Annotated in this window: 51 protein-coding genes; 26 read left to right on the top strand and 25 right to left on the bottom strand. The window is 73.4% G+C overall.

Going from position 1 to position 52,519, the window contains the following annotated elements; genetic code table 11:
* Together manA and ETD96_RS03280 are read right to left on the bottom strand one after the other, a co-directional pair.
* Positions 1 to 1,021, bottom strand: a 1,021-nt coding sequence (manA, locus tag ETD96_RS03285; RefSeq protein ID WP_240807163.1) for a mannose-6-phosphate isomerase, class I, incomplete at its 3' end; no start/stop codon positions are given.
* A 314-nt stretch (positions 1,022 to 1,335) separates the two neighbouring features.
* On the bottom strand, positions 1,336 to 2,484 hold the full coding sequence (locus ETD96_RS03280; RefSeq protein WP_138633772.1) for an MFS transporter: 1,149 nt from the start codon (positions 2,482 to 2,484) through the stop codon (positions 1,336 to 1,338).
* 105 nt (positions 2,485 to 2,589) lie between these two features.
* Here ETD96_RS03280 and ETD96_RS03275 point away from each other — a divergent pair, with 105 nt between their 5' ends.
* From ETD96_RS03275 to ETD96_RS03260, 4 genes are all read left to right on the top strand, one after another.
* A complete protein-coding gene (locus ETD96_RS03275) occupies positions 2,590 to 3,081 on the top strand; it encodes an Lrp/AsnC family transcriptional regulator (protein ID WP_138633769.1) in 492 nt (163 codons plus the stop codon).
* A 67-nt stretch (positions 3,082 to 3,148) separates the two neighbouring features.
* Positions 3,149 to 4,858 (top strand): AMP-binding protein, encoded by a 1,710-nt coding sequence (locus ETD96_RS03270; protein ID WP_240807161.1) that lies wholly within the window; start codon positions 3,149 to 3,151, stop codon positions 4,856 to 4,858.
* Positions 4,859 to 4,866: 8 nt separating this feature from the next.
* Entirely contained in the window at positions 4,867 to 5,778 is a 912-nt protein-coding gene (locus ETD96_RS03265; RefSeq protein ID WP_171068831.1) for a phosphotransferase family protein, read from the top strand.
* A 67-nt stretch (positions 5,779 to 5,845) separates the two neighbouring features.
* Entirely contained in the window at positions 5,846 to 6,112 is a 267-nt protein-coding gene (locus ETD96_RS03260; protein ID WP_138633763.1) for a TFIIB-type zinc ribbon-containing protein, read from the top strand.
* A 79-nt stretch (positions 6,113 to 6,191) separates the two neighbouring features.
* Here the strand turns inward: ETD96_RS03260 and ETD96_RS03255 are convergent, their stop codons facing one another.
* Together ETD96_RS03255 and ETD96_RS03250 are read right to left on the bottom strand one after the other, a co-directional pair.
* Complete coding sequence (locus ETD96_RS03255; RefSeq protein WP_138633760.1) at positions 6,192 to 8,738, bottom strand: polynucleotide kinase-phosphatase; 2,547 nt, start codon at positions 8,736 to 8,738, stop codon at positions 6,192 to 6,194.
* A complete protein-coding gene (locus tag ETD96_RS03250; protein WP_138633757.1) occupies positions 8,735 to 10,195 on the bottom strand; it encodes a 3' terminal RNA ribose 2'-O-methyltransferase Hen1 in 1,461 nt (486 codons plus the stop codon). Before ETD96_RS03250 ends, ETD96_RS03255 begins: the two co-directional genes overlap by 4 nt.
* Positions 10,196 to 10,261: 66 nt before the next feature.
* Here ETD96_RS03250 and ETD96_RS03245 point away from each other — a divergent pair, with 66 nt between their 5' ends.
* Entirely contained in the window at positions 10,262 to 11,089 is an 828-nt protein-coding gene (locus tag ETD96_RS03245; protein ID WP_138633754.1) for a TIGR02452 family protein, read from the top strand.
* On the opposite strand, the gene ETD96_RS03240 is transcribed toward ETD96_RS03245, so the two are convergent.
* Entirely contained in the window at positions 11,086 to 11,820 is a 735-nt protein-coding gene (locus ETD96_RS03240; protein ID WP_138633751.1) for a TetR/AcrR family transcriptional regulator C-terminal domain-containing protein, read from the bottom strand. The two genes, ETD96_RS03245 and ETD96_RS03240, sit on opposite strands and share 4 nt — an antisense overlap.
* 170 nt (positions 11,821 to 11,990) lie before the next feature.
* On the opposite strand from ETD96_RS03240, the gene ETD96_RS03235 reads away from it, so the two are divergent.
* Positions 11,991 to 13,697 (top strand): MFS transporter, encoded by a 1,707-nt coding sequence (locus tag ETD96_RS03235; protein WP_138633748.1) that lies wholly within the window; start codon positions 11,991 to 11,993, stop codon positions 13,695 to 13,697.
* Between the two features lie 58 nt (positions 13,698 to 13,755).
* Here ETD96_RS03235 and ETD96_RS03230 read toward each other — a convergent pair whose 3' ends face one another.
* On the bottom strand, positions 13,756 to 14,682 hold the full coding sequence (locus ETD96_RS03230; RefSeq protein WP_138633746.1) for an LLM class F420-dependent oxidoreductase: 927 nt from the start codon (positions 14,680 to 14,682) through the stop codon (positions 13,756 to 13,758).
* Positions 14,683 to 14,742: 60 nt separating this feature from the next.
* Entirely contained in the window at positions 14,743 to 15,777 is a 1,035-nt protein-coding gene (locus ETD96_RS03225; protein ID WP_138633743.1) for a CARDB domain-containing protein, read from the bottom strand.
* 233 nt (positions 15,778 to 16,010) lie between these two features.
* Between ETD96_RS03225 and ETD96_RS03220 the strand changes: the two genes are divergently transcribed.
* Positions 16,011 to 17,036 (top strand): glycoside hydrolase domain-containing protein, encoded by a 1,026-nt coding sequence (locus ETD96_RS03220; protein WP_138633740.1) that lies wholly within the window; start codon positions 16,011 to 16,013, stop codon positions 17,034 to 17,036.
* A 25-nt stretch (positions 17,037 to 17,061) separates the two neighbouring features.
* Here ETD96_RS03220 and ETD96_RS03215 read toward each other — a convergent pair whose 3' ends face one another.
* The 3 genes from ETD96_RS03215 to ETD96_RS03205 are packed head-to-tail and all read right to left on the bottom strand — an operon-like array spanning position 17,062 to position 21,639.
* Positions 17,062 to 18,240 carry a GNAT family N-acetyltransferase gene (locus tag ETD96_RS03215; RefSeq protein ID WP_138633737.1) on the bottom strand — a complete coding sequence of 393 codons (1,179 nt, stop codon included), beginning with the start codon at positions 18,238 to 18,240 and terminating at the stop codon, positions 17,062 to 17,064.
* A gap of 35 nt (positions 18,241 to 18,275) precedes the next feature.
* The gene (locus ETD96_RS03210; protein ID WP_386871326.1) at positions 18,276 to 19,613 is read right to left on the bottom strand and encodes a class I SAM-dependent RNA methyltransferase; all 1,338 of its coding nucleotides are present in this window, start codon (positions 19,611 to 19,613) and stop codon (positions 18,276 to 18,278) included.
* The gene (locus tag ETD96_RS03205) at positions 19,606 to 21,639 is read right to left on the bottom strand and encodes an APC family permease (RefSeq protein WP_138633734.1); all 2,034 of its coding nucleotides are present in this window, start codon (positions 21,637 to 21,639) and stop codon (positions 19,606 to 19,608) included. The genes ETD96_RS03210 and ETD96_RS03205 overlap by 8 nt, the downstream gene beginning before the upstream one ends.
* Positions 21,640 to 21,866: 227 nt before the next feature.
* Here ETD96_RS03205 and ETD96_RS03200 point away from each other — a divergent pair, with 227 nt between their 5' ends.
* Entirely contained in the window at positions 21,867 to 22,532 is a 666-nt protein-coding gene (locus ETD96_RS03200) for a potassium channel family protein (protein WP_138633731.1), read from the top strand.
* On the top strand, positions 22,532 to 23,191 hold the full coding sequence (locus tag ETD96_RS03195) for a potassium channel family protein (RefSeq protein ID WP_138633728.1): 660 nt from the start codon (positions 22,532 to 22,534) through the stop codon (positions 23,189 to 23,191). Before ETD96_RS03200 ends, ETD96_RS03195 begins: the two co-directional genes overlap by 1 nt.
* A gap of 45 nt (positions 23,192 to 23,236) precedes the next feature.
* Here ETD96_RS03195 and ETD96_RS03190 read toward each other — a convergent pair whose 3' ends face one another.
* The 4 genes from ETD96_RS03190 to ETD96_RS03175 all read right to left on the bottom strand — a co-directional run bounded on the left by ETD96_RS03190 (position 23,237) and on the right by ETD96_RS03175 (position 26,638).
* Positions 23,237 to 23,908, bottom strand: a complete 672-nt coding sequence (locus ETD96_RS03190; RefSeq protein ID WP_240807157.1) for a DUF3159 domain-containing protein — start codon at positions 23,906 to 23,908, stop codon at positions 23,237 to 23,239.
* A gap of 46 nt (positions 23,909 to 23,954) precedes the next feature.
* Positions 23,955 to 24,377 carry an OB-fold nucleic acid binding domain-containing protein gene (locus ETD96_RS03185; protein WP_138633722.1) on the bottom strand — a complete coding sequence of 141 codons (423 nt, stop codon included), beginning with the start codon at positions 24,375 to 24,377 and terminating at the stop codon, positions 23,955 to 23,957.
* A gap of 103 nt (positions 24,378 to 24,480) precedes the next feature.
* Positions 24,481 to 25,839: an ABC transporter permease gene (locus ETD96_RS03180; protein WP_138633719.1), complete on the bottom strand. Its 1,359-nt coding sequence runs from the start codon at positions 25,837 to 25,839 to the stop codon at positions 24,481 to 24,483.
* A 1-nt stretch (position 25,840) separates the two neighbouring features.
* Entirely contained in the window at positions 25,841 to 26,638 is a 798-nt protein-coding gene (locus tag ETD96_RS03175; RefSeq protein WP_138633717.1) for an ABC transporter ATP-binding protein, read from the bottom strand.
* Between the two features lie 231 nt (positions 26,639 to 26,869).
* Between ETD96_RS03175 and ETD96_RS03170 the strand changes: the two genes are divergently transcribed.
* Together ETD96_RS03170 and ETD96_RS03165 are read left to right on the top strand one after the other, a co-directional pair.
* Positions 26,870 to 28,150 (top strand): ArsB/NhaD family transporter, encoded by a 1,281-nt coding sequence (locus ETD96_RS03170; protein WP_138633714.1) that lies wholly within the window; start codon positions 26,870 to 26,872, stop codon positions 28,148 to 28,150.
* 68 nt (positions 28,151 to 28,218) lie between these two features.
* Positions 28,219 to 28,914, top strand: a complete 696-nt coding sequence (locus ETD96_RS03165; protein WP_138633711.1) for a PIG-L deacetylase family protein — start codon at positions 28,219 to 28,221, stop codon at positions 28,912 to 28,914.
* A gap of 259 nt (positions 28,915 to 29,173) precedes the next feature.
* On the opposite strand, the gene ETD96_RS03160 is transcribed toward ETD96_RS03165, so the two are convergent.
* Both ETD96_RS03160 and dut read right to left on the bottom strand, forming a co-directional pair.
* Complete coding sequence (locus tag ETD96_RS03160; RefSeq protein WP_138633708.1) at positions 29,174 to 29,986, bottom strand: DUF3710 domain-containing protein; 813 nt, start codon at positions 29,984 to 29,986, stop codon at positions 29,174 to 29,176.
* Positions 29,987 to 29,989: 3 nt separating this feature from the next.
* A complete protein-coding gene (dut, locus tag ETD96_RS03155; RefSeq protein WP_138633705.1) occupies positions 29,990 to 30,481 on the bottom strand; it encodes a dUTP diphosphatase in 492 nt (163 codons plus the stop codon).
* 244 nt (positions 30,482 to 30,725) lie between these two features.
* On the opposite strand from dut, the gene ETD96_RS03150 reads away from it, so the two are divergent.
* The 9 genes from ETD96_RS03150 (at position 30,726) to ETD96_RS03115 (ending at position 36,170) form a co-directional block, all read left to right on the top strand.
* Positions 30,726 to 31,424, top strand: coding sequence for a hypothetical protein (locus ETD96_RS03150; protein ID WP_138633702.1), 699 nt, complete (start codon positions 30,726 to 30,728; stop codon positions 31,422 to 31,424).
* Positions 31,421 to 31,942 (top strand): MauE/DoxX family redox-associated membrane protein, encoded by a 522-nt coding sequence (locus ETD96_RS03145; protein WP_171068830.1) that lies wholly within the window; start codon positions 31,421 to 31,423, stop codon positions 31,940 to 31,942. The genes ETD96_RS03150 and ETD96_RS03145 overlap by 4 nt, the downstream gene beginning before the upstream one ends.
* Positions 31,939 to 32,400: a hypothetical protein gene (locus ETD96_RS03140; RefSeq protein ID WP_138633699.1), complete on the top strand. Its 462-nt coding sequence runs from the start codon at positions 31,939 to 31,941 to the stop codon at positions 32,398 to 32,400. The genes ETD96_RS03145 and ETD96_RS03140 overlap by 4 nt, the downstream gene beginning before the upstream one ends.
* Entirely contained in the window at positions 32,397 to 32,951 is a 555-nt protein-coding gene (locus ETD96_RS03135) for a hypothetical protein (RefSeq protein WP_138633696.1), read from the top strand. The genes ETD96_RS03140 and ETD96_RS03135 overlap by 4 nt, the downstream gene beginning before the upstream one ends.
* Positions 32,939 to 33,106, top strand: a complete 168-nt coding sequence (locus tag ETD96_RS44380; protein WP_171068829.1) for a hypothetical protein — start codon at positions 32,939 to 32,941, stop codon at positions 33,104 to 33,106. Before ETD96_RS03135 ends, ETD96_RS44380 begins: the two co-directional genes overlap by 13 nt.
* A gap of 18 nt (positions 33,107 to 33,124) precedes the next feature.
* Positions 33,125 to 33,679, top strand: coding sequence for a hypothetical protein (locus tag ETD96_RS03130; protein WP_205719084.1), 555 nt, complete (start codon positions 33,125 to 33,127; stop codon positions 33,677 to 33,679).
* Positions 33,680 to 33,766: 87 nt separating this feature from the next.
* The gene (locus tag ETD96_RS03125) at positions 33,767 to 34,066 is read left to right on the top strand and encodes a DUF6412 domain-containing protein (RefSeq protein WP_138633693.1); all 300 of its coding nucleotides are present in this window, start codon (positions 33,767 to 33,769) and stop codon (positions 34,064 to 34,066) included.
* Positions 34,067 to 34,114: 48 nt separating this feature from the next.
* The gene (locus tag ETD96_RS03120) at positions 34,115 to 34,804 is read left to right on the top strand and encodes a YidC/Oxa1 family membrane protein insertase (protein WP_138633690.1); all 690 of its coding nucleotides are present in this window, start codon (positions 34,115 to 34,117) and stop codon (positions 34,802 to 34,804) included.
* A 79-nt stretch (positions 34,805 to 34,883) separates the two neighbouring features.
* Complete coding sequence (locus ETD96_RS03115) at positions 34,884 to 36,170, top strand: cytochrome P450 (RefSeq protein ID WP_240807155.1); 1,287 nt, start codon at positions 34,884 to 34,886, stop codon at positions 36,168 to 36,170.
* A gap of 54 nt (positions 36,171 to 36,224) precedes the next feature.
* On the opposite strand, the gene valS is transcribed toward ETD96_RS03115, so the two are convergent.
* Positions 36,225 to 38,750: a valine--tRNA ligase gene (gene valS / locus ETD96_RS03110; RefSeq protein ID WP_138633686.1), complete on the bottom strand. Its 2,526-nt coding sequence runs from the start codon at positions 38,748 to 38,750 to the stop codon at positions 36,225 to 36,227.
* Positions 38,751 to 38,889: 139 nt separating this feature from the next.
* Here valS and ETD96_RS03105 point away from each other — a divergent pair, with 139 nt between their 5' ends.
* Entirely contained in the window at positions 38,890 to 39,177 is a 288-nt protein-coding gene (locus tag ETD96_RS03105; protein WP_138633683.1) for a DUF4235 domain-containing protein, read from the top strand.
* 72 nt (positions 39,178 to 39,249) lie between these two features.
* Here ETD96_RS03105 and ETD96_RS03100 read toward each other — a convergent pair whose 3' ends face one another.
* Positions 39,250 to 40,065, bottom strand: coding sequence for a hypothetical protein (locus tag ETD96_RS03100; protein WP_240807153.1), 816 nt, complete (start codon positions 40,063 to 40,065; stop codon positions 39,250 to 39,252).
* A gap of 17 nt (positions 40,066 to 40,082) precedes the next feature.
* A complete protein-coding gene (locus tag ETD96_RS03095; protein ID WP_067893074.1) occupies positions 40,083 to 40,379 on the bottom strand; it encodes a DUF4193 domain-containing protein in 297 nt (98 codons plus the stop codon).
* Between the two features lie 280 nt (positions 40,380 to 40,659).
* On the opposite strand from ETD96_RS03095, the gene ETD96_RS44375 reads away from it, so the two are divergent.
* Both ETD96_RS44375 and ETD96_RS03090 read left to right on the top strand, forming a co-directional pair.
* Positions 40,660 to 40,815: a hypothetical protein gene (locus ETD96_RS44375; RefSeq protein ID WP_171068828.1), complete on the top strand. Its 156-nt coding sequence runs from the start codon at positions 40,660 to 40,662 to the stop codon at positions 40,813 to 40,815.
* A 195-nt stretch (positions 40,816 to 41,010) separates the two neighbouring features.
* Positions 41,011 to 42,672 carry a serine/threonine-protein kinase gene (locus tag ETD96_RS03090; RefSeq protein WP_138633680.1) on the top strand — a complete coding sequence of 554 codons (1,662 nt, stop codon included), beginning with the start codon at positions 41,011 to 41,013 and terminating at the stop codon, positions 42,670 to 42,672.
* 75 nt (positions 42,673 to 42,747) lie between these two features.
* On the opposite strand, the gene ETD96_RS03085 is transcribed toward ETD96_RS03090, so the two are convergent.
* Both ETD96_RS03085 and ETD96_RS03080 read right to left on the bottom strand, forming a co-directional pair.
* A complete protein-coding gene (locus ETD96_RS03085) occupies positions 42,748 to 44,127 on the bottom strand; it encodes a sensor histidine kinase (RefSeq protein WP_240807151.1) in 1,380 nt (459 codons plus the stop codon).
* Complete coding sequence (locus tag ETD96_RS03080; protein ID WP_138633677.1) at positions 44,124 to 44,777, bottom strand: response regulator transcription factor; 654 nt, start codon at positions 44,775 to 44,777, stop codon at positions 44,124 to 44,126. The genes ETD96_RS03085 and ETD96_RS03080 overlap by 4 nt, the downstream gene beginning before the upstream one ends.
* Before the next feature lie 208 nt (positions 44,778 to 44,985).
* Here ETD96_RS03080 and ETD96_RS44370 point away from each other — a divergent pair, with 208 nt between their 5' ends.
* A complete protein-coding gene (locus tag ETD96_RS44370) occupies positions 44,986 to 45,162 on the top strand; it encodes a hypothetical protein (protein WP_171068827.1) in 177 nt (58 codons plus the stop codon).
* 124 nt (positions 45,163 to 45,286) lie between these two features.
* Here ETD96_RS44370 and ETD96_RS03075 read toward each other — a convergent pair whose 3' ends face one another.
* From ETD96_RS03075 to ETD96_RS47440, 3 genes are read right to left on the bottom strand one after another with little or no spacing between them, the layout of a single operon-like run.
* Positions 45,287 to 46,096 (bottom strand): inositol monophosphatase family protein, encoded by an 810-nt coding sequence (locus tag ETD96_RS03075; protein WP_138633674.1) that lies wholly within the window; start codon positions 46,094 to 46,096, stop codon positions 45,287 to 45,289.
* Positions 46,093 to 47,001 carry a ferrochelatase gene (locus ETD96_RS03070; RefSeq protein ID WP_138633671.1) on the bottom strand — a complete coding sequence of 303 codons (909 nt, stop codon included), beginning with the start codon at positions 46,999 to 47,001 and terminating at the stop codon, positions 46,093 to 46,095. The genes ETD96_RS03075 and ETD96_RS03070 overlap by 4 nt, the downstream gene beginning before the upstream one ends.
* A 42-nt stretch (positions 47,002 to 47,043) precedes the next feature.
* Complete coding sequence (locus ETD96_RS47440; RefSeq protein ID WP_138633668.1) at positions 47,044 to 48,348, bottom strand: lytic transglycosylase domain-containing protein; 1,305 nt, start codon at positions 48,346 to 48,348, stop codon at positions 47,044 to 47,046.
* A gap of 137 nt (positions 48,349 to 48,485) precedes the next feature.
* Between ETD96_RS47440 and ETD96_RS03060 the strand changes: the two genes are divergently transcribed.
* Complete coding sequence (locus tag ETD96_RS03060) at positions 48,486 to 49,796, top strand: D-arabinono-1,4-lactone oxidase (RefSeq protein ID WP_138633665.1); 1,311 nt, start codon at positions 48,486 to 48,488, stop codon at positions 49,794 to 49,796.
* A 19-nt stretch (positions 49,797 to 49,815) separates the two neighbouring features.
* On the opposite strand, the gene ETD96_RS03055 is transcribed toward ETD96_RS03060, so the two are convergent.
* Positions 49,816 to 50,772 (bottom strand): hypothetical protein, encoded by a 957-nt coding sequence (locus ETD96_RS03055; RefSeq protein ID WP_138633662.1) that lies wholly within the window; start codon positions 50,770 to 50,772, stop codon positions 49,816 to 49,818.
* 420 nt (positions 50,773 to 51,192) lie between these two features.
* On the opposite strand from ETD96_RS03055, the gene sepH reads away from it, so the two are divergent.
* On the top strand, positions 51,193 to 52,519 hold a 1,327-nt coding region (gene sepH, locus ETD96_RS03050), incomplete at its 3' end, for a septation protein SepH (protein WP_138633659.1).

Here is a 52,519-nt window from a genome sequence, read left to right as displayed (position 1 = left end):
GGGTCAGGGGCCGGGGGGTGGCGAGCGTCGCCTCGCCTTCGAGGCAGAGCAGCGTCTGGGGCAGACCGGTGGGCAGGTCGACCGCGTCGGCGAGGTCGTGGTGGACGAGGGTGAACTCGTCGACGCCGGGCCGGTAGAGGTCGCCGGCGGGTTCGACCCTGGCGGGGGCGGACGGGGCGAACTCGACGACGCGCATCAGTTCGGGGACGTCCACGTGCTTCGGGGTGAGGCCGCAGCGCAGGACGTTGTCGGAGTTCGCCATGACCTCGATCGCGAGGCCGCCGAGGTAGGAGTGCGGGACTCCGGCGTCGAGGAAGAGGGCCTCGCCGGGCTTCAGTTCGACGTGGTTGAGCAGGAGCGCGGCGAGGACGCCGGGGTCGCCGGGGTAGGCGCGGGCGATGTCGGCGTGGACGCCGGTGAGGGCCGGTTCGACCGCTTCGAGGATCGGCGCGGAGGCCGCGTCCAGCATCTCGGTGAGGACGGTGCGGAGGGCCTGCGCGGGCGGTGCGGTGCGGAGCGTCTCCGCCCAGGGGCGCAGCGCGGGGACGGCGAGGCCGTCGAGGAGGGCCGCCGTCGCGGTCGGCTCGCGGAAGCCGCAGAGGCCGTGGAAGTCGGTGAGGGCGCAGACCATCTCGGGCTTGTGGAAAGGGTCCTTGTAGGTGCGGGCGGGGTCGCCGATCGGGATGCCGCGTGCTTCTTCGGCGGCGAAGCCCGCCCGCGCCTGCGCCATGGTGGGGTGCACCTGGAGGGAGAGCGGTTTCTCGACCGCGAGCACTTTGAGCAGGTAGGGCAGCGTCGGGCCGAAGCGGGCCAGCGAGGGCGCGCCGAGCATCCCGGCCGGGTCGCGTTCGATGAGGACGTTGAGCGGCGTCCCGTCCACCGACGACGGGGCGGCCGGATGCGCGCCCGCCCACAGCTCGGCCTGCGGGCGCCCGGTCGGCGCGGTGCCGAGCAGCTCCGGCAACGCGGTGCGCGACCCCCAGTCGTAGGGCCGGATCACGGTGGACAGCGGCAGGGGCACCAACCCGCGCGTTCTCCTTACTCGGTGCGCCAAGTCGGGAGGTCGGCGCTCGTGGAGGACAGCGTACAAGCGCCGGGGGACGGCGGGCACTCGGCCGTCCGGGTGAACCGCCGGCGGGCCGCCCCCCGAACTGCCGGGCGGGGGACGGCGTCCGGCGGGCCCGAACCTCTAGGATGAGCGCCGGGGGAAGGTGGTGGACGTGGGCAAGCACAACAAGCCGGCGACGCGGTCGTGCCCCGGCTGCAACGGGACCGGGACCAGCACCGCCACCCATGAGCGCTGCAACGTGTGCCACGGCACAGGGCGCATCTGAGTCAGCGCCGTATCTGGACGAGCGTGATCAGCAGCGCGGCGGCGCAGGACGCCCAGGCCAGCGCCGCGTAGCCGCCGACCGACAGGACGGCGGTGGACGCCAGGCTCGCGGCGGCGGCGATCGTCCAGACGGCGGCGTCGACGGCGCCCTCGACGTGCGGGCGGTCCGCCTCGGGGAGGTCGCGGGCGAGCCGGCCGCTGCCGCCGACGAAGCACAGGTTCCAGCCGTAGCCGAGCAGGAACAGCGCCGCGGGACGTCCCACGGAGCCGGTCGCGACGGCGGCGAGCGCGGTGGACAGCGCCAGGGTGAGCAGCCCGCCGACGATCACGGGACGGGCGCCGAAGCGGTCGAACAGGCGGCCCGTCACGGGTGAGAGCGCGAACATGCCGAGCGTGTGCGCGGACAGGGTCATCCCGACGGCGTCGAGGCCGTCGCCGTGCAGGTGCATGTCGAGCGGGGCGGCGGTCATGACGGCGACCATCACGACCTGCGCCGTCACCATCACCGTCAGCGCGGACCGCGCGGCGGGGGTCCGGATCAGCCTGCGGACGGGCACCGGTGGGGTGAGGGCGTCCGGCCGTCCGCGCGGGGTGCCGGTCGCGGCGGCCGCGGCGACCGCGCAGGTGAGGACGGCGAGGAGGAACGGGCCGGTCAGGGAGGGAAACCCTGCGCCGCCGGCGAGGGCGCCGGACGGGTCGAGCAGCAGCGGGCCGCCGACGGCGCCGGCGGCGGCCGACCACACGACGAGCCCGATGGCGAAGCCGCGCCGCCCGGCCGGGTACTGGTCGGCGGCCGCGTAGCGGGACAGCTGGGCGCCCGCGTTGCCGAGGCCGAGCAGCAGCATGCCGGCGCACAGCCCGGCGATGTCGCCGCCCGCGACCGCGGCGGCTGCCAGGCAGGCGCCGGCGGCCGCGGCCGCGTAGCCGAGGACGAAGGCGGCGCGGCGGCCCAGCCGGCGGGTCAGCCGGGTCAGCAGCAGCGCGCCGATGCCCGTCCCGACGATGCCGGCGGTGCCGGGGACGCCGCCCCAGCCGGTGCCGAGCCGGTCGCCGGCGACGAGGGTGCCCGTCGCGCTCGCCACCGCCATGGACGCGTTCATCAGGGCGGTGCCCGAGCAGAGGGCCGCCATCGCTCCCGAGCGTTTCGCCATCCCTTAACGCTATGAAGGCCGATCTTCGGGGAGAATGGGCGATCACTGGTGATCTGCGCGTTTGACTTCTCGTTCGCGAGGAGTTTCGGCGGAAGGACTTTGCCCATGGACCGGGACCTGGACCAGACCGACTGGCGCATCCTCGCCGAGTTGCAGCGGGACGGGCGTCTGTCGTTCAACCGGCTGGCGGGGCTCGTCAACCTCTCCGCCCCGGCGGTCGCGGAGCGGGTGCGGCGGCTGGAGGAGGCGGGGGTGATCACCGGGTACGGGGCGCGGGTCGATCCGGCGCGGGTCGGGCAGCCGCTCACGGCGTTCGTGCAGATGCGCTGCGCCCTCGGCCGCTGCCTGCTGAAGACGACCGCCGCGGAGGACCTGCCGGAGGTCACCGAGGTGCACAAGCTGAGCGGCAGCTGGTGCTCGATGCTGAAGGTGCGGGTCGGGTCGATGGCGCATCTGGAGGGGCTGCTGGAGCGGCTCGGCGAGCACGGCGAGATGAACTCGCACATCGTGCTGTCGACCGCCTTCGAGGGGCGCGCCGTCGAGCCGCCGGTCCCGGGCGCCCGGACGGTCACCGCGTCCGAGGGCTGGACCCGGTAGCTCGTCCCGCGCGGACGCCGGAGAAATGGTTGAATCGTGCGCTATGTGGCACTCGTCACTGCGTTCCATGCCCTGGCGACGGAGGTATCCGGCCGGTGTCCCCGGTGATCTCGACATCCCGGACGTCCCCGTCACACGGCTCCTCGACGATGCCGCGGACCGGTACCCGCGCAAGCCCGCCCTGATCTTCTTCGGCCGGCGCCTCAGCTACCGCGAGCTGCGCGAGGCGGCGGACCGGTTCGCCGACGGCCTGCACCGGCTCGGCGTGCAGCCCGGCGACCGGGTCGCGCTGATCCTGCCGAACTGCCCGCAGATGGTCATCGCGTTCTACGGGGTGCTGCGGCGCGGCGCCATCGCCGTCCAGCACAACCCGCTCTACACCGAGGAGGAGATGCTCCGGCAGCTCGCCGACTGCGGCGCGCGGGTCGCCGTCGTGCTGGACCGGTCCTTCGCGACGGTGCGGGCCGTGCGGTCCCGGCTGCGGCTCGACCACATCGTCGTGACGTCGCTCGTCGACTACCTGCCCGCGTCCCGACGGCTCGCGCTGCGGCTGCCGCTGGTGCAGGCGCAGCGGCGGCGCGCGGCCATCACGGCGGACGTGCCGGACGATCCGGGCGTCGTCCCGTTCCGGGAGCTGCAGCGGCCGCCGCGGCGGCACGTGCGGCAGCTGCCGCTGGAGCCGGCGCGGCACCTGGCGGCGATCCAGTACACCGGCGGGACGGAGGGCCGGCCGAAGGGCGCGATGCTGACGCACCGCAACCTCGTCGCGAACGCCTGCCAGCAGCACGCCTGGGACCTCGACGGGCGCCCCGGCGCGGACGTGACGCTGGCGGTGCTGCCGCTGTTCCACTCGTTCGGGCTGATGAGCTGCCTGGTCGCGCCGGTGATGACGGCGGGCGCGGTGGTGCTGCTGCCGCGCTACGACGGCGACCGGGTCGTGAGGGCCATCCGCAAGTACCGGCCGACGATCTTCCCGGGCGTGCCGACGCTGTACGAGCAGGTGCTCGACAGCCCCCGGTTCCGGCCGTCGGACCTGCGGTCGCTGCGCATCTTCATCTCCGGCGCGATGGGGCTGGCGCAGAGCACGATCGACCGGCTGGAGCGGACCGGCGCGCGCGGCCTGATCAACTGCTACGGGCTCACGGAGGCGTCCCCGGCCGTCACCGGCAACCCCCTCGACGGCACCGCCCGCAACCTGACCGTCGGGCTTCCGCTGCCGATGACCGACGCCGTCGTGGTCGCCGAGGACGAGCCGACGCGGGTGCTGCCGCCCGGCGAGCCCGGCGAGCTGGTCGTGCGCGGCCCGCAGGTGTTCGCCGGCTACTGGAACGCCCCGCTCGCGACCGCGCAGACCCTGTCGAAGGGGTGGCTGCGCACCGGTGACATCGCCGTGATGGACGAGGACGGTTTCATCACCATCCTGGAGCGCATGCGGGACATGATGAAGGTGAGCGGCTTCACCGTGTTCCCGACCGAGGTGGAGAAGGTGCTGCGCCGCCATCCCGCCGTCTACGACTGCGCCGTGGTCGGCGTGCCGGACGCCCGGCGCGGGGAGCGCATCATCGCGCACGTGGTGGAGCACCCCGCCTACCCTTTCTCGGCCGACGAACTGCGGCGGCACTGCAAGCGCTATCTGTCGCACTACAAAGTGCCGTCGGAGTTCCTGCCGCGTACGGAACTGCCCAGGAATCTGCTGGGAAAGGTCGTCCGGCAGCGGCTGCGGGACGAGTTCGCCGCCTCCGCGCAAGGGCAGAGCGGTGAGGCGCAGAGTGGTTGACTGGGCGGGTGCAGACCGAGACCGTCCAGTCCGGGCTCTTCCCCCGGCTCGTTGAGATCGGGCGTGCTTCGGCCCCCGCCGCGCCATCGGACAGTGCTCCCCCGAAGACGTTGTACGACCGGCACGGCGTCCTCGTGGTGCGCGTCGGTGACATCGTGGTGAAGGCGCACCAGGCCGACCGCGAGCATGGCGCCCCCTTCTTGGAGCGGATCCGGCTGGCGGCCACGCTCCCTGGCCTTCTCCTAGGACCGATGGGCGCGCCCCTAACCGTGGACGGCCGGACCGTCACGATCGCCGCGTACGGCGACCCGGTCGACCCGAGCCGGGAACTCCCCTGGGCGGAAGGGGCCCGCCTTCTGGCGGCGCTCCACGCGGAGAGCGTCCCGGCAGAAGCACCGTCTTGGGGGCGTCCGACCCGTGTGGCCCGCCTCGTCTCGCGGTTGGGCGAAGGCTCCGCCGAGGACGCGGTGAGGCGCGCGTTCGCCACCCTCCCCGCATGGATACGCGGCGAGGAGGACGAGCCCCCGGCGCGGACGGAGCGCCTCATCCACGGGGACTGGCACCTGGGCCAGATGGTCCGCGCACGGGACGGCCACTGGCGGCTCATCGACATCGAGGACCTGGGCAGAGGCGACCCCGCATGGGACCTCGCCCGCCCTGCCGCGCTCTACGCCGCAGGCGTCCTTCACCCGGACGAATGGGAGCTGTTCCTAGGCGCGTATATGGCGGCCGGTGGCCCGGCAGTCCCTGCCCAGGACGACCCGTGGACGAGCCTGGACATACCCGCCCGAAGTCTTGCGATCCAGATTGCCGCCACGTGCGTCATATCGGCGGGGAGGGAAGACCGAGCCCTGGACGGGCCGGAGCAGGCGATGATCGACGCCTGCGTGAGAATGGCCGCGGCGGGGGACGCGGCATGACGTGGCGCGAAACCTGCCCTACATTTAGCCTCTACCTGGGGATCCAGACCGGAAGGACGACAAGGCGATGCACTGCCCTAAGTGTCGTGGCGTGATGCGGACCTACACCCGCAGCGGCGTCCACATCGAGCAATGTGACAGCTGCCGGGGCATCTTCCTCGACTACGGCGAGCTGGAGGCCCTGAGCCAGATGGAGTCGCAGTACCGGGCGGCCCCGCCGCCGCCCGCCGCCGCGGCACCGGGGTGGGGCGCGCCGGCGGTGCACCACCATCACCACGGCGGGCACCACCGCCCCCACCACGGCAGCGTCTTCCACATGCTGTTCTCGACCTGACGCGTCACGTACGGCCCGCCCCTTCACGGAGGCGGGCCGTACGCGCGTCCACGGCCGGAGCCGGTCTACAGGCACGGGTCTACAGGCGCGGGTCGACGGGCTCGGACTCCAGCGCCAGCACCGCGAAGACCGCCTGGTGGACGCGCCACAGCGGCTCCCCGGCGGCGAGCCGGGCGAGCGCCTCGGTGCCGAGCGCGTGCTCGCGCATCGCCAGCGACCGCTTCCGGCCGAGCGACCGGCGGCGCAGCCGGTCGAGGTTCGCCGGCTCGCGGTAGTCGGGCCCGTAGATGATCCGCAGGTACTCCGGCCCCCGGCACTTGACGCCGGGCTGGATCTTCGCGCCGTCCGGGACCGGGCCCAGCGGCTTGACGACCATGCCCTCGCCGCCGGAGGCGGTGAGCTTCTCCCACCATTCGGTGACGGCGGTCTCCGACTCCGGCGACTCCAGGTCCACGGTCACCGAGGCCGTCCGCTTGATGAGCCCGGTCGCGTCGCCTTCCGCGAGCCTTTCCGCCACGGCCATGTGCCATTCGTGGTCGCGCGCGTCCGCCCAGGAGCGGCCTTCTCCCGCGAGGATCTGGAACGGCGCGAACTGCAGCCCGTCCAGGCCGTCCACCGTCCAGCAGTACCGCGCGTAGGCGTCCCTGAAGCGGGACGCGTTGGCGGCGCGCCGGTCGATGTGCTCGCGGAGACCATCAAGGTCGAGCCCGCGTGCCTCCGCGCGCGCGAGAGCGTCGGCTGCCATCGGCAGGGCCGCGCGGGCCGCCGCACCGGTCGCCGCGTACTGCGTGCGGATGAGCTCCATGGCCTTCGCCGACCACGGCAGCAGCTCGCCGTCGATGACGAGCCATCCGGTGTCCAGCTCGTCCCAGAGCCCGGCGGCGCCGATCGCGGCGCGCAGCCGGTCCAGGACCTCGGACGTGCGGGACGGGTCGCGGAAGAACGAGCGCCCGGTACGGGTGTAGACGGCGCCGGTCGTCCCGTCCGCCACGCCGAAGCGCTCGGCGGCCACGGCGGCGTCGCGGCAGACGACGGCCACGGCGCGCGAGCCCATGTGCTTCTCCTCGCACACGACCCGGGCGACGCCCTTGTCCCGGTAGGCGGCGAGGGCCTCGGCCGGGTGCTCCAGGTGTCCGGGCAGCGCCGAGGTCTCGGCGGGCGCCATGGTGGGCGGCAGGTAGACGAGCCAGCGCGGGTCCACCGCGAACCGGCTCATCACCTCCAGCGCGGCCATCGCGTTCTCCTCTCGGACCGCGACGCGGCCCATGAGGCGGGTCTCCACCCCGCCGTTGCCGAGGACGTCGCCGATGTTCAGGACGTCGTTCTCCCGCGAACCGCCCGCGGCCGGGGCCTCCAGCGGACGCGTCGGCTCGTACCAGACCTGCCGGGCCGGAACCGACGCCAGCTCACGCTCCGGATAGCGCAGCGCGGTCAGCTTCCCGCCGAACACGGCACCGGTGTCCAGGCAGATGGTGTTGTTGACCCACTCCGCCTCGGGGACGGGCGTGTGCCCGTACACGACCATGGCCTTGCCCCGGTAGTCGCGCGCCCACGGGTACCGGACGGGCAGCCCGTACTCGTCGGTCTCCCCCGTGGTGTCGCCGTAGAGCGCGAACGAGCGGACCCTTCCGGACGCCCGTCCGTGGTAAGCCTCCTTGAGCCCGGCGTGGGCCACGACCAGGCGGCCGCCGTCCAGCATGTAATGGCTGATGAGTCCGTCCATGAACTCCAGCGCGCCGTCGCGGAAGTCGTCGTCCTCGGCGGCGAACTGCTCCAGGGAGTTCTCCAGGCCGTGCGCCACCCGCACCTTGCGTCCGCGCAGCGCACGGACGAGCTTCGCCTCGTGGTTGCCCGAGACGCACAGCGCGTCGCCGGCGGCGACCATGCCCATGACCAGGCGCAGCACGCCCGGCGAGTCGGGCCCGCGGTCGACGAGGTCGCCGACGAACACGGCGGTGCGCCCGCCGGGGTGGTTCGCGCCGACGGCCCGCCCCCGCGCGTCCCGCTCGATCTCGTAGCCGAGGCCGGTGAGGAGGTCCTCCAGCTCCGCGCGGCAGCCGTGCACGTCGCCGACGATGTCGAACGGGCCGGTCAGCTCCCGCCTGTCGTTCCACGCCTTCTCGCGGACGATCGTCGCGGCGTCGATCTCCTCCGCGCCCGTCAGCACGTAGTACCGGCGGAACGCGCGGGCCAGGTCACGCATGCCGCGCCGCAGCTCACGGCGCTGGCGCGGGATCACGTGCGGCGGCAGGTCCCGGTCGGGCCGCGTCGCGTTCCGCTCCGCGGCGAGGCTCTCCGGCACGTCCAGCACGATCGCGACGGACAGGACGTCGTGGTCCTTGGCGATCCGCAGCAGCGCCTCGCGGGCCCTGGTCTGCACATTCGTCGCGTCCACAACGGTCAGCAGCCCGCGCCGCAGCCGCTTGGCCACGATGTAGTGGAGCAGGTCGAACGCGTCGCCGCTCGCGGACTGGTCGTTCTCGTCGTCCGACACGACGCCGCGGCAGAAGTCGGACGACACCACCTGCGTCGGGGCGAAGTGCTTGCGCGCGAAGTGGGACTTGCCGGACCCGGTCACGCCGACCAGCACGACGAGCCCCGCCTCCGGGACCTTGATCTCGGTCATCGGGTGAAGACCCCCATCTGGGTGGGCGCGCCGACCTCGGGGTCGTCGTCGCCGACGGGCACGTGGCGGACGCGGTAGCCGTGCGCGGCGGCGACCCGGTCCGCCCAGGCGCGGAACTCGGCCCGCGTCCATTCGAAGCGGTGGTCGGAGTGGCGCATCGCGCCCGGCGCGAGCCCCTCGTAGCGGACGTTGTACTCGGCGTTCGGGGTCGTGACGACGACCACGCGGGGCGCGGCGTGCCCGAACACCACCCGCTCGACGGCGCCGAGCCGCGGCGGGTCGACGTGCTCGATGACCTCCATCAGCACCGCCGCCTCGTAGCCGGCGAACCGCTCGTCGGCGTAGGTGAGCGCGCCCTGGAAGACGTCCCGGACGCGGCCGGCCCGGTCGCCGTGGTGCGGGCGCGACCGGTCGTCCCAGCGCAGCCGCCGCCAGGCGTGGCTCAGCGCGCGGTGCGAGACGTCGGCGCCGGCGATCTCGCCGAAGAAGTCGTCCCTGGCGAGCAGCGCCAGCAGCTTCCCCGAGCCGCAGCCGAGGTCGATGACGCGCCGGGCGTTCTCGTCGCGCAGCGCCTTCACGACCGCCTGGAGGCGCCGCTCCGCGAGCGGGACGGTCTTCTCCTCCTCCGCCCCGGACGCCTGCTCCGCCTCGGACCCCTGCTCCGCATCGGGTGCCTGCTCCTCCTCGACGTGCACGGGGTCGAGCTCCTCGTCGGCGGCGTCCTCGGCGTCGGCGAGGCGGCCCAGCGCGGTGCGGACGAGCGCGCGCCGGTTCGCCAGGTAGCGCCGGGTGATGGCGCCGCGGTCGGGGTGCGCGGCGAGCCAGCCCTCCCCCGCCCGGATGAGCTTGTCGACCTCGTCGGGCGCGAGCCAGTAGTGCTTGGCGTCGTCCAGGACGGGCAGCAGCACGTACAGCTGGTTGAGCGCGTCCGCGAGCCGCAGCGTCCCGGTCAGCGTGAGCGTCACGTACCGGGAGTCACCCCACTCGGCGAACTCCGGGTCGAGCGGGACGGGCACCGCCGACACGTCCCAGCCCAGCGGCGCGAAGAACCGCTCGGCCTGCTCCGGCCCGCCCCGGCACGGCAGGGCCGGCAGGACGACCTCCAGCGGGATCGGCGACCCCGCCAGGTCGGGACGGGCGTCGCACCGGCCGCGCATCGCGGTGCGGAAGACGCCGGCCATGGCGGACGCGAGCAGCGACGACGCCGCGTAGGGGCGGTCGTTCACGTACTGGCCGAGGGAGAAGTCCGGCGTGCCTCTGCCGCGCGTCCGCACGAGCTTGACCGGGTCGACGTCCAGCAGTAGCGCCGCCGTGCAGCGCCGTTCGCCGGCGTCGGGGTAGAAGACGTGCGCCGTGCCGAAGGACTGCTCGAAGCGCTGCACGCGCTCGGGATGCTTGTGCAGCAGGAATCCCAGGTCGGTCGCCTGGTCCATGGTCGTGGTGATCGTCAGAAGCACGCGCCCCAGTGTGGCGGACATAACCTGATGATTCGCATTCCTTTTTCCGGAAGAATGCGGCGCGATATGAGCAGACATCCCCGCCGGATGACCGCGCAGGAGACCGTGGCCATCCTCGAACGCGGCGACTACACGGCACCCTCCGGCCGCACGATCTCGATCGCGGACGGCCTCTCCCGCGCCGTCGAGGGCACCGTCCTCTACCGCCCCGACGAACTGGACGCGCTCCTCGGGCGCCCGCCCGGCGCCGGGTTCGCGGAAACGCGGATCGAGGTGACCGGCGAGACGACGCTCGCCGCCGCCCGCCGGCTGTGCGGCGGGGACACGGACCCGCTCGCGCTCAACTTCGCGTCCGCGAAGAACCCGGGCGGCGGCTTCCTCAACGGGGCGCACGCCCAGGAGGAGGGGCTGGCGCGCTCGTCCGGCCTCTACAGGTCGCTGCTGTCGGCCAGGGAGTTCTACGACTTCCACCGCGAGCAGCGCGACCTCCTCTACAGCGACCACATGATCTACTCGCCCGGCGTGCCGGTGTTCCGGGACGACGCCGGGCGGCTGCTCGACGAGCCGTACGGCATCGCGTTCGTGACGTCCCCGGCGCCGAACCGCGGCGCGATCCGGGACGGCGCCGCGGCCGCGCGGATCCCGGCCGTCCTCCGGCTGCGGGCCCGCAAGGTGCTCGCCCTGGCGCTCGCGCGCGGGCACGCGCGGCTGGTCCTCGGCGCGTGGGGCTGCGGCGTGTTCCGCAACGACCCGGCCGAGGTCGCCGAGGCGTTCGCCGGGCCGCTGCGCCCCGGCGGCGAGTTCGCTGGGCGGTTCGAGCACGTCGTCTTCGCGGTGTGGGACACCGCCGCGGGCTCCCCGCGGCAGGTCGCGTTCGAGCGGGTCTTCGCCTAGCCGGGGCGCTCCTCCCCCTCGGCGTAGGACGCGATGCCCCGGACGAGGAGGTCCAGCCCGAACTCGAACCGCCCGTCGCCGCTCTCCCCGGTGAGCTCGTCCACCATGCCGACGAGGTTGGGGTAGCGCTCGGGCGGCAGGGCCGCGAAGTACTCCTGGACCTGCTTGAGGTACGCCTGCAGGTGCTCCCAGGGGTTCTGGCCCTCCGGCGTCCGCGCCACGTAGACCGTGTCCTCGATGGCGTCGGCGTCGAGGAACATGCCGAGGGTGTCGACGGCGATCCCCGCGATCTCCCGCGGGACCCCGCCGGCCAGCATGAGGGCGATCTGCGCCTCGGCGACGTCCAGCAGGTGGGGGCCGGTGGGGATGAGCCCCATCGAGACCATCGCGATGTCGCGGTGCGAGGTGTAGACGCGGCGGATCTCGCGCGCCAGCTCCTTGAGCTGCTCCTGCCAGCGCGCCGGGTCGGGGACGGGCAGCCGGATCTCGGCGGCGACCCGGTCGAGCATCAGCTCGCGCAGCTCCTCCTTGCCGGTGACGTGGGCGTAGAGGGACGCGGGCCCGGTGCCCAGCTCCTGCGCGACGCGGCGCATGGTGACCGCCTCCAGCCCCTCCGCGTCCAGCACGCGGATCGCCGTCTCGACGACGGCCTCCTGGGTGAGCGGCCGGCGCGGCGGCCCGGTCTTGCGGGGCCTGCGGCCGGGCGGCGTCGGCAGCGCTGCGGTGGGCACGTCGCGACCTCCCAATCTCGCGATACATCTTGACAATCGCGATACGCGATATATCTTCTCTCTTGGCGAGAGAAAATCGACTACCCGAACATCGTACTTGACACGAACGCCGTTCCTTCCATAGAACAATGTTCGCGCCACGAACGCTGTTCCCTCCCCTGGAGACGACCATGACGCAGACACTGACGCCCACCGCCAAGGGCACCGCGGAGGCCGGCTACCGCTGGCGCTGGGTCGCCCTGTTCGTGATCCTCGCCGGCGAGGTCATGGACATGCTGGACGCGCTGATCACCAACATCGCGGCGCCCACGATCCGCGCCGAGCTGGGCGGATCCGCCGCCACCATCCAGTGGCTCGCCGCCGGCTACACCCTGGCCATGGCGGTCGGCCTCATCACCGGCGGCCGCCTCGGCGACCTCTACGGCCGCAAGCGGATGTTCCTCCTCGGCGCCGCCGGCTTCACGGTCGGCTCGCTGCTGTGCGGCGTGGCCGTCTCCCCCGGGATGCTGGTCGGCGCCCGCGTCGTGCAGGGCCTGTTCGGCGCGATGATGCTGCCGCAGGGCATCGGAATGATCAAGCAGATGTTCTCCGCCAAGGAGATGGGCGCCGCGTTCGGGCTGTTCGGCCCGGTGATGGGGCTGTCCTCGGTCGGCGGCCCGGTGCTGGCCGGCTGGCTGATCGACGCCGACTTCTTCGGCACCGGCTGGCGCATGATCTTCCTGATCAACCTGCCGCTCGGCATCGCCGCCGTGCTGGCCGGGCTGAAGTTCCTGCCCGAGGGGCGCGCCGAGCACGCGTCCCGGCTCGACCTCCCCGGCGCCCTCCTGGCCTCCGTCGCCGCCGGCCTGCTCGTCTACCCGATCGTCCAGGGCCGCGAGCACGACTGGCCGCTCTGGACGTTCCTGATGATGGGCGCCTCCCTGCTCGTCTGGGGCCTGTTCGCCTGGTACGAGTCCCGCAAGCAGCGCGGCGGCGGCGACCCGCTGATCGTGCCGAGCCTGTTCCGCAAGCGCGGCTTCACCGGCGGCCTGGTCGTCGGCCTGGTGTTCTTCTCCGGAATGGCGGGCCTCGGCCTGGTGCTCGCGCTGTTCTTCCAGATGGGCCTCGGGTACTCCCCCCTCAAGGCCGGCCTCGCCCAGATCCCCTGGTCGGCCGGCATCATCATCGGGTTCGGCGTCGCGCAGGCCGTGCAGCGCTTCGGCCGGACGGTCATCCACGCGGGCACCGTCATCATGGCCGGCGGCATCGCCGCGACCTACGCCACGCTCCAGGTCGCGGGGATCGGCGTCACGCCCTGGCAGCTCGTCCCCGCCCTGACCGTGACCGGCCTCGGCATGGGCATGCTGATGGCGCCGTTCTTCGACACCGTCCTCGCCGGCGTCGAGCCCGAGGAGACCGGGTCGGCGGGCGGCACGCTCACCGCCGTCCAGCAGCTCGGCAGCGCGCTCGGCGCCGCCGTCCTCGGCACGGTCTTCTTCGGCCTGCTCGGCGGGCACGTGGCGGGCGCCGCCGACGACGGAGCGGCCGCGCTGCGCCGCGACCTCGCCGCCGCGTCCGTCCCGGCCCCGGTGCGGGACCGGGTGGTGGCCGGGCTGCGCGACTGCGGCCACGACCGCGCCACCGCCAAGGACTCCGCCGCCGTCCCCGCGTCGTGCCGCCGGCTGGAGGGCGACGTCGGGGCCGCGCTCGCCGCCGCGCCGCAGTCGGCGCCCGCCGTGCGGAAGGCGGTCGCGCTGGCCGGCGAGCACTCGGCCAAGACGGGCTTCAGCGACGCCATGAAGATCACGCTGTGGGTCGAGGTCGGGATGCTCGGCCTCACCTTCCTGGCGACGTTCCTGCTGCCGATGCACGCCCGGCCGGAGGAGGAGACCGCCTGACGCGAACGAAAAGGCCCGCGGCCGGGGGACGTCCCCCCGCCGCGGGCCTTCCGGCGTGTCAGACCTTGCTCATGACCTCCGCGGCCAGCAGCTCCAGGTGGTCCAGGTCGTGCATGTCGAGGACCTGCAGGTAGAGGCGCTCCGCGCCCAGCTCGGCGAACCGGCCGATCTTGTCGACCAGCTCGCCGGGCGTCCCGGCCAGGCCGTTGTCGCGCAGCTCGGACACCTGCCGCCCGATGGCGTCGGCGCGGCGCTTCACCTCGGCCTCGTCCCGGCCGCAGCAGACGACCTGCGCGGCGGAGTAGACCATCGGCTTCGTCCGGCCCGCCTCGGCGCACGCCGCGCGGACCCGGCCGAACGCCTCCCCGGTGTCCCGCACCTGGTGGAACGGGACGTTGTACTCGTCGGCGTAGCGGGCCGCGAGCCGCGGCGTCCGCTTCGCCCCGAACCCGCCGATGATGATCGGCGGGCCGCCCGCCCGCACCGGCTTCGGCAGCGCCGGCGAATCGGTCAGCGTGTAGTGGCTCGCGCTGAACGAGAACGTCTCGCCGGCGGGCGTCCCCCACAGCCCGGCGAGGATCTCGAGCTGCTCCTCCAGCCGCTCGAACCGCTCCCCCAGGCTCGGGAACGGGATGCCGTAGGCGGTGTGCTCCTGCTCGAACCAGCCCGTGCCGAGCCCGAGGTCGACCCGCCCGCCGCTCATCTGGTCGACCTGCGCGACCGCGATCGCGAGCGGCCCCGGGTACCGGAACGTCGCCGCCGTCACCAGCGTGCCGAGCCGGATCCGGCTCGTCTCGCGGGCCAGCGCGCCCAGCGTGACCCACGAGTCGGTCGGGCCCGGCTCGCCGGTGACGTCGCCCATCTTGACGAAGTGGTCGGACCGGAAGAACGCGTCGAAGCCGAGGTCCTCGGCCGCCTTGGCGACCGCCAGCTGCGTGTCATAGCTCGCCCCCTGCTGGGGCTCAGTGAAGATCCGAAGACGCATGACTCCATCCTGGTACCCGTCCGGCCCTGGTCGCGCCACCGGGTGCCGCGCCGCCGGCCGTCAGCGCGACTTGGTGATCTTCGTCCGGACGACGGCGGCGTTGTTCGCCCGGTCGGTGTCGGGGACCGGCGAACTCGCCCGCCAGGACGCCGTCAGCACCGTCCCCGCCCGCACGTTCCCGCGCGGCACCGCGGTGAAGCGCAGCGTCCGCGCCTCGCCGGCCTGGAGCCCGCCGACCGCGCACAGGTAGGACGCGCCGCGCGGGACGCAGGCGGTGTCGCGGTCCACCAGCTTGATCGGGCCCCGCGACTCCAGCGTCACGCTGTCGGCCGCGGCCGGGCCGAGGTTGCGGATCCGCAGCGTGTACGGGATCTCCGCGCCCGCCCGGGCCGTCGCCGGAGCCTTCTGCGCCAGCGCCAGGTCGGCGGTCCGCGCGACGCGGACGGCCGGGAAGCGGTGGGTGACGCGGTCGCGGCCCCACACCGCCGTCCCGCGCGGCCTGATCGTCTCCCCCGGCTTCGCGCGCCCGGTGACCTTCGCCCGGATCGCGCCGGTGGCCTTCTCCTCCTTCTTCAAGGTGCCGAGACGGCAGAAGACCTTCTGCCCTGCGGCCTTGCAGTGCTTCTCCCCGGACACGTACTCCAGCGACCTCGGCAGTGTCGTCTTGAACGCCGCCTTCTCCTGCTCGCCCTTGCCCCTGGCGGCCACCGTGAACGTCCACGTGTAGGTGCGTCCCGGCACGACGGACTGCTGCGGGCTCTTCATGCGAAGCGCCACCCCGTGCGCCTGGGGCTTCTTCACCGAGGCATGCGCCTTGGGCTTGGCAGCCTTGTGCTTGTGCTTAGGGGCCTTGTGCTCGTGCTTGGGAGCCTTGTCCTTGTGCTTCGGAGCCTTGTGCTTGGGAGCCTTGTGCTCGGGAGCTCCGTGCTTGGGAGTCTTGTGCTTGTGCTTGGGAGCCGGTTTGGAGGCGCTCCCCTTGTCCCCCTTGTGCCCGTTCGGGCCGGGCCCGTCGGCGTGCGCCACCACCGGCACCGCCGCCAGCAACGGCGCGGCGGCCAGCAGCGCCAGCCCTCGCCCCTTCAGTGTCCAGACCATGTTGAGACCCCCCGTGGCCTGCGGATTCGTTGCGGACACGTCCCGTTCTAGCGAGCCGCGCACCGGCCGCCTAGCGCCGTGGCGGCGTGTCGTCTCCGCACGCCGTGCGCGGGTGCTGTCCGCGAGGCCGGCACCGCATGCCCGCTGAGCTGCGAACCTGCCCAAAGTGCTGCGATCTTCCCGCGCACGTTGTTGAATCGGCCGGGACCGACTCCCCGACCCATGGAGTTGACATGGCTGTCTTCGGCGTCGACTACGCGTGGGGACGCCCCGGCACCGCCGCGCTGAAGCGGGCCGGGGCGAAGTTCGCGTGCCGCTACCTGTCGCACGACACGAGCGGCAAGAACCTCACCCGCGCCGAGGCCGACGACCTGTCCGGGGCCGGCATCTGGCTGGTGGTCGTCTGGGAGACCAGCGCCAAGCGCGCCCTGGACGGACGCTCCGCCGGCGCCGCGGACGCCAGGGACGCCGCCGCGCAGGCGAGGGCCTGCGGCATGCCGGACGGCCGCCCCATCTACTTCGCCGCCGACTGGGACGCCTCCGCCTCCCAGCAGGACGAGATCAACGCCTACCTGGACGGCGCCGCGAGCGTCATCGGCCGCGACCGCGTCGGCCTCTACGCCGGCTACGGCCCGATGAAGCGCGCCTTCGACGCGGGGAAGATCACCTACGGCTGGCAGACGTACGCCTGGTCCGGCGGCCGCTGGGACGCCCGCGCGCAGCTCCAGCAGTACTCCAACGACCACAAGATCAACGGTGTCGGCGTCGACTACGACCGCGCCGTGAAGAGCGACTACGGGCAGTGGCGCGTCGGCGCCGCGCCCTCGGGCGGCGACGTCCCCGACTACGTGTCCGCGGGCGCCGGGGCGGGCCAGCCGCTCCCGCCCGGCCAGTGGACGACCGTCACCTGGGCGCACGAGTACTCCGACTCCGAGCACCAGCACGCCGACAAGGGCGGCGCGGACCTGCTGAACGGCTCCGCCCGGTACAGCCTGTCCGTCGCCGCGACCGTGCAGGGCGTCCCCGCGGGCACCCTCCTGCAGGCCCGCGCCATCGAGGTCGAGTCAGCGGACACGGGCAAGTACGAGGCCGGGCCCGTCCAGGACTTCGTCTCCGCGGGCGACACGACCTACGTGCTCTATGGCGTCTCCGCCGACGTCGTCGGCGCGGGGCACCGGGTGCGCGTGCAGATCGTCCAGCACGGCGCCGCCCCGGCGACCCTCCAGAGCGGCACCGCGAAGGTCCTCTTCTGGCGGTGACCCCGCCCGGCGGCGGCCGCCCGGATCAGAACTCGTCGTTGATGTACGGGGCCAGCGGGACGGCGAGCGCGGCGGCCAGCCGGGCGGCGGCGCCCTCCGTGTGCTCGGTGATCGCGCCGACCCTGGCCAGCGTGACCGGGCTGGTGCCGCCCAGGTAGACGGAGGCCAGGTCGGCGGCGGTCATGGCCAGGTCGGGTGCTTCCGCGGCCGGCTCGCAGGCCGGGGCGGCGCCGGTGGTGAGGCGCCAGCGGCCCGCGTTGGCGGGGATGCGGGCGTCCTCGACCTCCAGGACGAAGGAGTCCTCGGCGGCCCACGAGCGGGCGCGGAGCGCGCCCGGGACGTCGATCAGGCGCACCCACAGCGCGCCGAACCCCTCCTTCACGGAGACCTGGTCGGGGTCGGCGGCCATGTGCGGGAGCAGGTCGTCCACTGGACGGTTCGGCGCGTGGACGCGGGACGCCAGGTCGATCGACGCCAGGTACCGCCACAGCGCGGCCTCGGCCTGCGGTGTGTCGGCCACGAGGTCGACGACCCTGATCGTCCCGTTCCCGTGCCCGCGGTAGACGGCGTAGCCGGCCGGATGGGCGACGACACGCGGGGCGGTGTAACCGGGCGCCTCGCTGTCCTCCGAGCGCAGGATGGCGCGCATCCACCATTCGGGGTCGCGGACGAGCCCGCCCGGCCGGGCGGACAGGCCGCGGCAGTGGATCGCGTCGAGGACCTCCGGCGCGGACGCGACGTCGACCAGCCGCAGGGGGCGCTCGTCCGGGGCGGTGCGGAGGGCGAGGGGCCGGGAGGCGTCGATCTCCAGGGCGATCGCGCGGGTGGCGAGGCCGAAGCCGTACCGGCCGTAGATGGCCCCTTGCGACGCCCACAGCGCGGCGACCGGGCGGCCGGCGGCGACCGCGTCGGCGTGCATCCGGTCGATCAGCGAGGTGAGGATGCCCTGCCGCCGGTGCGTCGGCAGCACCCCGACGAAGGAGACCGCCGAGCAGTCGAGGAGCGCGCCCGGCACGGCCAGCCGCATCGGCAGGGTCGCGAGCTGGCCGACCAGGGCGCCGCCGTCGTAGGCGCCGACGCGTTCGGAGCGACGGGGCTTCCACGCGTCGCGCTCGGGGTCGTCGGTCCTGACGTGGAAGACCGTGCCGGCCAGGTCGACCATGCGCTCGACGTCGAACTCCGGCACGTCCCTGATCTCGATCATGGGTCTACCGTATGCCGGGGCCGCAAAGGGTTTTCTCAGCCCCGCACCAGCGTCGCCAAACACTCCACATGCTGGGTCATCGGGAAGGCGTCGAAGGCGCGCAGGCCCTCCAGGGTCCAGCCGCGCTCGCTGAAGTAGGCGAGGTCGCGGGCCAGCGTCGCCGGATCGCAGGACACGTAGGCGATCTTGCGGCCGGCCAGCCGGGTGATGTGCTCGACGACCTCGCGGCCCGCGCCGGTGCGCGGCGGGTCGAGGACGACCACGTCGGCGCGCCGGACGCGCTCGCCCCGGTGGTGGCCGCCGCCGCGCTTGTTCTGCGTGCGGGAATGGCTGGAGGCGCGGCCGAACTCCAGGTCGGCGACGACCTCCTCGACGGGACCGCGCTCGATCGACACGTTCGGCAGGTCGCGCAGGTTGAAGCGGGCGTCGCGGACGGCCTGCCCGTCGGACTCGACGCCGACGACGAGGCCGTCCGGGCCGATCCGGTCGGCGAGGACGCCGGCGAACAGGCCGACGCCGCAGTACAGGTCGAGGGCGATGTCGCCGGGCTTCGGTTCGAGGGCGTCCAGCACGGCGTCGGCGAGCAGCTGCGCCGCGCCCGGGTGGACCTGCCAGAAGCCGCTGCCGCTCACCTGGAACAGCCGCCCGGAGACCTCCTCGCGGACGTACGGCAGGGTGCCGCCCGGCTCCGGCTTGCCGCGCACGAGGCGGACCGGCACGTCCAGCCGCGGCACCTTGATCTTGCGGCGGTCGCGGCCGCGCAGCACGACCAGGCGGTCGCCGGTGGTGGCGGAGACGATGCCCTCGACGCCGGACGCGCCGGGCCAGCGCTTGCGCTCGATGCCCATCAGCTCGACGCCCGGGTGGGCGATCAGGCACTCGTCGATCGGCTCGATGTCGTGGGAGCGGTGCCGGCGCAGCCCGACGGTGCCGGACGCGACGGCGAACTGCACGCGGGTGCGCCAGCCCAGCCCGGGCGGCGGCGCGACCTCGGCGTCGACCGGGTAGGGGACCTCCTCGACCGTCACCGTGCGGGTGATGCCGGCGAGGCGCTGGAGCTGCTCCTCCACCACGGCCGCCTTGAGCGCGCGCTGGGCGGGCAGGGAGGCGTGCTGCCAGTCGCAGCCGCCGCAGCGGCCCGGCCCGGCGAACGGGCAGGGCGGCTGGACGCGGTCCGGGGACGCCTCGATGATCTCCACGGCGTCGGCGCGCAGGAAGTTCTTGGTCCGGTCGGTGACGCGGGCCCGCACCCGTTCGCCGGGCAGGGCGTGCCGGACGAAGACCACCCGGCCCTCGTGCCGGGCGACGCAGAATCCGCCGTTGGCGACGTTGCCGACCTCCAGTTCGAGGACGTCGGGTTCGAGTTCAGTCACGATCCGAAACACTACCGGCACCGGGGCGCGTCCCGGTCCGCGGCGGACGCCGGGACGACCCCGGCCCGGGCGGCTCGACCCGCCCCTTCAGCCGGTCCGAGGACTGCAGCTGCCACGCGACGCTGGTCACCATGACGCCCGGCTGGAACAGCAGCCGCCCCTTCAGCCGCAGCGCGCTCTGGTTGTGCAGCAGCTGCTCCCACCAGTGGCCGACGACGTACTCGGGGATGAACACGGTCACGACGTCGCGGGGGCTGCGCCGGCGGACGCTCTTGACGTAGGCGAGGACGGGCCGGGTGATCTCCCGGTACGGCGAGTCGAGGATCTTCAGCGGGACGGGGATGTCGAGGGCGTCCCACTCCTCCTGGAGCCGCCGGGACTCCTCGGCGTCCACCGCGACGGTCACCGCCTCCAGCGTGGACGGGCGGGTGGCGCGGGCGTAGGCCAGCGCCCGCAGCGTCGGCTTGTGGATCTTCGAGACGAGCACGATGCCGTGGTTGCGGGCGGGCAGCGCGACGTCCTCGCCGGAGGGCACCAGCTCCTCGGCGACGCGGTCGTAGTGCCGCCGGATCGCCTTCATCAGCAGGAACAGCACCGGCATCGCGATGCACACGATGTAGGCGCCGAGCGCGAACTTGGTGATCAGCACGACGACGAGGACGATGCCGGTGAGGGTGGCGCCGAACGCGTTGATGCCGCGGGAGGTCTTCATCCGGCGGCGCTGCGCGGGGTCCTGCTCGGCGGCGAGCAGCCGGTTCCAGTGCCGCACCATGCCGACCTGGCTGACGGTGAACGACACGAAGACGCCGACGGTGTAGAGCGGGATCAGCCGGCTGACGGACGCGTCGTAGGCGTAGATCAGCAGCCCCGCCATGGTGGCGAGGATGATGATGCCGTTGCTGTAGGCGAGCCGGTCGCCGCGGGTGTGCAGCTGGCGCGGCAGGTAGCGGTTCTGGGCGAGCACCGAGGCGAGCACCGGGAAGCCGTTGAACGCGGTGTTGGCGGCGAGGAACAGGATCAGCGCGGTCATCGCGGTGACGAGCGCGAAGCCGGGGGTGAAGTTGCTGAACACGGTGTGCGCGACCTGCGCGATCACCGGGTCGGCGTGCTCGATCACCTGCCCGGTGGCCGGGTTGACGAGCACGCTGTCCTGGCCGAAGTCGGTGAACCGGACGTCGGTGATGAACGCGAACGCCACCACCCCGCCGAACATCGTCATCGCGACGAGCCCGAGCGCGAGCAGCGTGCGGGCGGCGTTCTCGCCCTTGGGCTTGCGGAACGCCGGGACCCCGTTGCTGATCGCCTCGACCCCGGTCAGCGCGGCGCAGCCGGACGAGAACGCCCGCAGCAGCAGGAAGACCAGCGCGAACCCGGCGATGTCGGTCTCGTCGCCGCGGACCTCCAGGTGCGCGGTCTCCGCCTGCAGCTCGGCGCCCGCGACCAGCCGGATCAGGCCCCACGCCAGCATGCTGAACACCGCGAACATGAACAGGTAGGTGGGGATCGCGAACGCGACCCCGGCCTCCTTGATGCCGCGCAGGTTGCCGATGGTGAGCAGGACGACGATGCCTATCGCCACGGCGACCTCGTGCGGCTGCATGAACGTCAGCAGCGCGCCGAGGTTCTCCACGCCGGACGAGACCGACACCGCGACGGTGAGGGTGTAGTCGACGAGCAGCGCGCTGGCGACGAGGACGCCCCAGTTGTCGCCGAGGTTGGTGGTGGCGACCTCGAAGTCGCCGCCGCCGCTCTGGTAGGCCCGGACGTTCTGCCGGTAGGACGCGACCACGGTCAGCAGGATCACCACCACGGCCGCGGCCACCCAGGGGGTGTAGTGGTACATCACGAGGCCGCCCGCGCCGAGCGCGAGCAGGATCTCCTGCGGGGCGTAGGCCACCGAGGACAGCGCGTCGCTGGCGAAGACCGGCAGCGCGATCCGCTTCTTCAGCAGCTGCTCGTGCTGCTGGGAACTGCTCAGCGCGCGGCCCAGCAGAAGCCGCTTCGCGAGGTCCGGAACCCTTGACACGAAAGGAGAGCCTAGCCCCGTCCGATGACACCGTTTTCCCCACCCGGTCGGAGACCTGGTTGGGTAGTACTCGCCTGGGGGGATGTGTAGGTTTGCAGCCCGGCAGGGATCATTTTTCGGAAAACGGTCCTCGGGTGCGGCACGGCGTCGGCGGCGCAGCGACGAATGCCGTGCACCGGCGCGGGGGTACAGGGGGAGCGTCCCCCTGGACGGAAGAGGGAACGGCCGTGCATATCGTGATCATGGGATGCGGGCGGGTCGGCTCGACGCTCGCCCACATCCTGGAGGACAAGGGCCATTCGGTGGCCATCATCGACCAGAATCCGGAGGCGTTCCGCCGGCTGCGCAGCGGGTTCCGGGGCCGCCGCATCACCGGGTTCGGATTCGACCGCGATGTGATCGCCGAGGCGGGCATCGAGCGGGCGTCGGCGTTCGTGGCCGTCAGCAGCGGCGACAACTCCAACATCATCTCCGCCCGGGTGGCGCGCGAGACGTTCGGCGTCGACAACGTGGTGGCCCGGATCTACGACCCGCGCCGCGCGGAGGTCTACCAGCGCCTCGGCATCCCCACGGTCGCGACGGTCCGCTGGACGGCCGACCAGATCCTGCGCCGGCTGCTGCCGGAGGGCGCCGAGCCGCTGTGGCGCGACCCGACCGGCGCGGTCGTCCTCGCCGAACTGGACTCCGGGCACCTGTGGGTCGGCGCGAATGTCGGCGCGCTGGAGGAGCACGCCGGCACCCGGGTCGCGTTCCTGTCGCGGATGGGCGAGGCCCTCGTCCCCGACCGGGACACGGTGATCCAGGACGGCGACATCGTGCACATCATGGCGAGCGCCGACGATCTGGAGCGGGTGAACGCCGCCGTCGCGGCGCGGGACGGAGAGGACGCCTGATGCGGGTCGCGATCGCCGGGGCCGGCGCGGTGGGCCGCTCCATCGCCCAGGAACTGCTGGAGAACGGGCACGAGGTGCTCCTGATCGACAAGAACCCCAAGGCCATCAAGGTGGAGATGGTGCCGCGCGCGGAGTGGCTGCTGGCCGACGCGTGCGAGATCTCCTCGCTGGACGACGCGGTTCTGGAGCGCTGCCAGGTCGTGGTGGCCTCGTCCGGCGACGACAAGGTCAACCTCGTGGTGTCGCTGCTCGCGAAGACGGAGTACGGGGTGCCGCGCGTGGTGGCGCGGATCAACCATCCGAACAACGAGTGGCTGTTCAACGAGTCGTGGGGCGTGGACGTGGCCGTGTCCACGCCGCGGCTGCTGTCGGCGCTGGTGGAGGAGGCGGTCAGCGTCGGCGACCTCGTCCGGCTGATGACGTTCCGGCAGGGCGAGGCGAACCTGGTCGAGCTGACGCTGCCGGACGACGCGCCGCTCGGCGGGCAGCGGGTCGGGTCGGTGGAGTGGCCGCGCGACACCGCGCTCGTGGCGATCCTGCGGGAGGGGCGGGTGCTGGTGCCGTCGGCCGACGACACCCTGGAGCCGGGCGACGAGCTGATGTTCGTGGCCAGCCAGGACGTGGAGGACGAGCTCGCCGAACTGCTCGGCGGGCGCTGAGCCCCCTCACCGAGACCCTCGCGAGAACCCGCCCGGCCGTTCCGGTCAGGCGGGTTCTTCGCGTTCGATCGGGGTGCGGCCCCGGGCGAGCAGCCACACCATCGCCGCCAGCGCGGCGACCTGCAGCGGCCAGCCCATCACGATCTTGGCGGTGCCGAGCAGCCCGCTCTGGTCGCCGTCGGCGAGGTAGATCGGGTACTGGACGGCGACGCGCGCCGCGCAGGGCAGCACCAGCAGCCAGGTGAGCCGGGAGCACAGCTTCACGATGCCGGGGTCGCGCCGCCAGGCGGTCGGGTCGCCGGTGACCGAGCCGATGATGAAGCCGACGACGGGCCAGCGCACCGCGATCGAGAAGATCATCGCGGCGGCGTAGCCGGCGTTGAGGATGATGCCGGGCAGGAAGGCGTCCTCGGCCTTGCCGGAGCGCAGCGCGAAGAACGCGGCGATCGCGATGCCGACGAGGCTGTTCAGCACGAACTGCGGGCTGGAGCGCTGCGCGATCCGGACGACCAGCAGCACCACCGCCGCGCCGATCCCGGCCGCGACGGCGAGCCTGATGTTCTCGGCCGCGACGTAGGTGCCGGTGAACGCGATCGTCGGGACGGCGGCCTCCAGCATGCCGCGCACGCCGCCGAGCGCCTTGGTGAGCTGGGCGCGCACGGCCGCCTCGACGGTGTCGTGCGCGGCGGTCTCCCGCCCGGCTGTCGTCTCGCTCACGCTGCCACTTCGCCCATCTGCCCTCCCGGCCGCCCGGGGACGGCCGTCACGAGCCGCCGCGCAGCTCGTATCGCGGATTGAACATGACCTTGCGCCCGTCCTGCACGCTGACCAGCCCCTCGGCGCGCAGCCGGCGGCCCGGGTCGATGCCGGCGATCTTGCGCCGGCCGAGCCAGACCAGGCTGATCACGTCGGTGCCGTCGTAGAGCTCGGCCTCCAGCGCGGGCGCGCCGCCCCGCGGCCGCAGGGTCACGGTACGTAGCGTACCCGCCACGCAGTTGCGCGTGCGCGCGCCGCACTCGGTGATCGGCGTCGCGCCCTCGTCGCCGGTGGTCTTCTGCAGTTCCTCGGCCTCGAGCTCGGCCTTGCCGGCCGCCATCCGCCGCAGGAAGCGCCGCAGGCCGCCCCTGCCGCGCTCGTTCCCCCCGGGGTCCGCCTGGGGCGGCGTGCCGGCCGAAACCTCGTCCATACCTCGAAGCGTATGACATCCGCGGACGAATCGACCCCCCGCCGGTGCCCCCGGACGCGCGTCGCGCGCCCATCCGGGCCGGATGGGCGCGCGACGCGGGCCGTCAGCGGAGGGCGGCCTCCACGGCCGGGACGCGGAACGTGCGGCGGGTCGCGGCGTGGGCCGTCGCGCCGGTCAGCACGGCGGCGAGGGCGGCGACCGCGAGGTAGATCCACACGTCGCCGTCGGGGACGGGCGAGTCGCGGCGGGCGAGGCCGAACGGGACGATCGTGAAGACCGCCGCGACCGACCCGAGGAGCAGGCCGGTGGCGGTCAGCACCACCGACTCCAGCGCCACCGCGCCGAGCAGCTGGCGCGGGGTGGCGCCGGCGAGCCGGGTCTGGCCGAACTCGCGGCGCCGGTGCGCGGTCGCCGCGACCAGCGTGTTGACCAGCATGATCGCGGTGAACAGCACCACCATGCCGATGACGACGAAGTTGAGCGTCTCGATGCTCTTCTGCTCCGACGTCTTGGCGAGCCCGGCGGCGTCCATGGCCGCGTTCTCGGTGGCCTGCAGGTACAGCGTGCCGACGGCCGTCCCGACGAACAGCACGACCGGCGTCACCGCGGACGCGAGCGCGCCCGTCCGGCGGCGCATCGTGTCCGCCGCGAGGCTCCCGGCCGCACCGCCGAGCAGCCGCAGCGGCCCGGCGGTCAGGGCCGTCACCCGCCGCATGATCGCCGGGGCCAGCAGCGCCAGCCCGATCCCGGCGAAGATGTCGGCCTGCCCGGACGTCGCCATCGCGTCGCTGCCCTGGCCGTCCATCACCGTGACGGTGATGGACGCCTCGGTCACGGCGAGCAGCAGGAACACCGCCGCGAACACGATCCGCTTCCTGCTCAGCCGGGTGTCGTCGGTCGCGGCCGCGGCCATCGACTCCGCCACCCGGACGCGGACGGCGCGGCGCGCGGTGATCAGCGCGGCGGCGACCGCGGAGACCAGCGTGACGCCGATCCCCATCGACAGCGCGGCGGCGCCGAAGTGGTGGCCGACCCCCGCCGGCACCTGGCCGGTGTCGTGCAGCAGCCCGAGCAGCGCCCGGCCGGCCCCGATCGCGGGGACGACCGCGAGCAGCGCCGCCACCAGCGCCAGGCCCGCCGCCTCGCCGACGATCATCCGGGCGAGCTGCGCCGGGGTCGCGCCGACGCTCTTCAGCAGCGCGATCTCCGCCGCCCGCTGCCGGACCGACAGGGTCAGCGTCGAGGCGACCGCGAAGACCACCAGCAGCAGCCCCCAGCCGCCGACGACGGTCGCCATCGTGACGAGCGTCTCCCGGGTCTCCCCGGTCGCGCCGCTCGCCTCCGCCGTGTCGAGCATCGAGGCGAACGCCATGATCATGACGGCGCCGAGGAGCAGCGCGAGGAAGCTCGCCGTGAACGCGCTCGCGCGCTTGCGCAGTGACCGCAGTGCCAGTCCGAACATGTCAGGCCCCCGCCATCGCGCGCTGCCGCTCGACCTCGTCGGCCAGGTGCGTCATCCGCTCCGCGACCGACTCGGCCGTCGGCGCCGTCTGGTGGCCGACGATCCGCCCGTCCGCCAGGTACAGCACGGAGCCGGCGAACGACGCGGCGACCGGGTCGTGGGTGACCATCACCACCGTCTGCCCGGACTCCCGCACCGACTCGCGGAGCAGCTCCAGCACGGAGCGCGCGCTGCGGGTGTCGAGCGCGCCGGTCGGCTCGTCGGCGAACACCACCCGCGGCCGGGTCACCAGCGCCCGCGCGATCGCCACCCGCTGCTGCTGGCCGCCCGACAGCTCCGCCGGCAGGTGGTCCAGCCGGTCGCCGAGCCCCACCCGCTCCAGGACGGCCCGCGCCCGCGCCTTGTCGACCCTGCTTCCCGCGAGCTTCAGCGGCAGCACCGCGTTCTGCATCACGTCCAGCGTCGGCAGCAGGTTGAACTGCTGGAAGATGAAGCCGATCCGCTGCCGCCGGAACTTGGTGAGCGCGGCCTCCCCGCCGTCGGTCAGCTCCGCGCCGTCCACGAAGACGCGGCCCTCGGTGGGACGGTCCAGGCCCGCCGCGCACTGCAGCAGCGTGCTCTTGCCCGACCCGGACGGGCCCATCACCGCGGTGAACGACCCGGCCGGCAGCGACAGCGACACGCGGTCCAGCGCCACCACCTGATTGCCCTCGGCGCCGTAGACCTTGCGCACGCCGTCGAGCCGGAGCGCCTCACCGGGCGCCTGGGCCGCCGCGGCGGTCCCGCCTCGTCCGAACATCGTTCCCTCACCTTCGCCCGGCGCCCCCTCGCGGGGCGCCTCGGCAACGAAATTACGGACGGCGGACGCCGCCGGGGATGGGTCCAGCACGCCGATCGGGGTAGGCAAAACCCCACCATCGCCGAGACGGCGGCATCGCCATCGGCACGCGCCGCCCGCTAGAGTCGCCTCCGGTGCGCCGGGAAGTCTGGTCGGCAGGTCCGTCAGCCGTACACCCGACCGGGAGGCTTTGTGCAGGCCACCGCCGCGATCGTCATCTTCGTCTGCGCCTACGTGCTGATCGCGTCGGAAAAGGTGCACCGGACGGCGGTGGCGCTCGGCGGCGCGGGCCTGATGCTGCTGCTGCACATCACCGACGCCCACGGCGCCTTCTTCTCCTCCGAGTCCGGGATCGACTGGAACGTCATCTTCCTGCTGCTCGGGATGATGGTGATCGTCTCGGTGCTGCGGCGCACCGGCGTGTTCGAGTTCGTGGCGATCTGGGCCGCCAAGCGCGCGCGGGGGCGCCCCTACCGGCTGATGGTCATGCTGGTCGTGCTGACGGCGGCGGCGTCCGCGCTACTGGACAACGTCACCACCGTCCTGCTGATCGCGCCCGTCACGTTCCTCGTCTGCGAGCGGCTCGCGCTGCGTCCCGAGCCGTACCTGATCGCCGAGGTCATGGCGTCCAACATCGGCGGCACCGCCACCCTCGTCGGCGACCCGCCCAACATCATCATCGCCAGCCGGGGCGGGCTGTCGTTCAACGACTTCCTCGTCCACCTGGCGCCGCTGGTGGTGGTGCTGGTCGTCGTGTTCTGCCTGCTGTGCCGGTGGCTGTTCCGCGCCGAGTTCCGCTACGACCCCGACCTCGCCGCCGAGGTCATGGCGCTGGAGGAGCGGGAGGCCATCACCGACCGGCGGCTGCTCGCGCAGGGGCTCACCGTCCTCGCGATCGTGATCGCCGCGTTCGTGCTGCACCCCGTGCTGCACTACGAGCCGTCCGTGGTGGCGCTGCTCGGCGCGGGCCTGCTCGTCGCCGCGACGAAGGTGACCACCGAGGAGGCGCTCAGCGAGGTCGAGTGGCCCACGCTCGTGTTCTTCGCCGGGCTGTTCGTGATGGTCGGCGGGCTCGTCGAGACCGGCGTCATCGGCGACGTCTCCCAGGCCGCCGCCGACGCCACCGACGGCCGGCTCGGCGTCGCGGCGATGCTGCTGCTGTGGGCGTCCGCGGTGCTGTCGGCGATCGTGGACAACATCCCCTACGTCGCCACGATGAGCCCGATCGTCGCCGACCTCGTCCAGCAGCACCCGGGCGGCGAGGGGAACGTCCTGTGGTGGGCGCTCGCCCTCGGCGCCGACCTCGGCGGCAACGCCACCGCCATCGGCGCCAGCGCCAACGTCGTCGTGCTGGGCATCGCCGCCCGCAACGGCACCCCGATCAGCTTCTGGCGCTTCACCCGCTACGGACTCGTCGTCACCCTCGTCACGGTCGCCCTCGCCACGCCGTACCTGTGGCTCCGCTACCTGTAGGCCCCGCCTTCCCGGCCCCGCCCCGGCGGACCGCGCCGGGCGCCCCGGCGATCGGCCAGGATGAGGGGATGGACGTGGTACCTGAGGACTGGGAGCGGGCCCTGGCGATCGTCGCCCACCCGGACGACCTGGAGTACGGGTGTTCGACGGCGATCGCCAAGTGGACCGCGCAGGGCAAGGCCGTGACGGAGGTGCTCGCCACCCGCGGCGAGGCCGGGATCGACTCGATGGACCCCGAGGAGGTCCGGCGCATCCGCACCGCGGAGCAGATCGAGGCGGCGCGCCGGGTCGGCGTCGGCACCGTCGAGTTCCTCGACATGCCGGACGGCATGCTGGAGTACGGGCTGCCGCTGCGGCGCGCGCTCGCGAGCGCCATCCGCCGGCACCGGCCCGAGGTGGTGCTGTCGATCAACTTCCGGGAGGGCTTCCCCGGCGGCGGGTTCAACATGGCCGACCACCGGGTGCTCGGGCTCGCCGTCGCGGACGCCGTCCGCGACGCCGCCAACCGGTGGGTGTTCCGCGACCTCGGGCTGGAGCCGTGGCAGGGCGTCCGGTTCACACTGTTCAGCGGGTCGCCGCAGCCCACGCATTACGTGGACGTCACCGGGCACCTGCAGGCGGGGATCGACTCGCTGCGCGCGCACGAGGTGTACTTCTCCAACCTCGGCGCCGACTTCGACGCGGCGGAGTTCCTCACCGGCATCGCCGAGCCGGCCGGGCGGGAGGCCGGCGTCGAGCACGCGATGGCGTTCGAGATGATCTGAGCCGCCGTCCGGGACGGTCCGGGCCCGTCCGGGCGCGGATCAGTGCCGGGCGTTGGGCCGCTTGCCCTTGTTGTGCTTGCCCCGCTTGCGGGCCCTGCGCTTGCGCGTCTTCTTCGACATGCCCCGATTGACCACCCGCGCGGGCCGCGAGGCAAGGGATCGGCCGGGGCCGGGGAAAGCGAAACCCGCCCGGCCGCACGTCCGAAAAGGCGTGCGGCGCGGGCGGGCCTGAGTTCGCGGGCCGCGGCGGTGCCGCGGGTCAGCGCACCTCGGTGATCTCGGGGCCGCGCTCGAACGGGTCGAAGGTCTCCACGGCCTCCTCCTCGCCGTCCTGCCCGGCCTCGCTGAACTCCTTGGGGATCTGCAGCTCCAGCAGGTCGCGGGGCGGCATCGGCGCGTCGCCGCGGACGACGACGACACCGCGCAGCACGTCCTCCAGGACCTGCCACTGCTCCTCGTCCTCGATCGCGGCGCCCTGCACCACGGCCTGCAGGAACCAGCGGGGGCCGTCCACGCCGAGGAAGCGGATGATCTGCGGCGCCCAGCCCTGCTCGACGAACTCGGCCGGGATCTGCTCGCGGACCTCCTGCGGCATCTCCGCGAGGACCTCCTCGGTCAGCGCCGCCGGGACCATCGCCAGCAGCTCGGGGCCGAACGGGCCCTCGCCCTCCTGGATCTGGCCCTGGGCCTCCTCCTGGATGTCCTTGGCGGTCTCGCGCCGCACGTCGTCCCAGATGCCGCTGCGCTTCGGCGCCGCGAACACCTGGAGCTGCATGGCGCTCTCCTCGTACTGCACCAGCACGGCGACGGGCCGCCCGTCGAGGGGGTTGCCCTCCTCGTCCACCTGGGTGGCCTCGAAGTTCACCTGGAAGCCCAGCCCCGGCGCGACCGGGATCTGCAGGGAGCCGAAGTCAAGCCGCTGCAGCTCGGGGAAGGAGTCCTCGGAGTCCCACGGGCCGCCCTCGGCCGACTCCGCCTTGGCGGGAGCCTCCTCGGCGGTCTCCGCCGGCTCCGCGGTCGCCTCGGGCTCCTTCTCGGGCTCCTCGGCCTGCCGGCGACGTCCAAAAGCCACGACTCACGCTCCTTCTCGACTGTGCTCATTGTTCCCGAAAACGCGCGTGGCGCCGAATCCGCCCGTGGACCCGAACCCGCCGGTTCCGCGCGCCGCTCCGGGAAGGTCGGCGACCTCGTGGAACACCGCCCGCTCCACCCGCTGCACGACCATCTGCGCGATGCGGTCTCCGCGCCGCAGCGTCACCGCGGCGCGGGGGTCGGTGTTCAGCAGGGTCACCTTGATCTCACCCCGATAGCCGGCATCGACCGTACCGGGTGCGTTGACAATGGTCACCCCCAACCTAGCGCCCAATCCGGACCGGGGGTGAATGAAAGCGGCGTAGCCGTCCGGCAGCGCGATCGCGACGCCCGTCGGGACGACGGCGCGCTCCCCCGGCGCCAGCTCGACGTCCACGGCCGCGACCAGATCGGCGCCCGCGTCGCCCGGATGCGCGTAGGCCGGCAGGGGCAGCTCGGGATCCAGCCGCTTGATCAGCACATCGACCTTGCTCACGGGCTCCACCTCAACGCGTACCTGCCGGAGGACCACCCGACCCTACCGACGGCGCCGTGCCCGGACGCGGCCGAAACGCCGCCGTGGGACACCGCCGCCGCGCGGGTCCGGCAGTTGACCCTACCCGTTCCCGGACGTGACCACTTCCGGAAGGTTTATCCCCGAAGCGGTAGATCACGCGTAGCGTCACCCCTGTTACCCGCGGTGCTTCTGTGGGGCGTGCGTCCCGCAGGGAGGGGGCGGCATGGGCATGGCTGGACGCGAGGTCACCCACCGTTCGCTGGACGGCGTGCGGGTCCGGCTCGCCGGCGCCCACGACCTCGGGCGCCCGTGCACGTCAGTGGCGCGGATCGCCGACCGCGGCCGGCTCCACGAGATCTCCGGCGGCACCCGCGCGGACGCGCTCGGCTGGGCCGAGGACATCGGCGTCGAGCGCTTCGAGCAGGAGTTCCGGCTGCAGGGCGGACGGCTGCGGGTCGGCCGGGCCGAGACCCGCGACCCCGACACCGGGCAGCGCGACCCCGTCCTCGCCGCCGTGTGGGAGGGCCGCCGCCACGCGGTGTTCACCCACCTCTACCACGGGCGCCCGGCGGACGCGGTGGCGTTCTTCGGCACCGTCCGGCTCACCGAGCACGAGGACGGCATCGTCGCCGTGCCGCGCGGCCGCGCCCGGCGCGCCGAGCCGGCCGAGATGGTCAAGGAGGTCCCGGGCCTCGGCCTGCTGGAGATCACGCCGCTGACGGCGGGCACCCGCCGCCGGCTGCCGCCCTGGCGGGGCGCCCGGGTCGCGGGCGGCGAGCTGTTCCAGGACACCGTCGAGGGCCAGGGGCCCTACTTCCTGCTGGCGCTGAGATCGCTGCTGGTGACCGTCCTGCCGGAGGAGGACCGGGTGCGCGAGGTCCCCCGGCGGCTCGCCGGGCTGGCGGTCGAGGCGGTCCGGTGACCGGCCCGCTCGCCGGGGTCGCGGTCTCGCTGGTGCTCCTGGCGTCGGCGTTCGGCCAGGCCGCCCGTCCCCGCGCGCTCGCCGCCGCGCTGCGCGCGCACCGGGTGCTCCCGCGCGCCGCCGCGGCTCCGGTCGCGGCCCTGGTGATCGCCGCCGAGGCGCTGACCGGCGCGGCGGGCGCGGTGGCGCTGCTGCTCTGGCTGGACGGTCCGCTGCGGGCGTCCTGCGGAGCGGCGGCCGTCCTGCTGGCCCTGTACGCGCTCTACGCGGCGCACGTCTCCCGTACCCGCCGGGGCGTGCCGTGCGGGTGCGCGGGCGACGGCACGCCGATGACCGGCTGGGTCGCCGGCCGCGCCGCCGCGCTCTCCCTGCTCGCCCTCACCGGCGCGCTGCTCGGCCTCCCGGCCGCGCTCACCGCCTACGAGGTGTCCATCACGGTCGCGGCGGGGGCTGCGTTCGCGGTGCTCCTGTGGACGCTGCCCCGCGCCATGCTCACGGAGAGGAGGACGGCCGGATGAGCTTCCAGAACAGCGCGCTGCTGCTGTCGTGGGTCGCGATCCTGCTGCTCGCCCTGGTCGTCGCCGGTCTCGTCCGGCAGGTCCACGCCCTCGGCCAGGGCGCGCCCTCGGCAGGGCTCGGCCCGGCGCCGGGCACGGCCGCGCCCGCCTTCGACCGGCTCGGGCCGGGCCTGCTGCTCTTCCTGGACCGCGACTGCGGCGTCTGCACCGACGTGCTGGCCGCCGCGGGCGCGCTCGACCGGCCGCTGCACGCGATCTTCGCGGGTCCGCCGCCCGACCCCGGGCCGCCGCCGGGCGCGACCGTCCTCACCGGCGAGCAGGACGGCCTGTTCGCCGACTACCGCGTGCCCGCCACCCCGTTCGCCGTGCTCGTCGGCGCGGACGGCCGGGTGCGGGCCGCCGAGCCGGTGGGCTCGCCCGAGGCCCTCCGCGAGCTGGCCCTGGAGGCGGCGCGATGATCGAGCTCGAAGACGTCCCGCCGCTGCGGGGGCCGCGCCCCGCCGGGGCCGAGCGCGTCCGGCGGCGGCCCGTCCCCCGCGACGAGCCGAAGTTCCGGCCGGCCCGGCGCAGCCTGCTGACCGGCCTCGCCGCCGCGGGCGCCACCGCAGGGCTGAAGGCGCTCGGCGTCTTCCCGCCCGCCCGGGAGGCGCTGTCCTCCGGCTTCCAACTGGTCGGCTACTACGACATCTACCCGCGCTGCCCGTCGTACGCGGCGAACCACAACTGCTCCCCCGGCTGCGGGCCGAGCTACGTGTGCAGCTGGTGCTGCCGGACGAGCGGCAAGTACAAGGGCTTCCACAAGTCGGGCGTCTCCGATCCCGGCCGGTACAAGCTGCGCCCCAACCAGTGCTACGGCGGCGGCTACGACGGCTGGCTCTGGGCCTACTCCAAGAGCTGCGGCAGCTGCAAGAAGGGCGTCACCTGGCGCTGCCACGACGGCTGGAAGAAGTCGAAGAAGGGCAACTGGTACAAGACCATCTGCCGGAAAGCGACGGCGTGCAAGAACTGACCGCCGGGCGGCTGCGGCGGGGCCTGACCGACCCGCTCCTCCCCGTCGCCGCCCTCGCCCTCCTCGCGGTCTCCGCCGCCGCGCTGGACGCCGCCGTGCTGTGCTGGTCGTCGATCGGCGCCCTCGCCGGGTTCTCGCTGTCGGGCAGCGTCTGAACGCGCAACAGCGAATCGGTGCTGTTCTCGCCAGGCTGGCGGGCCCCGGTACGGCAGGGCGAGGTCCTGGCCGTCTTCACCCTCGGGCTGCTGCTCGGGGGCACCCTCAGCGCCGCGGTGATCTACCTGCTGACCGGACTCGCCGCGCCGCTCCCGGCCCCTGTGCGGACGTCCGCGATCCTCGCCGCGGCCGCCCTCGGCGCCGCCCGCGAGTTCGGCCTGGTCCGCTTCCCGCTCCCGCAGAACGCCCGCCAGATCCCGCCGGACGTCCTCCAGACCCGCCTGCGCCGGGGCACCCTCCAGTTCGGCTTCGAGCTGGGCACCGGCGTCCGCACCTACGTCCCCGCAACATCCCCGTATGTCCTGGCATTGGCCCTGTTGCTGGCCGGCCTCTCCCTCCCCCTGACCCTCCTCACCGGCGCGGCCTTCGGCCTGGGCCGCGCTCTGAGCGCCACCCTCACCTACCTGGCCCAGGACGACCACCGCGACACCGCGATAGCCACCCGAATGCCCCTAACGAAGACCACCACGGCCACTGTGTTCGTATCCGCTCTCACGCTTCTCCTTCTCTGACGCTCTGCCACCTGGCCGCAGCCAAGGCGGTGGAAACAGCCGATTGGTGAGAGACTGAGGCGTACGTCCGTACGGGAAGGTCTGCGCATGCTCTGGTCGCTGGTGGTGTTCCTCGCGTTGCGGGGGTTCGCCGTGGCCGAGTGGGCGGGGACGGCGCCGGGCCAGTCGGTGCTGGTGGCGCTCGGCTCGTTGACCGTCGCGGGGCTGCTGGTGCTTGCGGCCGTGCGGTTCCGCGCGGCGCGGCGGGGGCAGCGGGCGGTGCTGGCGCGGGTGCGCACGACCCTGCGCGAGCGGACGCTGCGCACGGCCTTCCTGCCGCAGCGCGACCCGGACGCGGCGGGACGCCCGCGTCCGAGAGCGCCCGGAACGGGGATCGCGGCCGCCTGAGCGCGGCCGGAACGCCTCCGATCCCCTCTCGTTCCGGAAGGTCCTCTCATGTTCGATGTTCCCGTCTCGATCGCCCATGCCCTCGTCTCCGGGCTGGCGGACGGCCTGGAGCCGTCCGCCGGCGGGTCCGCCACGGCGCTGGCGATCGTGCTGTTCACCCTGGCCGTGCGGCTGCTCCTCGTCCCGCTCGCCGTCGCGGCGGCCAAGGGCGAGCGCACGCGGGCGCGGCTGATGCCCAAGGTCCAGGCGCTGCAGAAGAAGCACGCGAAGAACCCCGAGCGCCTGCGGCGCGAGATGGCGGCGCTGTACGAGGCGGAGGGCGCGTCGCCCGTCGCCGGGTGCCTGCCGATGTTCGCGCAGATCCCGTTCTTCATGGTCATGTACCGGCTGTTCATGTCGGCGACCGTGGCGGGGCACCAGAACGCGCTGCTGGCGCACACGCTTCTCTCCGCGCCGCTGGGGCAGAACTGGATCGGGGTCCTCGGCGGCGGGCTGCTGTCGCCGCCCTCGCTGGTGTTCATCGGGCTGTTCGTCCTGCTGGGCGCGGTCGCGGTGTGGTCGTCGCGGCGGGTGACCGCCGAGGGGCCGATGGGCGCGGTCGCGCGGGTGCTGCCGTTCGGGACGGTGGTCTTCGCGGCGTTCGTGCCGCTCGCGGCGGGGCTGTACCTGCTGGTGTCGGGGACGTGGACCGCCGTCGAGCGCGCCGTGCTGCAGCGGAAGGTCGTCGCGGTCGCCTGAGGGGGCCTTGACGGGGTGCCGGTGGCTCGGTTCGATTGAACCGAATCAGATTCTGGACGATGTGCGAGGACGGTGCGCAGTGACGACGACGGTGCCGGACCCCGGCCGGCTGAGCGTTGCCGACCTGCCCTTCTGGGCGCTGCCCCCGGAGCGGCGGATGGCCGAGTTCGCGGCGCTGCGGCAGCGCGAGCATCCGGCGTTCTTCCAGGAGCTGAAGCTGCCGTTCGTCAAGCAGGGTCCCGGCTTCTACGCGCTGACCAGGCACGCCGACGTCGTGGAGGCCAGCCGGTCGCCGCAGATCTTCAGCAGCGAGCCGTGCTCCAACAGCATCGCCGACCTGCCCGGCTACCTCGCCCGCTACTTCGGGTCGATGATCAACATGGACGACCCGCGGCACGCCAAGATCCGCAAGATCGTGTCGCGGGCGTTCACCCCCCGGGTGCTGGAGAAGATGGAGGCCGACCTGCAGTCCGCCGCGACGCGGATCGTGGACGACCTGGTCGCCAAGGGCTCGGCCGACTTCGTCACCGACGTCGCGGCCCGGCTCCCGCTCCAGGTCATCTGCGACATGATGGGCATCCCCCAGCACGTCCGGCCGATGGTGTACGAGCGGACGAACATCATCCTCGGCCTCGGCGACCCCGAGTACAGCGGCGGCAAGGACTACAGCCGCGACGGCATCACCCGGCTCGGCGCGCTGTACGGGCTGCTCAAGGTGCTGACGGCCGGGTTCGAGCTGAACCACCTGGCGATGAAGCTCGCCCGGCTGCGCCGCCGCCGGCCCGGCGACGACCTGGTGTCCGCGCTGATCGCGGCCGAGGTGGACGGGGAGCGCCTCACCGACCAGGAGATCGGCTCGTTCTTCATCCTGCTCGTGGTGGCCGGGAACGAGACGACGCGGAACGCGATGTCGCACGGCCTCAAGCTGTTCACCGACAACCCGGAGCAGCGCGCGCTGCTGCTGGAGGACTTCGACACGCGGATGCCGGGCGCGGTCGAGGAGATCGTCCGGATGGCGACGCCGGTGATCCAGTTCCGCCGGACGCTGACCCGCGACCACGAGATGAACGGCCACCAGTACCGCGCGGGCGACAAGGTCCTGCTCTTCTACAACTCGGCCAACCGCGACGAGACCGTGTTCGCGGACCCGGACGTCTTCGACATCACCCGCTCCCCCAACCCGCACGTCGGGTTCGGCGGCCCCGGCCCGCACTTCTGCCTCGGCGCGAACCTCGCCCGCCGCGAGATCACGGTGATGTTCCGCGAGCTGTTCACGCGCGTCCCGGACATCCGCGCCACCGGCGAGCCGGACCGGCTGTTCTCCAGCTTCATCAACGGGATCAAGCACCTGCCCTGCACGTTCTGACGCGGCCCACTCCGCGGGGCCCGCGGAGTGAGCCGCGCCGCGGCGCGGAACCGCCTAGGTCGCGGGGGCGAGCTCGACGTCGACGGTCAGCTCGGCGGGGGCGTCCTCCAGCGTCAGGTCGGCGATCCGCCCCGCCGCGGCGAGGTCCGGCCGGGCGATGTGCGCCACCTCCGCGCCCCGGACGACCGCGCGGGACACGTCGGCGCGCATCGACGCCTTCGCCTCCGACTTGGCCTTGCGGACCTGGCGGAGCGCCTCGCCCGTCGCGGCGAGGACGGCCGGGTCGCCGCCCGCCGGCAGCTCGGCGGCCGCCGGCCAGGACGCCGCGTGCACCGACCCGCGCCGCCACCACGACCAGACCTCCTCGGTCACGAACGGCAGGACGGGCGCGAACAGCCGCAGCAGCACCGACAGCGCCGTGCGCAGCGCCGCCCGCGCCGACTGCGCCTCCGGGCCGTCCCCGTACGCGCGGGCCTTCACCAGCTCCAGGTAGTCGTCGCAGAACTCCCAGAAGAACCGCTCCGTGCGCTCCAGCGCCCGCGTGTAGTCGTAGCCCTCGAACGACTCCGTCGCGTCCCGGACGACGCCGGACAGCGCCGCCAGCATCGCCCGGTCGAGCGGCTCGGTGACGGGCGCGCCCTCCTCGGCCTCGCCCAGCCCGAGCACGAACTTGGACGCGTTGAGGATCTTGATGGCGAGGCGCCGGCCGACCTTGATCTGGCCGGTGTCGAACGCGGTGTCGGTGCCGGGCCGCCCGCTCGCCGCCCAGTAGCGGACGGCGTCGGACCCGTACTCGCGCAGCAGGTCGATCGGCGTGACGACGTTGCCCTTGGACTTCGACATCTTCTTGCGGTCGGGGTCGAGGATCCACCCCGACAGCGCGGTGCCCGTCCACGGCAGCGAGCCGTGCTCCAGGTGCGCGCGGACGACCGTGGAGAACAGCCACGTCCGGATGATGTCGTGCGCCTGCGGCCGCAGGTCGTAGGGGAAGACGCGGCCGAACAGGTCGGCGTCGCGCTCCCAGCCGCCCGCGATCTGCGGGGTGAGCGACGATGTCGCCCAGGTGTCCATGACGTCGGGGTCGCCGATGAAGCCGCCCGGCTCGCCGCGCTGCCCGGCGGTGTAGCCCGGCGGGACGTCCGAGGACGGGTCGACGGGCAGCGCGTCCTCGGACGGGACGATCGGCGCGTCGTAGCGGGGCTCGCCGGAGGCGTCCAGCGGGTACCAGACGGGGATCGGCACGCCGAAGAACCGCTGCCGGGAGATCAGCCAGTCGCCGTTCAGCCCCTCGACCCAGTTCTCGTACCGGGCCCGCATGTAGCCGGGGTGCCACGCCAGCTCGCGCCCGCGCGCCAGCAGCTCCGCCCGGACGCCCTCGTCGCGGCCGCCGTTGCGGATGTACCACTGCCGGGTGGTGACGATCTCCAGGGGCTTGCTGCCCTTCTCGTAGAACTTCACCGGGCGGCTGATCTTGCGCGGCTCGCCGTCGAGGTCGCCGGACTCGCGGAGCATCTCGGCGACGCGCTCCTTCGCGGAGAACACCGTCTTGCCGGCCAGCTCCGCGTAAGGCTCCGGAGCGACGCCGGCGGGCGGGTCGGCGGCGAGGCGGCCGTCCCAGTCGACGATCGCGCGGGTCGGCAGGTCGAGCTCGCGCCACCAGGTGACGTCGGTGACGTCGCCGAACGTGCAGATCATCGCGATGCCGGAGCCCTTGTCGGGCTCGGCGAGGCGGTGCGCGAGGACCGGGACCTCGACGCCGAACAGCGGCGTGCGGACGGTCGTGCCGAACAGCTCCTGGTAGCGCTCGTCGTCGGGGTGGGCGACCAGCGCGACGCACGCGGGCAGCAGCTCCGGCCGGGTCGTCTCGATGTAGACCGGGCGCTCGTCGCCGTGGAACCGGATCCGGTAGAACGCGCCGGGGTGCTCGCGGTCCTCCAGTTCGGCCTGGGCGACGGCCGTGCGGAACGTCACGTCCCACAGCGTCGGCGCCTCGGAGACGTACGCCTCGCCGCGCGCCAGGTTGCGCAGGAACGCGCGCTGCGACGCCGTGCGGGACACGTCGCCGATGGTGGTGTACAGGTGGTTCCAGTCGACCGACAGGCCGACCTGGCGCCACATCTCCTCGAACGCCTTCTCGTCGACCTCGGTGAGCCGTTCGCACAGCTCGATGAAGTTGCGCCGCGAGACCGGCAGCTGGCGCTTGGGGTCGGGCTTGGCCGGCGGCTCGAAATCGGGATCGTAGGGCAGCGACGGATCGCACCGGACGCCGAAATGGTTCTGCACCCGGCGCTCGGTCGGCAGGCCGTTATCGTCCCAGCCCATCGGGTAGAAGACCGCCCGACCGCGCATGCGGTGGAACCGCGCGACGGTGTCGGTGTGGGTGTAGGAGAAGACGTGGCCGACGTGGAGGGAACCGCTCACGGTGGGCGGCGGGGTGTCGATCGAGTAGACCTCGCCGCGCGGCCGGGTGCGGTCGAAGCGGTAGACGCCCTCGTCCTCCCAGACGCGTACCCATTTGTCCTCAAGGCCGTCCAGGGAGGGCTTCGGCGGGACGTGCGAGGTACGCGGCTGCTCTGTCATGAGCCAATGGTATTGACATCGGCGGGAGCCGCATGCCAATTGACGGCCGCCGGCGGACGGCCGACGCGGCGATCACCTCCACCGCCCGGGGCGGACCGTTCCGGTAGCGTCGGAGACGACAGACGAGTGGAGGACGAGTATGGCGGATAAGGGCGATATCGGGTGGCGGGTGATGGCCGGCGCCGCGGCGTTCGCGGGCGGGTTCGTCGCGAAGAAGACCATCACGATGATCTGGAAGAAGAGCACCGGCAAGGAGCCCCCGACCAACCCCGAGTCCCCGGAGGTCGATCTGCTGGAGGCGGTCGGCTGGGCCGTGGTGATGGGCGTCGGCATGGAGCTGGCCCGCCTGCTCGCGACCCGCGCCGTGGCGCACCAGTACGCCAAGGGCACCGGCGAGCTGCCGTCCCATCTGAAGGTCGATGCCTGACCCGTGCCGTTCCAGGGGGGCGACCCCCTGGAACGTCCGCCGGGCGGGGCGTCCCCGCCGGCGCGTACGCGGTCAGCTCAGCGGTTCGCGGCGGGATCCCGGGAGCGGGGGCGTGATCCCGGCGGTCTCGCGCAGGTCGTTGCGGACCTTCAGCGCCAGGGCCCTCGTCGCGGACCGGTTGAGGGCGGCGCCCGCGGCGGCGCCGGTGAGGAGCGGGCCCATGGTGCTCATGCTGCGGCCGAAGGTGCGCAGCATCCGCTTGCGCAGGGCCGATTTGGCGGCGGTGCCGAGGGCGCTGGTGAGCGACCCGGCCTCCAGGGGGTTGACGCCGCGCTGCCGGGCCCAGGACGTGACGAACGCCGCGCCGCGGGCGGTGCCGGTGCCCTGGACGCGCACGCCGTACACCTCGTGCAGTTCGGCGATCATCTTGACCTCGATGGCCGCGACGACGAGCGTCTCGGCGGCGAGCTGGGCGGGCGCCGTCAGCAGCAGCGGCGGGGCGGCGAACTGCACCGCGGCCAGCGCCCCGCCGGCCGCGCCGACGGCGGTCGTGCCGTTGCTCGCCACCTTGACGAGCCGGTCGGCGAGCTCCTCCCCCATCAGCCCGCGGTGGTGGGCCTGCAGCGTCTCCAGGTCGCGGATGGTGATGTGCGGCGCGGCCTCGACGAGCAGGTCGCCGAGCCACCTGCCGCGCCCGATCCCCGCGGCCCCCACCTTGCGGGCGCTCCGGCCGAGCAGGGCGGCCAGCCGCCCGAGCAGGCGGCCGCGGGTCTCGCGGTCCATGTCCTCGTCGGCGGTGAGCCGTCCGATCAGCTCACCGAGTTCCGTGGAGCCGCCGCCGTGCGCCGGCTCCACATCGTCATGACGCTTCTCGATCTCTCCCGTCACCCGGCGGCCACTCCCGGTCAGGCGGCGCACTCGCGGCAGATCGGCTGGCCGTTCTTCTCGGTGGCCAGCTGGCTGCGGTGGTGCACCAGGAAGCAGCGCGTGCAGGTGAACTCGTCCGCCTGCCGCGGAACCACCCGGAAGGTGAGCTCCTCGTTGGACAGGTCGGCCCCGGGAAGCTCGGCGACCTCACCGGCGTCCAGGTCCTCGTCGATGATGCTGGCGGCCTTGTCGGCCCGCCGGGCCTGGAGCTCCTGGAGGCTGTCCTCGCTGAGATCGTCGTCGGTCTTGCGTGGGCTGTCGTAGTCGGTCGCCATCTTCTATCTCCATCCCCCTCAGTGCTTTATGCGCCCCGTCGCGCGGATCTAACGCTCAAGGGGCCGTTCTTGTGCCCGATCCGGGCGGGAAATTCTGTCACGGTTGGTGACCTGCGACACACAAGGCGCGACCGTTCCCACGAGTGACACCAGTCACCCGGATCTTTCCTCGTACTGTGTCTTCCGTCACATAACCGGCGGATGCCGACGTCCCGCTGCCGGGGCCGGGGCACCTGCCGGAGTACCCGCGGCGGCCGGGATCATATCGGTCCCGGCGGCATTGCGCGCGCCGACCGGCCCGCGCGGCGGCACGGCGTCCGCGCGCGGCGGCGGGCCGGCGGCGCGGCACCGCCGCGGGCTCCCGGACGCACCCCGCGGCGCGCACCCGTCCCCGGCCTGGGAGGCGCGGCGGGACGGCCCGGCGGGCGCGGCCTGACCCGGCCGCCGGAAGACCGAACCAGACTGATCGGTGAAACGTCTGAACTAACGCGATATCGTGCCCGCCTGAGGTTGGGGGCGGGCCCCCTGCGGAGGTTTCACCCCGGTGCCGCGGTTCGGACGCCGGAACGGGGCCCGCGGTGGGTCCGGCGCACAATGTCGCGGACATCACTGCGGGTCAATGGAGGGTCAGATGCCGGATGCCGCTCCGCTGGAGCCGGGCGATCCTAGGGCACTCGGACAGTACGAGGTCATCGGACGGCTGGGCGCCGGGGGCCAGGGCGCCGTCTTCCTGGGCAAGGCGCCCGGAGGAGAGTACGTCGCGGTCAAGCTGCTGCACGCGCAGATGGCCAACGATCCGGCCGCGCGTGCCCGGTTCACCCGCGAGGTGAGTGCGGCGCAGAAGGTCGAGCCCTTCTGCACGGCCCGCGTGCTGGAGGCCGACGTCCAGGGCGACCAGCCCTACGTCGTCAGCGAGTTCATCGACGGGCCGTCCCTGCACGACGTGGTCGCGCACGACGGGCCGCGCAGCGCCGCCGAGCTGGAGCGGCTCGCGATCGGCACGGCCACCGCGCTCGCGGCGATCCACGAGGCCGGGATCGTGCACCGCGACTTCAAGCCGAACAACGTCATGCTGGCGTCCGACGGCCCCCGCGTCGTCGACTTCGGCATCGCCCGGACGGTCAACTCGCAGGAGAGCGCCGTCACCGCGACCGGCATGGTGGTCGGCACGCCCGGCTACCTGGCGCCCGAGCAGCTGACGGGCGCGCCGCTCACCCCGGCGGTCGACATCTTCGCCTGGGGCGCGACCATGGTGTTCGCCGCCACCGGGCAGTCGCCGTTCGAGGCGGACACGCTGCCGGTCATCATCAACCGGATCCTCAACGAGGAGCCGGACCTGTCGGCGCTGCCCCCGGGCCCGCTGCGGGACCTGATCGGCCGCTGCCTGTCCAAGGACGCGGGCCTGCGCCCGCCCGCCCCGCAGCTGCTGCTGAACCTGCTCGGCGCCGTCGGCGCCGCGCCGGCGGGGCAGGGCGCCGGGCAGGAGGACCTGCTCAACCAGGGAACCCGGATCGCCTCGCAGCTGCCGCCGCCGCCCCCGGTGCCGCCGGCGCCGCAGCACCGGCCGCAGCCGCAGATCACCCCGCCGCCGATGCCGATGCACCAGGGCGCGATGGCGGGCCCGAACACGCCCCCGCCGCAGCCGATCACGCCGCCGCCGATGCCGATGTACCAGGGCGCGCCGCCGCAGCCCCCGCAGCCGCAGATGCAGATGCAGCCGCCGATGCCGCCGGGGCCGGGCTACGGGCCGCCGCCGAAGCAGTCGTCCTCGGCCGGGCCGATCATCGCGATCGGCTGCGGCGCGCTGGCGCTGATCGTGATCCTGGTGGTCGTGGTGCTGGCGATCATCGGCGCCAACAGCGACGACGAGCCGGACCCGTTCCCGACGACGTACCCGACGAGCACCTACACGCCGCCGGACGACGACACCCCGACGCCGCGCGCGACGGGCGGGCTCGTGGGCAACTTCACCGGCGACGGGAACCAGCCCGGCGCCGGTGCCGGGCACACCGAGTTCGAGGTCAAGTTCTCGCTGATCTACACGACCGGCGTCGCGACCTACACCTACCCGTCCGGCGCCCAGGACAAGTGCTACACGCGCCTGTCCCTGCTGTCCGACGACGACGGCAAGGTCATGTACCGGGAGACCCCGATGGCGGGGATGGACGAGAAGGAGTGCGCCCCCGGGTACGTCACCTTCATCCCGTCCTCCAGCGGCACCACGATGCGGTGGGAGTGGCGGCAGAGCCGCTACGCCTCCAGCCCCAGCGCGTACGGGACCGTCTCGAAGTGACCGGGTCGGAGTGACCCGCTGAAGTGAGCGCGCGCCCTGGCCGGCCCCCCGAGGGCCGGCCAGGGCGCTCTCTTGTCAGCCCGGTGGGAGGCGGACGGTGACGATCAGCCCGCCGCCGGGGCGGGGCGCCGCGTAGACGGCGCCGCGGTGCGCGAGCACCACGGACCGGACGATCGACAGGCCGAGGCCCGCGCCCTTGGACGACTCGACGCGGTCGGCGTTCAGCCGCCGGAACGGCTCGAACAGCCGCTCCACCTCGTAGGCGGGCACCACGGGCCCGGTGTTCTCCACCTGGACGGTGGCGTAGCCGTCGAGCATGCCGGTGCGGATCCACAGCTCGCCGCCCTCGGCCTCGTTGTGCTTGATCGCGTTCTCGACGAGGTTCGACACCAGGTGCTCCAGCAGCACCGGGTCGCCGAGCGCCGTGCCCTGCGTCAGCTCCGGGTGGACGGCCACGTCGTTGTCGTGCTCGCGGCGGTTCGACTGCTCCAGCACGGCCGCCGCGACCTCGGCCATGTCGACCGGGGTCCGCGCGGTCAGCTCCCGCTCGCTGCGGGCGAGCAGCAGCAGCCCCTCGATGAGCCGCTCGTGCCGGGCGTTGGTGGCCAGCAGCGTGCGGCCGACGGTGCGCAGGTCCTCCGACGCCTCGGGGTCGCCGAGCGCCACCTCCAGCAGCGTCCGGTTGATCGCGAGCGGGGTGCGCAGCTCGTGCGAGGCGTTCGCGACGAACCGGCGCTGGGAGTCGAACGCCTGGCCGAGCCGCTCCAGCATCGCGTCGAAGGTGTCGGCCAGCTCCTTGATCTCGTCTTCCGGGCCCTCCAGCGCGATGCGCTCGTGCAGCGTGCTCTCCGACAGCCGGCGCGCGGTCGTGGTGACCCGCTGCAGCGGGCTGAGCGCACGGTCGGCGACGAACCAGCCGAGCACCAGCGTGATCACGCCGACCCCGCCGAGCGCGAGCAGCGACCGGCCGACGAGCTGCTTCATCGTCTGCTCGACGAACTGGCGCTGCAGCTCGGCGGCCGCGGCGTCGGTGAGGCCGTAGCCGATCACCTTGACGTTGCTGAGGATGTTCGCCATCAGGAACGACATGACGAACAGCAGCAGCGCGCCGGCCATGAAGAACAGCAGCCCGTACAGCAGGGTGAGGCGCAGCCGCACGCTCATCCGGTTCGGCAGCGCGGTCACCGGGCTGCCGTCGGCGCGCCACATGCCCTTCGCGGCCGGGGGCGGCGGCGGGAACTGCTGCGGGCCGGGGCGCCGCCACCGGCCGCCGCGCCGCCCGCCCTCGCCGCCGGGGGCGCCGCCCTGCCCGCCGGGCTGCCCGCCGCCGGGGACGGCCGTCGGCTGGGTGGCCTGCGCGCCGGTGTCGTGTGCGGCGTTCGGACGCGTGTCGCCGGACCCGGAGTGCGCCGCGGTCGCTCCGGATTCGGACGGGCCGGGCCGGGGTGCGGTCACAGCCGGTACCCCACGCCGGGCACGGTCTCGATCACCGGGGGGTCGCCGAGCTTCTTGCGCAGCGTCATCATCGTGACCCGGACGACGTTGGTGAACGGGTCGATGTGCTCGTCCCACGCCTTCTCCAGCAGCTGCTCGGAGCTGACGACGGCGCCGTCCGCGCTGAGCAGCACCTCCAGGACCGCGAACTCCTTGCGGGTCAGCTCGACGGGGCGGCCGTCGCGGGAGACCTCGCGGCGGGCCGGGTCGAGGGTGATCCCGGCGCGCTCCAGGACGGGCGGCAGCGGCGCAGCGGCGCGCCGCCCGAGGGCCCGCACCCGGGCGATCAGCTCGGCGAACGCGAACGGCTTGGCGAGGTAGTCGTCGGCGCCGATGGACAGGCCCTCGACCCGGTCGTCCAGCTCGCCCGCCGCGGTCAGCATGATGATCCGCGCCGGGTAGCGCTGCGCGACGAGCTGCTTGCAGACGTCGTCGCCGTGGACCTTGGGCAGGTCGCGGTCGAGCACGATCACGTCGTACTCGTTGACGCCGGCCCGCTCCAGCGCGCCCGCGCCGTCGTAGGCCACGTCCACGGCCAGCGTCTGCCTGCGCAGGCCGGTGGCGATCGCGTCGGCGAGCACCCGCTCGTCCTCGACGACTAGAACACGCACAGGTCCCCCTCCTGGCCGGGCGCGGGCCCGGCCTCCGGCTCCCAGGTATGCCACGGGCGCCGTAAGACGCTCGTAAACAGGCGTTCAACTCGGCGTACGCCGGGCGGTGGCCGCGCGGACGCAAGACTCCGCGAAAATTGCATCCGCGAACAGGTTTGCTTTCAGCTTAGGTCTGGGTAGGGCATGGAAACGATCCGGGAGGAGGCCCATGGGCGAGTTGTCACGCATGATCCAGCAGCGGCTCGACGACGCGTACGCGTCGCTGCGCACCGCCCACGCAGAGGGCGACACCTACCTGGCGGACATCCGTCAGGAGGAGATCAGCGAACTGCGCCGGATCGCAGCGAACAACGACATCGGCGTCGAGGCACCCCGCTGCGATTGACCCGCCGCACCACTCCGCGCGGCGCGACCCCGTAGTCGAGAAGCCCGGGACCCGGCCGTCCCGGGCTTCTCGCCGTTCGCGCGCCCTCTCCCCGGCCCCTCTCCGCGACCCGTCTCCGCGGCGCTCAGTCGCGCGTGGGGCCGAGCGGCTTCAGGAGGGCGTGCAGGGCCTCGAACGTGCCCGGCCCGGCCGCCATGGTCAGCTCCGGGCCCGCGGGCGCCCCGTCCAGCCCTTCGACGCGCCCGCCCGCCTCCTGGACGATCAGCGCCCCGGCGGCGATGTCCCACGCCTGGACGCCGCGCTCGTAGTAGGCGTCGACCCGTCCCGCCGCGAGCGAGCACAGGTCGACGCAGCAGGAGCCGCCGCGCCGGATGTCGCGGACGTTCGGCAGCACCCCGGTGAGGACCTGCGCCTGCCGGGCGCGCCGCCCGGCGTCGTAGCCGAAGCCCGTGGCGACCAGCGCCTGCCCCAGCGGCACCTGTGCGTTGACGCGCAGCTCGCGCGCGCCGGCCGCGGTGTGCAGCAGGGCGCCGCCGCCGCGCACGGCCGTGTAGGACTCGCCGCGGCGCGGCATCTCCACCGCCCCGGCGACGGCCTCGCCGTCCACCTCGGCGGCGATGCTGACCGCCCAGTCGGGCAGGTCGTAGAGGTAGTTCACTGTGCCGTCGATCGGGTCGACCACCCACCGGACGCCGCTGCCCCCGGCGCGGGTGCCGCCCTCCTCGCCGAGGAACGCGTCGTCGGGGCGGGCCGCCCGGATCCGCTCGATGATCAGCTGCTCGGCGGCGCGGTCCATCTGGGTGACGACGTCGGTCGGGGACGACTTGGTCTGCACGACGTCCGGGCCGTCCGCGGGCCGCTTGTCGACCAGCATCCGGCCGACCTCGCGCGCGGTCTCGGCGGCCAGTTCCAGCAGGTCTTCGGCAAGGCTCACGGGGTCTCTCCCAGGAGGTCGCGGGGCAGGGCGGCGAAGCGCGGGTCGGTGCCGGGCGTGGCGGCGCGCGCGAACGCGACCCCGAGCTCGGCGGCCAGGTCGGCGGCCTCCACGTCGAGGTCGTACTTGACCTCCATGTGGTCGGAGACGAACCCGACCGGCACGACCGCGACGGCGCGGACGCCCTCGCCGTGCAGCTTCCCCAGGTGGTCGGTGATCTGCGGCTCCAGCCACGGCTGGCTCGGCGGGCCGCTGCGGCTCTGGTAGACGAGGTCCCAGGGCGCCCCGGGCGCCGCCCTGTCGGCGACCGTCCGCGAGACCCGCTCCAGCTCGGCGACGTACAGCTCGCGGTTGGGCTGGGACAGGGGCACGCTGTGCGCGGTGAAGACCAGGCGTGCGCCGGCGGGGAGGCCGCTCAGGGCGTCCTTGGCCGCGTCCACGAAGGGGTCGATGAAGCCCGGCCTGTCGCAGTAGACGGGCAGCTTGTCGATCTCAGGGGCGCCCGGGACCTCTTCGCGCGCGCGCACGATGTCGTTGAGGTACTGGTCGTTCGTCGAATAGCCGCTGTAGGCGGAGGTGACGAACGCGGCGGCGCGCCTGATCCCGTCCGCCTTCATCTGCCGGACGGTGTCGGCGAGGTACGGGGTCCAGTTCCGGTTGCCCCAGTAGACGGGCAGGTCCACGCCGTGGGCCGCGAAGTCGGCCTCGATGGCGGCCTTGAGGTCGCGGCACAGCCGGTTGATCGGGCTGACCCCGCCGAAGAGGTGGTAGTGCTCCCCCACCTCTTCCAGGCGCTCCCTGGGGATGTTGCGGCCGCGGGTCACGTTCTCCAGGAACGGGATCACGTCCTCGGGACCCTCGGGGCCGCCGAAGGACAGCAGAAGCAGCGCGTCGTACGAGGTCATGCCTCCCATCCAACCAGCCCCGCGGGGATGCGGGACGTGGGGTCAGTCATACCTGGCCGCGTACGCCCTGGCCAGGTTCAGGACCTTCTGCACGTACCAGTCGGCGTGGTTGTAGTGCCACACCGCGCGGTAGAGCTGCTTGCCGCCGCGCCCCGCGCCGTTGGCGCACAGGTACTTGGCCGCGCCCGGGATGGCGTCGTACGGGTTCATGATGTCGGCCTTGCCGTCGCCGTCGCCGTCCACCCCGTACGCCTTCCACGTCGCCGGCATGAACTGCATCGGGCCGAGCGCGCCCGCGCTGGACCGGCCCGCGTTGCGGCCGTGGTCGCTCTCCACCTGGCCGATCGCGGCGAGGACCGTCCACGACAGCCCCGGGCAGGTGGTGGCCGCCTGCTTGTAGAGGTCCAGGTAGCTGGACGAGCGGCCGCCGCCGGTCGACGACTGGTACTTGCTCTCGTGCAGGTTGAGCACGTTGGTGCCGGGGCCGAGCACCCTGGTGACGGCCCGGACGACCTTGGCCGGGTCCACGCCGGGCGCGTTGACGAGGATCGCCACGTTCGGGACGAGCCCCATCTCGCCGCCGGACTTCTTGCCGACCAGCAGGTCGATGCCGGGCAGGCCGAGGGGCCCGGAGCCGCCCATGGTGAGGTTCGGCATCGTCCGTCCGACCACCGGGTACTGGTAGCCCCTGGTCAGCTGGAGCTGCTCGGCGGCGGCCGTGGACACCACGAACTTGCCGCCGGCGAGGGCCTCCCACAGCTCGGTCTTCTTGGCGGTGGCGGGCGGCGTCCAGGACCGGAACGAGGACGGGTCCACGGCGAACGCGTTCACCTGGCGGCCCTGGAGCTGCACGGCTCCGCCCGCGACCGCCGTCACGTCCTTGACCCGGCTCAGCCCGGCGATCCGCTTGATCTTGGCGGCGGGGATCGAGCCGGCGCCGACCGCGAGGACGTCCGGCGGCACGACCCGGCGCAGCGGGGCGACCTGGCCGCCGGTGGCCACGTTGACCGGGTCGCCGGAGGCGCTCGGCGGAACGCTCGGCGGCGGCTCCTGCGGGGTGCCGGCGGCGGCGGGCTCCGCCTTGTCCGCGGTCAGCGCCGCGTAGACGCCGCCGGAGGTGCTGGCGATGGCCAGCACCGCGATCCCGCCGATGAGGAAGGGCAGCGACCGGCGGGCCTTCCGCGACCGGGCGCCGCCGCGCGGATCGCGGCGCTTCTTCTCCGGCCGGGACCGCGCCGCGTCCGGCCGGGGGCTCGGCGGGCGGGCGGCGGGAGCCTCACCATCGCCACCGCCGTCGCCGGACGATCCCGGGACGGCGCCGGTACGTGATGCTGGTGGAGAAGCCACAACATGTCCCAACGAGTCTGGCTACGGACGGTTACCCCGGTGTGGTTACCGGATCGTACGTTATCGCCGGTTCCCCTATCCGCCCGGCTCAAAAACATGAACTTTCCTCACGATCCTTGGCCGAGTAGAGTCGCCCCATGTCCCCCGAAAACCCCCGCAAATGGCAGAACTGGGCGGGAAACCAGCAGGCCACGCCCCGGCGCGTGGTGACGCCGCGGACCACCGGCGACGTGGCCGACGCGGTGCGGTCGGCCGCGGGCGACGGCCTCACCGTCCGCATGACCGGCACAGGACACTCCTTCACCGGCGCGGCCGTCGCCGAGGACGTCCTGCTGCGTCCCACGGCGCTCACCGCGGTCCGCTCGGTCGACACCGCCACCGGCCTCGTCACCGTCGAGGCGGGGCTGCCGCTGCACACGCTCAACCGCGTCCTGGACGAGCACGGCCTCGCGCTGGCGAACATGGGCGACATCCAGGAGCAGACCGTCGCCGGCGCCCTCCAGACCGCCACGCACGGCACCGGCCGCGACGCCGCCGGGCTCGCGTCCCAGGTCGCCGCGCTCGAGATGGTCCTCGCCGACGGCTCCACCGTGACGTGCTCGCCCGACGAGCGCCCCGACCTGTTCGACGCCGCCCGCGCGGGCCTCGGCGCGCTCGGGGTCGTCACCGCCATCACCTGGCGGACCGTCCCGGCGTTCGTCCTGCGCGCGCAGGAGCAGCCGATGAAGTGGGACGAGGTCCTCGCGCGCGTGGACGAGTTCGACGCCGCCAACGAGCACTTCGAGTTCTACTGGTTCCCGCACACCGAGGGCTGCCTGACCAAGCGCAACAACCGCGTCGAGGGCCCGCCGAAGCCGCTGTCCAAGTTCCGGTACTGGCTCGACGACCAGTTCCTGTCGAACACGGTCTTCGGCGCCATCAACCAGGTCACGCACCTGGCGCCCGCGACCGCGCCGTCCGTGAACCGCGTGTCCGCCAAAGCGCTCGGCGCGCGCACCTACAGCGACACGTCCTACAAGGTCTTCACGAGCCCCCGGACGGTCCGCTTCAAAGAGCAGGAGTACGCGATCCCGCGCGAGGAGCTCGTCCCCGCGCTGCGCGAGCTGCGCTCCCTCTTCAAGCGGCGGGACTGGCGGATCAGCTTCCCCATCGAGGTCCGGCTCCTCCCCGAGGAGGACGCCTGGCTGTCGATGGCCCACGGCCGGCGGAGCGCGTTCATCGCCGTGCACGTCTACCACCGCGACGCGCACGAGGACTACTTCCGCGGCGTCGAGGACCTGCTGACCACGGTCGGCGGCCGTCCGCACTGGGGCAAGCTCCACACGCGCGACGCGTCCTACCTGGAGAAGGTCTACCCGCGGTTCGCCGACTTCCGCGCCCTGCGCGACGAGCTGGACCCGGACCGCCGCTTCGCCAACCCCTACACGCGGCAGGTCTTCGGCGCCTAGCCGGCCGGGGACGCGCCGCCTAGCCGGCGGGCGTCTGCGGCGCCTCGGCTCCGCCGCCGTCCTGCTGGCCTCCGGTCGGCGCCGGGGTCTCCGGTGCCGTCGGGGCCGGGGTCGTCGGCCCGGACGTGGTCGGAGTCTCGCTGGGCCGCTCCTCGGTCGGCCGGTCCGTCGGCTCCGGCTCGGACGTGGCCGGCCCACCGGTGGACGGCGCGCCGCCCGTCGGCTCGCCGCTCGGCGTCGGGGTGCCCGGCTCGGTCGGCCCGCCCGACGGGCTCTCCGACGGCGTGCCGTCCGGCCGCCCGCCGCCCTCGCCGCCGCGCAGCACGTTGGTGACCGTCAGCCCCTTGTCGCTGCGGCCGATGGGCTTGCCGGTGGACGCCTCGACCACGGTGATCACGCCGATCACGGCGACGAACACCACCGCCGAGGAGACCGCCAGCTTCACCCAGTGCGCCTTGGCCCACTCGACCGTGCTCTGCCACGCCGTGCGGCGCGCGACCTCGCGCACGGCGTCCTCGCCGGCCTCCGCGGCGAGCGACCCGGCGACCGCCCGGGCCGGGTCCAGATGCGTGGCGTTCGGGTCGAGGCGCGTGGCGTTCGGGTCGCCGCCGGGATCGAGGCGGGTGGCGTTCGGGTCACCGAGGACCGGGAGGTCGAGCCGCGTGGCGTTCGGGTCCCCGGACCACACCACTGTCCGGGTGGGGTCCGCGCTCGTCGCCTCGTCCGCCGCGCCCTCGGCCGCCGACCGGCGCCGCGCGGCCGACTGCAGGTGCGACAGCTCCTTGATCTGCTCGCGCCCCTGGTCGAGGTAGTGCTTGCCGACGGCCGACCCGGCCGTCGAGATCACGCTCATCAGCGCGGCGCCGATGATCGTCCCGTACACGCCCAGGTAGGACGCCCCGAAGGCGGCGACCGCCGTCGCCACCGCGCTCGCGATCAGCTGCGTCGTGCTGAGATCCGGCAGCTTCCGCGGCATGCCCCCACTCACCCCCGTCTTTCACCAGAAATTCCCCCAGAATGAAACTAACCAGACGATCTACGTGTTCCTCCCCAAGACGTGACGCTCGCAACGTCCGCCCCTGGAACCGGACCGGGACGTCAGGCAGAGTGTGGAAAAGGATGCACAAGATTCAGGCATGGCGACCCCCCGCCCTCCGCGTCCCCGGCAAGCTTGGTCAGGTGCCCTCTTCGACCTCGTGAAGAGGGCTTCGAGAGCGGCGATGTTCGGACATGCCGGGTACGGTGCTGGCAGCAGGCGTGTCCGGGAAGAGAGACTCGGGAACCCGGGGGAAGGGCACGCATGCGCCCTCGGTGGGCATCGGGCGGCCGACCGTGACAGCACGGTCGACAGGTCCGGGGTCCTCCGTGCCGTCAAGACAGGGCAGGAAGGACACGCATGCAGGAGCTGCGCCTCGTCGCGGTCAGCGAGGACGGTACGTACCTCGTCCTGGCCACCGCGGGCCGAGGCACCCGGTTCACCCTGCCCGTCGACGACCGGCTCCGCGCAGCGGTCCGTGGGCACTTCTCCCGCCTCGGCCAGTTCGAGATCGAAGTGGAGAGTCCCTTGCGCCCCAAGGAGATCCAGGCCCGCATCCGGTCCGGTGAGACCGCCGAGGAGATCGCCGAGTCGGCGGGGATCCCGGTCGAGCGCGTCCGCTGGTTCGAGGGACCGGTCCTGCAGGAACGCGAGTACATGGCCCAGCAGGCGCAGCGGGTCACCGTGCGCCGGCCGGGCGAGTCCACCCCCGGCCCGCCGCTCGGCGAGACCGTCGAGGAGCGGCTCGGCCGCGGCGGCGTCGACCTGGAAGAGGTCGAGTGGGACTCCTGGAAGTGCGAGGACGGCACCTGGCGCGTCCGGCTGTCCTTCTTCGAGGGCGGCCGCCCGCACGCCGCCGAGTGGACGTTCGACCCGCGCCGCCGGCACGTCTCCCCGCTGGACGAGATCGCCGCGCGGCTCACCTCCGTGGAGTGGGACGACGACGACGCGCTCTCCGACACCGTGACGCCGCTCGTCCCGCGCCGGCCCGCGATGAAGGTCGTCGGCGGCGACCGCGACGCCCCGCGCGGCCTGCCCGCCGAGCCGGAGCAGCCCGGCCCCGCCGGGCCGCTGCGCGCCGCCGAGCCCCGCGAGTACATCATCGAGCGCGGCCGCATGCTCGACCCGCGGCCCGCCTTCCGCGAGGCGGCCGAGGCGCCGCTCCGCGAGGCGTCCGCACCGCTCGCCCGCCCCGCCGAGGCGCGCGGACGCACCGCGCCGGCCCCCGTCCCCCCGCAGGACGAGCCCGAGGCCGAGGCGGACGAGCCGCGCGGCACCGAGGCCGCCGAGGCGCCCGCCGCCCCCGTCCGGGACGAGGCCGCATCCGGCCAGCCGGGCCAGGCCGACACGCACGATGAGCCGGAGCCCGCGGAGCAGGCGGCCGAGGCGCAGCCCGCGGACGACGCCGAGGCGTCCCAGCCGCAGGAGGACGAGCCCGCCGACGCCCAGAGCGCGGACGAGACCACCGAGCCCGTCGCGACGGAGGCCCCGGAGGCGGAGCCGGTCGCGACGGCGGAACCGGCCGCCGAGGAGGCCCCGGAGGCCGTCGGCGAGACCGGCGAGGCGGAGGCGGCGGACGAGGTCGCGGAGGCGGGCGAGCCCGAAGCGGCCGAGGAGCCTGAGAAGGCGCCGGAGCCCGAGCCCGAACCTCAGGTCGCCGCCGCCCCCGCGGCCGAGGCCCCCGACG

Origin of the sequence: Actinomadura geliboluensis (assembly GCF_005889745.1) — a bacterium.
Taxonomy (GTDB): Bacteria; Actinomycetota; Actinomycetes; order Streptosporangiales; family Streptosporangiaceae; genus Spirillospora; species Spirillospora geliboluensis.
Note: the sequence above shows the minus strand (reverse complement) of the source record. Positions and strands in the feature narration are given on the sequence as shown.

What these genes read in the sequence shown, in the direction of transcription:
- ETD96_RS03135 (WP_138633696.1), top strand. Translation starts at nt 32,397, where the DNA reads ATGATCGAGCTCGAAGACGTCCCGCCGCTGCGGGGGCCGCGCCCCGCC.
- valS (WP_138633686.1), bottom strand. Translation starts at nt 38,750, where the DNA reads ATGACAGAGCAGCCGCGTACCTCGCACGTCCCGCCGAAGCCCTCCCTG.
- ETD96_RS03095 (WP_067893074.1), bottom strand. Translation starts at nt 40,379, where the DNA reads ATGGCGACCGACTACGACAGCCCACGCAAGACCGACGACGATCTCAGC.
- ETD96_RS03140 (WP_138633699.1), top strand. Translation starts at nt 31,939, where the DNA reads ATGAGCTTCCAGAACAGCGCGCTGCTGCTGTCGTGGGTCGCGATCCTG.
- ETD96_RS03270 (WP_240807161.1), top strand. Translation starts at nt 3,149, where the DNA reads ATGCCCTGGCGACGGAGGTATCCGGCCGGTGTCCCCGGTGATCTCGAC.
- ETD96_RS03175 (WP_138633717.1), bottom strand. Translation starts at nt 26,638, where the DNA reads ATGTTCGGACGAGGCGGGACCGCCGCGGCGGCCCAGGCGCCCGGTGAG.
- ETD96_RS03215 (WP_138633737.1), bottom strand. Translation starts at nt 18,240, where the DNA reads ATGATCGAGATCAGGGACGTGCCGGAGTTCGACGTCGAGCGCATGGTC.
- ETD96_RS03060 (WP_138633665.1), top strand. Translation starts at nt 48,486, where the DNA reads ATGTCCCCCGAAAACCCCCGCAAATGGCAGAACTGGGCGGGAAACCAG.
- ETD96_RS03180 (WP_138633719.1), bottom strand. Translation starts at nt 25,839, where the DNA reads ATGTTCGGACTGGCACTGCGGTCACTGCGCAAGCGCGCGAGCGCGTTC.
- ETD96_RS03230 (WP_138633746.1), bottom strand. Translation starts at nt 14,682, where the DNA reads ATGCGTCTTCGGATCTTCACTGAGCCCCAGCAGGGGGCGAGCTATGAC.
- ETD96_RS03260 (WP_138633763.1), top strand. Translation starts at nt 5,846, where the DNA reads ATGCACTGCCCTAAGTGTCGTGGCGTGATGCGGACCTACACCCGCAGC.
- ETD96_RS03280 (WP_138633772.1), bottom strand. Translation starts at nt 2,484, where the DNA reads ATGGCGAAACGCTCGGGAGCGATGGCGGCCCTCTGCTCGGGCACCGCC.
- ETD96_RS03055 (WP_138633662.1), bottom strand. Translation starts at nt 50,772, where the DNA reads ATGCCGCGGAAGCTGCCGGATCTCAGCACGACGCAGCTGATCGCGAGC.
- ETD96_RS03070 (WP_138633671.1), bottom strand. Translation starts at nt 47,001, where the DNA reads ATGACCTCGTACGACGCGCTGCTTCTGCTGTCCTTCGGCGGCCCCGAG.
- ETD96_RS03150 (WP_138633702.1), top strand. Translation starts at nt 30,726, where the DNA reads ATGGGCATGGCTGGACGCGAGGTCACCCACCGTTCGCTGGACGGCGTG.
- ETD96_RS44370 (WP_171068827.1), top strand. Translation starts at nt 44,986, where the DNA reads ATGGGCGAGTTGTCACGCATGATCCAGCAGCGGCTCGACGACGCGTAC.
- ETD96_RS03195 (WP_138633728.1), top strand. Translation starts at nt 22,532, where the DNA reads ATGCGGGTCGCGATCGCCGGGGCCGGCGCGGTGGGCCGCTCCATCGCC.
- ETD96_RS03125 (WP_138633693.1), top strand. Translation starts at nt 33,767, where the DNA reads ATGCTCTGGTCGCTGGTGGTGTTCCTCGCGTTGCGGGGGTTCGCCGTG.
- ETD96_RS03245 (WP_138633754.1), top strand. Translation starts at nt 10,262, where the DNA reads ATGAGCAGACATCCCCGCCGGATGACCGCGCAGGAGACCGTGGCCATC.
- ETD96_RS03220 (WP_138633740.1), top strand. Translation starts at nt 16,011, where the DNA reads ATGGCTGTCTTCGGCGTCGACTACGCGTGGGGACGCCCCGGCACCGCC.
- ETD96_RS03105 (WP_138633683.1), top strand. Translation starts at nt 38,890, where the DNA reads ATGGCGGATAAGGGCGATATCGGGTGGCGGGTGATGGCCGGCGCCGCG.
- ETD96_RS03090 (WP_138633680.1), top strand. Translation starts at nt 41,011, where the DNA reads ATGCCGGATGCCGCTCCGCTGGAGCCGGGCGATCCTAGGGCACTCGGA.
- ETD96_RS03165 (WP_138633711.1), top strand. Translation starts at nt 28,219, where the DNA reads ATGGACGTGGTACCTGAGGACTGGGAGCGGGCCCTGGCGATCGTCGCC.
- ETD96_RS03120 (WP_138633690.1), top strand. Translation starts at nt 34,115, where the DNA reads ATGTTCGATGTTCCCGTCTCGATCGCCCATGCCCTCGTCTCCGGGCTG.
- ETD96_RS03235 (WP_138633748.1), top strand. Translation starts at nt 11,991, where the DNA reads ATGACGCAGACACTGACGCCCACCGCCAAGGGCACCGCGGAGGCCGGC.
- ETD96_RS03275 (WP_138633769.1), top strand. Translation starts at nt 2,590, where the DNA reads ATGGACCGGGACCTGGACCAGACCGACTGGCGCATCCTCGCCGAGTTG.
- ETD96_RS03225 (WP_138633743.1), bottom strand. Translation starts at nt 15,777, where the DNA reads ATGGTCTGGACACTGAAGGGGCGAGGGCTGGCGCTGCTGGCCGCCGCG.
- ETD96_RS03185 (WP_138633722.1), bottom strand. Translation starts at nt 24,377, where the DNA reads ATGGACGAGGTTTCGGCCGGCACGCCGCCCCAGGCGGACCCCGGGGGG.
- ETD96_RS03255 (WP_138633760.1), bottom strand. Translation starts at nt 8,738, where the DNA reads ATGACCGAGATCAAGGTCCCGGAGGCGGGGCTCGTCGTGCTGGTCGGC.